We start from the raw sequence: 57,671 nt of genomic DNA, 5'->3' as shown, positions 1-57,671 counted from the left end.
TTGCGGCGCTCGTCACAGGACTGTTGGGTGATGAGTCGCGCCTTCGCGCCATGCGCGAGGCGGCGTGTCGGGCAAGCCGTCCGGATGCAGCGAAAGAGATCGCACTTTTTTTGCAGACGGCAGCCGCAAGGGCTGATTGATATGAGTTTTCTAGTTTTTTGCGGAGATGGTTTTTGTGGCGGTATCGAAATTGGAAAAGGATGCGAACGGCGCATTTCTCTGTCCGCAGTGCGGCAGACCGCTTCGTACGGTTGAGGGCGGTACGGTCAGAATCCGCGGCGGCAAGGCAGATCTTGACAGCGTGAAACCGCGCTACGAGTGTGACAGCTGCAATGTTTTTTACCGTGAGCTTTTGAACTCGGGCTATTATGATGCATTCGACATGCCAAAGCTCAAGGCGGTCGGCGACCTTGCGCCGACGATTTTGCGCGCCGACGCCAATGGACATGCGCCGTGTCCGCGCTGCGGCGGGCAGCTTGACCTCGTCGAGTGGACGCCCGTCAAGCTCGTGGACGGCAAGGCCGATATGGAAAACGTCTCGTCGCATTTCCGATGTGCGAGCTGTGATTCCATATTCCGACGCATAGCGACGACGGAATACTTCCAGTGGTCGGAGAAATAGTGGTTCTTCAAATGCTGCACATGCGGTGAAGGTGTGCAGCGAATGGTTTGCAGAAGGTCGTGATCAAGATGGCAGCGGAAAACAAGCGCAGGGGCAAGGGGCACCGACTCGATTGGTTCGTTGTCGTCGTCCTTTGTGTTCTTGGTTATTTTGCCTACACGATGATCGATCAGCAAATCCACCTGAACGAACTCGACCGCGACTACATCGCAGCGCAGCAGCGCTTGGAAACGGCGCAGCGTGAAAATGCCGCATTGAAGGAACTCAAGGAAAATCTTGATGATCCCGTCTATATTGAAAAAACAGCGAGAGAAGAACTCGGCATGACGCATGAAGGCGAGCTGCCGTATATCGCGAAGAAATGAAAAGATGCTGCCGCATGAGTCTTCTCGACTCATGCGGTACACTAAAGGGGCTGTTGACAAAATGCGAGAGCATTTTGTCAACAGCCCCTAGTTACTGCCCCTTATAGGGGCGAACAAACCACTCGTTTGATGGGTGCCATGATTTAAGATTTTCTGCGAGGAAACGATAAATATAACGAAGAAGATCGATGTGCAGGGAGGCGAATGAAGATGAAAATTCATGCGAACGATAATAGTGCGATCGTGGGGAAGCATATGGCTGCACAAAATACATTGGCTATGAGCCGCGCAGGGGACAGAAAATCCGTGGCGGCATCCTTACAGGGCAGAGATTCGATAAAACGAGAATCGCTGGCCTTCCAGTCGCTCGCGCATGAGGTTTCCATCAGCGACGAGGGGAGAACGCTTGCAGCGGCAAATCAAGCGCCTGCTCAACGGGTGGAAACGTGGGAGATGGCTTCGGTTGAGCCGCTCGAAGATAGTAGGTATCATGATTTTTATTCGGATTATGAACGCGCTTCTTTATCAAGAACGATGCGCGATTTAGAAAATGGCATCCGAGGTATTTTGCAGCTTGGCAGTAAAAATCCTGATTTGGCAGTCGGCAGCATTCGTGTGGAGGTGATCCGACAGCTCAATGCTTATGGGCATCATCAAAAGGCTTTGGGGCATACCTTGCTGGGCGATCCGTATTTGAACAGTATTCTTGATCGCTTGGGAGCGCTTGATCCCAAATGCGAAAATCCACTGGTGAACAAGCTTCGCTCCCTTATAGGAAATACAATGAGCGGCAAGGATAATGATTTTCTTACACACGAAGAAAGCGCTGGGCTTATAAAAGAATACCGTGACTATCTCGGCATGAAACCAGATACGCTGAGTACCATGCCAAAAAAGGCGGGCAGATATTTCAATGAAAAGACAGCGGCATACGGATTCTTCCAAGAGATGAGCCGCAAGGCGAAAAATATGGAAGAGCTTCTCTCTGCCATGCTTGGAGAAGATCATACGGGAGGCAAAAAGGATAAGAAAGCGGAGAATCCTACAGACCTTTCGCAGCTCATTGCCGAGAAGAAGACTGCCCTTGATGATGGCATGAAAGCATATAAGAAGAGCCTGCGAACCCTTCATCGTATCGCAGACGACAAGGGCGAGGGAGAAGACGGCAAACTCTCAGAACGGGAGCAAGCGGAAGAGAAAAAACGACTGATTCCGAGCGTTACAGGCTACGATTGGGATCGCATCTCGGAGCAATATCTAAAGGAGAATCCCGAGCTAGCCGCCATTTTTTCCGATAACGGTGTACGGTAAGGAAAAGAGAATAGCCACATCGACGATCAAGTGCCATTTACCGCATACATTTTGCAGTGGATGGCGCTTTTCTTTGCAGGATGAGACGGTTAATTGTAGAATGAAATCTTCCTTTTTTGCCTTTCGTGCTGGGATTTTCTTGACAGCGCAAAAGGCGCAAGAGTATAATAAGGAAGCACGCTTGGCGCGAGAGAAGGCGCTGAGAGGTGGGAGCCGACGGCGTCGGTGTTTCCACAGTATAACTAAGGAGGAAATAATTTGTCCATTGAAGTAGGCAGTATTGTTGAGGGTGTGGTGACGGGCATCACGAATTTCGGGGCGTTCGTCGAACTGCCTGAGGGGAAGGTCGGTCTTGTCCATATCTCTGAGGTCGCTGATGAGTATGTGAGGGACGTGCATGATTTCCTCAAGGAGAAGGACAAGGTGAAGGTCAAGGTCTTGACGGTCGATGATCGCGGTAAGATCGGGCTTTCCATCAAACAACTGCAGGAAAAGAAGCCGGTGGAAAAGAAGGTCGGGGAAGTTCCGCGCCGTCCGATGCCGCCGCGCCGCAATGCGGGTGGGGACTTTAAGCGGCAGGGGCGGTTCAGTCCTGGCAGCGCCTCCTTTGAAGACAAATTGTCGCGGTTCCTCAAGGACAGCGATGAAAGGCTGACGGATTTGCGCCGCAAGACGGATTCCAAGCGCGGCGGACGAGGTTCGCGCAGGGATTAACCGCATAAGAAAAGCACTCTTTCCGGGAGTGCTTTTCCTGTTTATGGTCTGGCGAGCGCGATGACTTTTGTGTGCCGGAGGATGTATATGTGATGCGGGGAGTTATGCAAAAAAAGGTCTTGGCTTTTTGCGAGGAGCATGGGCTTCTGGCGCATGGCTCTTCCGTTGTTGTCGCTGTTTCGGGCGGCGTGGATTCGCTGGCGCTGCTCGATTTGCTGCTGCGCTTGCGTGAGGCGCAGGGGCTTTTGGTGTATGCGGCGCACTTCGAGCATGGGATTCGTGGTGCGGCGTCGCGTGAGGATGCGCACTGTGTCGCGCACTTTTGCCGTATGCGCGGCGTCCCTTGTACGGTTGAGGCGGCAGATGTGCCGCAGTATGCGCGTGAACACAGGCTTTCGCTGGAGACGGCGGCACGCGGTCTGCGCTATGCGTTTTTGCGCCGTGTCAAGGAGCAGGTCGGCGCACGGTCGATCGCCGTTGCGCATCATGCGGATGATCAGGCGGAGACGGTGCTGATGCATATTTTGCGCGGCTCAGGTCTGCACGGTCTTTCCGGTATGCTGCCGCGTGCAGGAGATGTCATCCGCCCGCTTCTGTGCTGTACGAAAGCGGAGCTTACGGCTTATTGCAGGGAGCGCGGCATCGAGGCGCGCCATGATGCGACGAACGATGTGGCGGATGCGCGGCGCAATTATTTGCGATTGGAGATCATGCCGCGCCTTGCCTCGCACATCAATGCTTCGGTGAGCGCGGCGCTCGTGCGTCTTGCCGATGCGGTGCAGGCGGACGAGGCGCTGCTCGATGCGCTGGCGCGTGAGGCCTTCGCGCGTGTGGTGCGGCGCGGGGAAGCGGCGGGAAAGATGACGGAGGGAAAGAGCCTTGCGCTTTCACGGGCGGTGTTTCGCGATGAACCGCTTGCCTTGCAGCGTCGCATTGTGCGTCTTGCCATGTGTGCTTTTGTTGATGAGACGCACGATTGGGGCTATCGGCAGGTCGAGCAAGTGCGCTGCATGATGCTGGGGAGGCGCGGCGGACTCTTTTGGGATCTGCCCGGCAACGTGCGCTTTTTCCTCGACTGGGATCAGGGGGTGTTCACTTCTGGTTCTGTGCGATCCGTTCGTGGGGGAGACGGTGCGGGCGAGAAGGCACGAAATGCGTCGAACGACGCGACGCTCGTCGTGCCGCTGCAGACGCCGGGGGTGACGCGCCTGCCTTCGCTCGGCGTCACGCTTGTCGCAGATTTCGTGAAGGAACGCACGACGACAGACGGGCGCACGGAGATTTATTGTGCGGCGCGTGCTCTGGCGGGCGCCCATGTGCGCACGCGCCGTACGGGTGACCGTGTGCAGTTTGCGCAGGGCACGAAAAAGCTCAAAGCGTTTTTTATCGACGAGCATATACCGCGCACCGCGCGTGATCGCGTGCCGCTTGTCGTCTGTGCGGAGGGAATTGTCTGGGCGGTCGGCATACGGCGCTTTTCGCCCGCGATGGCGGAGGATGGAGAGCCGATGGTGCGGCTCGTCGCTGTTTTTGAGAAGGGAGCATACGATCATGCACAACGATTTGGAGAAGATTCTTTTTGATGAAGCTGCGCTTGCTGCGATGGTAGCGCGGCTCGGGCGCGAGATTACACGCGACTATGCAGGCGAGGAGATTTACGCCGTCGGCATTTTGAAGGGCGCAGTGATCTTTTATGCCGATCTCGTGCGCACGATAGATTTGCCTGTGACGCTCGATTTTATGCAGCTTTCGAGCTATGGCGGCGGTACGAGTTCGACGGGAGAGGTGCAGATCCTCCTTGACCTTGCCAAGAGCGTTGCGGGGCGCAATATTCTGCTCATCGAGGACATTGTGGATTCGGGGCTTTCCATGCACTATTTGATGGACAATTTCCGCCACCGAAAGGCGAAGAGCGTCAAACTTTGCTCGCTTCTGAGCAAGCCGTCGCGCCGTAAGGTGGATGTGAAGGTCGACTACTGCGGCGCGGAAGTGCCCGACGCTTTCCTCGTCGGCTATGGGCTTGACTACGATCAGAAATATAGGAATCTGCCGTATCTCGGCGTCTTGAAGCCCGATATATACAGAAAATGATGCTCTCGCATCTTCCGTGAAATATCTCGAATATCGTGCGAAAGGGTTTGTATAACACCTGTTTTAATGCTATAATGAAACGCTGTAGAGGTTTTTTGTTTTATGCGCCAAAAGGTGCTTCCATTGCCTTTTGCTGAAACATGATATGGGGACTTTGGCGAAATGCCGTGACTTTTCGGCGTTTCCTTAAGCAAACACTGATAGATTCAGTCCCCCATCTTCACACATCTGCACTGTCCTCTCGTCGTCAACAAATCCTCGACGTAGCACCGCTACGCCTGCGGTTTGTCTCCTAGATAGGAACAGCGCATCTGTGCAAATCTGGGCGACTTCATTTTATCAGCGTTTCCTTAAAGCATTATTTTGGAACAGGAGGATGACCGATTGAATAAACTTTTTCGCAGTGTGGTGTTCTATCTGCTGATCATCTTGATCGCCATCTCCGCGATTGATTATTTTCAGACGCGCGAGGTCGTGACGAACGAGGTCAACTACTCGGATTTTCTGCAGCAGGTACAAAAGGGTGAGGTCGCGAAGGTCACGCTTGAGCACAATATCGTCAAGGGAACACTCGCAGACGGTACGGAGTTTTTGACGATCACACCCGATGCGCCGAATCAGGATACAAACTTCCTTAAGACGCTGCAGGAGAAGAATGTTGAGATCAAGGCGGAGCGGCCGGCGGAAGCGCCGTGGTGGTCGACGATGTTTTCGTCGATTTTGCCGATCCTGCTCCTCATCGGCGTCTGGTTCTTCATCATGCAGCAGACGCAGGGTGGAGGCGGACGCGTGATGTCGTTCGGCAAGAGCCGTGCGCGCATGACGGCGAGCGATAAGATGAAGGTCACATTCGAGGATGTGGCGGGCGCTGATGAGGCGAAGCAGGAGCTTGAAGAGGTCGTCGAATTCCTCAAGCATCCGAAGAAGTTCAACGATCTGGGCGCGCGCATTCCGAAGGGGGTGCTGCTCTACGGACCGCCGGGTACAGGAAAGACGCTTCTTGCGCGTGCCGTTGCCGGTGAGGCGGGCGTGCCGTTCTTCACGATCAGCGGTTCCGACTTCGTTGAGATGTTCGTCGGCGTCGGCGCTTCGCGTGTGCGGGATCTCTTCGATCAAGCGAAGAAGAATGCGCCGTGTATCGTATTTATCGACGAGATCGACGCCGTGGGCCGCCAGCGCGGCGCAGGCGTCGGCGGCGGTCACGACGAGCGCGAGCAGACGCTCAACCAGCTGCTTGTCGAGATGGACGGCTTTGCGGCGAACGAGGGCATCATCATCATGGCGGCGACGAACCGCCCCGACATTCTCGATCCTGCGCTTCTGCGCCCCGGCCGCTTCGACCGGCAGATCGTCGTCGATAAGCCCGATGTGCGCGGCAGGCTCGCGATCCTGAAGGTGCATTCGAAAGGCAAACCTTTGACGGGTGACGTCGATCTCGATATTCTCGCGCGGCGCACGCCGGGCTTTACGGGCGCGGATTTGTCGAACCTTGTGAATGAGGCGGCTCTTCTGACGGCGCGGCGCGATAAGAAGCGCATCGGCATGAATGAGCTGGAAGAGTCCATCGAGCGCGTCATGGCAGGTCCCGAGCGCCGCTCGAAGGTCATGACGGACAAGGAAAAGGAGCTGACAGCGTATCATGAGGGCGGTCATACGCTCGTCGGTATGCTCTTGCCGAACGCCGATCCCGTACACAAGGTCACGATCATTCCGCGCGGCAGGGCGGGCGGCTACACGCTGATGCTGCCCAAGGAAGATCGCTCCTACGCGACGCGCTCGGAACTCATGGATAAGCTCAAGGTCGCGATGGGCGGCCGCGTCGCCGAAGAGGTCGTCTTGAAGGAGATCTCGACGGGCGCTTCGCAGGACATCCAGCATGCCTCGCGCATCGTGCGCAGCATGATTACGCAGTACGGCATGAGCGACGTCTTGGGGCCGATTTCCTATGGCGAGAGCGCCGAGCATCAGGTGTTCTTGGGACGCGATCTCAATCATCAGAGAAACTACTCGGAAGAGGTCGCGAGCGAGATCGACAAGGAAGTTCGCCGTTACATCGACGAGGCGTACGAGGCGTGCCGCAAGATCATCATTGACAACCGTGACAAACTTGACCTCATCGCACAGGCATTGATCGAGCGCGAAACGCTCGAAGCATCGGAGCTTGAAGAACTCGTCGAAACGGGCAAGATCACGGAGAAGGAAAAGAAAGCCGAGGATCATGCGGATGCGCCGGACGATCACGACGGCGTGATCCTTGAACCGCTGCACCGACCTGGGGGCGTTGAAATCACCAAGCCCGTGGAAGAAGCGGCGGAGGAAGACGTGGAAGTCAAGGATGTCGCGCCCAAGCTCAATGTGACGCGGCATGACGGATAAGGAAAGTCGGGAAGGCGCCCGCACTTTGAAGGAAAGGGCTGTTTCTCTGAAACAGCCCTTTTCGTCGGGGGGGATGAGTTTGCGGTCAAGAATTTTGGAGCTTCTGCGCAGAGCTGGAGAAGAGTACCTTTCGGGCGAGGAAATCGCCAAGAGGCTCGGCGTTTCGCGCACGGCTGTCTGGAAACATATCAAGGAGCTTCGCGAGGCGGGCTATGCGATCAAGAGCCAATCGCGAAGCGGCTACAGCTTGGAGGATGCACCCGATCGCCTCTTGGCTGAGGAGATCAAGAACGGTCTCCAGACGCGCTTTGTCGGCAGGAATATCGTCTTTTTCGATGCGATCGATTCGACGAATCAGGTGGCGAAGCAGCTCGCCGCGCAGGGCGCCGCCTCGGGCACTGTCGTCGTAGCGGAAGCGCAGGGCAAGGGGCGCGGGCGCTTGAATCGGTCGTATTTTTCACCGAAAGGCAAGGGAATATGGTTCTCCGTGATTCTGCGTCCCCATATTTTGCCGCAGGAAGCGCCGAAGTGTACGCTCTTAGCCGCCGTCGCCGTGGCGATGGCGATGAAGCGTTTTGGACTTCAAGCAGCAATCAAGTGGCCGAATGACATCCTCCACGAGGGGAAGAAACTCACGGGCATTTTGACGGAGATGAGCGCTGAGATTGATCGCATCAACTATATCGTCATCGGCACGGGCATCAACGTCAATATCAAAGAGGAAGAGTTCCCCGAGGAGCTGCGCGACAAGGCGACGTCGCTCGCCGTCATGAAGGGAGAGAACCTGCCGCGCGTCGCGTTTTTCCAAGCCGTTCTTGAGTCGCTGGATGCACTTTGCATCCAGCTTGATGAGGAAGGGTTTTCGCCCATTATCGCGCGTTGGCGTGCGTGTGCCGTGACGCTTGGGCAGGAAGTTCGCGTCATCAGCGCCACGGGCAAGGAGAGCTTCGACGGCAGAGCGGTCGACATCGACGAGGAGGGCGCTCTGCTCGTCGAGACGGAGGACGGTATGCGCCGCGTGCTTGCGGGCGATGTGTCGATTCGTCCGAAGAATGCATAAGCCATGAGGAATGTGCCTTTTCTAGCCTGCCTGCGGGCAGCGCAGTCTGGGAGGATGGAGAATGTTACTTGTTTTTGACATAGGAAACAGCAATATCGTGATGGGCACCTATGAAGGGAAAAAACTCCTACGCCATTGGCGTATTTCGACAGACCGGCAGAAAACGGGCGATGAATATGGTATGCTCATCAACAGCCTTTTCGCCTATCATAACATTCGCATGGAGCAGGTGAAAGCGATCATCATATCGTCCGTCGTGCCGCCTCTGATGGTGCCGATGATCAAGATGTGCGAGCGTTATTTCCATATCCGTCCGCTTATCGTAGGGCCGGGCATCAAGACGGGGTTTCGTATTTCCTATGAGAATCCGCGCGAGATCGGCGCCGACCGCATCGTCAATGTCGCGGGGGCGTTCGAGCAGTACGGCGGTCCTTTGATCGTCATTGACATCGGTACGGCGACGACGTTTGACGTTGTTGCACCGAACGGCGATTTCCTCGGCGGCGTCATCGCGCCGGGGCTGTCGAGCTCTGCCGATGCACTCTTTCAGCGCGCTGCCAAGCTGCCGCGCATCGAACTTGTGACGCCGAAACGCATCATCAGCCGCAACACGGTCAGTGGTATGCAGGCGGGGATCATCTATGGATACGTCGGGCAGATTGACGAGATCGTGCGCCGCATGAAGAAAGAGATGGGCTATGATGAGATCAAGGTCATCGCGACGGGCGGCTATGCGCGCATGATTTCGCGCGAATCGAAGATGATCGACAAGATCGACCATTTCCTGACGCTCACGGGGCTTCGCGTACTCTACGAGAGGAATTCGGAATGAGGCTCGGAAAGCTCGATTTTCCCGTGCCTGTCTTTCTTGCGCCGATGGCGGGTGTGACGGATATGGCGTACCGCATCCTCGTACACGAGCTTGGCTGTCCGCTCGTTTACACCGAGATGGTCAGCACGAACGGCATCAACTACCGCAACGAACGCACGCTCAAGATGCTGCGGACGGATCCGTGTGAGCGCCCGCTGGCGATGCAGCTCTTCGGCAATGAGCCGGAAGCCGTGGCGCGTGCTGCTTCTTACGTCGAAAGTCTTGGCGTCGCCGATGTCATCGACTTCAACATGGGCTGTCCTGCGCCGAAGATTGTCAAGAATGGCGAAGGTTCGGCGCTTCTCCTTGATCCTGAACGCGCCGAGCGCATCTTGCGTGCGCTCAGGCGATCCGTCAAGCTGCCCGTGACTGTGAAGATAAGAAAAGGCTGGGATGCAGCGAATGTCAACGCCGTGGATATTGCCGAGCGAGCTGAGGCGGCAGGCGTCGACGCCATCGCCGTACATGGCAGGACGCGCGAGCAGTTCTACAGCGGGCAGGCGGATTGGGCGATTATTCGCGCCGTGAAGGAGCGCGTCGCCATACCCGTCATCGCGAACGGCGATGTCAGAAGCGTCGTCGATCTCGTACGAATCTTTGAGGCGACGGATGCAGACGGTGTGATGGTAGGCAGAGCTGCACAGGGCAATCCGTGGCTTTTTCGTGAGATGGCGAGTTTTTTGCGCACGGGCGAGGTCGTCGCGCCGCCGACGATTGCAGAGCGGCGCACACTCATCCTTCGTCATCTTGACATGCTGCTCGAAACGAAGGGGGATTATGTCGGTCCGCGCGAGATGCGAAAACATGCGACATGGTACACACGCGGCATGAAGAACGGTGCGCGGCTGCGTGAGATGTTCAATCGCGCGGAAACGAGAGAGGATTTCGCCGTAATTTTGGAGGATTTAGTGTAAGGCGGTATACGCCGCTTGGCAAGGAAACAGGTGATATTATGGCAGAAACAAAGGACAAGAAGAAGGAGCTGCCTTGGAGTTCGTATTCCGAGGAGCAAAAGCAGGAATTGGAGAATCTTTCCAAAGGATACATCGAGTTCTTGACAAAGTGCAAGACGGAGCGCGAGAGCGTGCGCGAGATCATTTGTCAGGCGGAGGCGGCAGGCTATGAAGATCTTGAAGAAGTCGTGCGCACAGGAAAAAAACTTGCACCGGGAGCAAAGGTCTACTGCGCCTATATGAAGAAAGCTGTCGCGCTCTTCCACGTCGGCACGGATCCTGTCGAAAACGGCTTGGCGATCCTTGGCGCGCACATCGATACATGCCGTCTCGACGTCAAGCAGAATCCGCTCTACGAGGACAGCGGGCTTTCTTACCTTGACACGCATTATTACGGCGGTATCAAGAAGTACCAGTGGGTTACGGTACCCTTGGCGCTGCATGGCGTCGTCGCTAAGAAGGACGGCACGCTGCTTGACGTCGTCATCGGTGAGGAGGCTTCCGAACCGACTTTTTGCGTGACCGACCTCCTCGTTCACTTATCGCAGGAACAGCTGAAAAAAACGGCGGATAAAGTCGTCGAAGGCGAAAAGCTTGATGTGCTCGTTGGCACGCTGCCGCTTGCAGGCGAGGACAAGGATGCCGTGAAGAAGAATGTGCTTCATCTGCTGCAGGAGAAGTACGGCATCGAAGACGATGATTTCCTGTCGGCGGAGCTTTCTTTCGTTCCTGCAGGCGCCGCTCGTGAGATGGGCTTTGACCGCAGCATGATCCTCGGCTATGGGCAGGACGATCGCGTTTGCTCCTACACGTCGCTCGCTGCCATGCTTGAGACGAATCCCTCAAAGCGCACGGCGTGCTGCCTGCTCGTCGACAAGGAGGAGATCGGCAGCGTCGGTGCGACGGGAATGCGCTCGCACTTCTTCGAGAACATGCTCGCCGAACTTATGAACGCGCTCGGGCAATATTCGGAACTGGCTGTGCGCCGCGCACTCGCAGCGTCGAAGATGCTTTCTTCCGATGTTTCCTCGGGCTACGATGCGCTCTACGCCGAGGCTTTCGACAAGCGCAACGTCGCCTATCTCGGGCGCGGCATGGTGTTCAACAAGTTCACGGGTTCGCGCGGCAAATCCGGCTCGAACGACGCAAACGCCGAATATTTGGGGGAGCTTCGCGCCATGCTTGACAAACATGATGTGCGCTATCAGTCCGCTGAACTCGGTAAGGTCGATCTCGGCGGCGGAGGCACGATCGCCTACATCATGGCGCTCTACGGAATGCAGGTCATCGACAGCGGCGTCGCCGTGCTCTCGATGCACGCGCCGTGGGAGGTCACGAGCAAGGTCGATGTCTATGAAGTGAAGAAAGGGTACGCCGCGTTTCTCGCGGAGGCATAAAGACGCATGTATGAAAGTCTTTTCCGCCGTTTTGTCAAGGATTACGATAAGACGACGCTGCCCGAGGTGCGCTTCGCCTACGGTAATTTGAGCGGGCGCGTAGGCATCACGGTCAATTTCATCCTCAGCGCCGTCAAACTCTTCCTCGGCGTCATGAGCGGCGCCGTGTCCGTCGTCGCCGATGCTGTGCACAACCTCGCGGATGCGGCGGCGTCCGTGGCGACGCTCCTCGGCTTTCGGCTCGCGGCGAAACCTGCTGATGCCGAGCATCCATTCGGGCATGGCAGGGTAGAATATGTTGCGGGCTTTTGCATCGCAGGGCTGATTCTTCTCATCGGGTTCAAATTGCTCGAAGCGTCCATCGAGAAGATTCTCGCGCCCGAGCCGCCCGAGGTGAGTGTTTCCATGCTCGTGATTCTTGCCGCATCCATCGCTTTGCAGCTCTGGCTCGGCCGCTTCAACAAGACGATCGGCGAACGCATCGACTCGGCGGCGATCCGTGCGGCAGCGGCGGACAGCCTGAACGACTGTATCGCGACCGTCGTCGTTGTCGCCAGCCTTGCGCTTCACTATGCGACGGGCATTGACATCGACGGCTGGGCGGGCATCCTCGTCGCGCTCTTCATCCTGCACAGCGGTTGGGAAGCGGCGAGCGACACCTTGCAGCCGCTCTTGGGACGGGCGCCCGATCCCGCGCTCGTCAAGGGCATTGAAAAAACGGTTCTCAAGCACCGCGCGATCACGGGCGTACACGATATCATCATCCACGACTACGGTCCGGGGCGTACATTCGCATCTGTACACGCCGAAGTTCCCGCCTCGATGGATTTCCTCGAAGCGCATGAGGTCATCGACGGTATTGAGGAGCTTTTGCGCAGGAAATATCAGATCATCGTGACCGTTCACATGGATCCTGTCGTCACGGACGATCCGGAGACCGAGCGCGTGCGGGCGGAGATTGAAGCCATCATGCACGAAAACAAGCTGGGCGAATCCATCCATGATTTCCGCATGACGACGGCAAAGGGCGGCGGCAAGAAAATCATCTTCGATGTCAAAGTTGCTGATGACTGCAAGATGACGAACGCTGATGTCGGCTTCTTTCTCGCGCGTGAGATCAAGGCGCACAATTCCGCTTATCAGCCTGTAATTCGCGTCGATCGCTTCTTTTGCTGATAGGGCAGAGCTTCCTTAAAATTTGGGTAGTTTAGGCAAAGAAGCAGGAGTTTAAACCTTGATGAAGAATAAAAAAGATGTTGACAGCAGTGCTGAACGTAGAATTTAGGAGGCAGAAAACATGAAAAAATTCCTTGCTGCAGCGCTTTTTGCGTGTTCGCTCTTCTTGGCGGCGCCGCAGGCGCAGGCATATTCCGAGTTGGATTTTCTTGAGGGCAACTGGTATGACGACAACGGCAATCTCTTTGCCATCGTGCGTGACGGCAAGCTCAATACGTTTCGCATGAACATGATCACGATGGCGGGCAGCCCCGGCAACTTCGCCGCCGCCGTGCAGGTGGAAGAACCGAATGGCTTCCGCAACGTCCCCGTCGAATACTCCAATGCAGCGGCAGACAAAGCGGATAGAAACAACCCGTTTTTCCGCCCGACGGTGCAAATGAACGGTGTCAGCGTCCATAAGGAATGGTTCCAAGTGCCTGACGCCGCCTATGACTATCTTGATGGTCACTGGTACGACGCCGACAACAACCTTGTCGCGTTCTTTAGAAACGGCACGTTCAACACATATCCGATGACGTTTTTGAGCTTCTACGGTGTCGGCGGTCACTTCGACAGCATCTTCAAGATCAACGACCACGGCACGGAGAAATATTTCGCGCTGTCGCTACATCCGACGAACGCCGGCAAGCGCATCTCGATCCGTATGCTCGGCGTTGACGATTGGGCATACGACGCTCTGCATCAGTAAACAGGCAAAAGGAAACCGCACGGCGCGATTGACCGTGCGGTTTCTTTTTGCCTGTTTACTGTCTGTCAGCGATCGCTTTTCGACGGCTGTTCGAGTAAATTGAAAAAATCCGGAATCTCAAGCGGCCGATAGAAGTAGAAGCCTTGGATGTAGTCGCAGCCTGCTTCGAGGACGGTTTGAAGTTCCTGTTCCGTCTCTACGCCTTCGACGCAGACTTTTTTGCCGAATTTATGGCACGAGTAGACGATGCTTGAGATGAAGTCACTGCTGTTTTTTGAGTACGCCATCTCTTTCATGAGACTGCGGTCGAGCTTGACGATGTCGGACGGATGTTTCAGAAGAAGTTCGAGCGAGGAGTAGCCGGTGCCGAAATCGTCGAGTGCGAGACGGATGCCGAGATCGCGGCATGCCTCGATGAACTTCTGCAAGGTTGCGGGGCTTTCGTTGTAGTTTGTCTCCGTGAGTTCGGCGACGAGATTTTTGCCGTCCATCGCGTGACGTGCAAGGGTCTGGCGCATGAAGGGCAGAAATTCCGGGTCGAGTACCTGATAATAGCTGACGTTGAAGCTCAGGGAAAAGCGCGGGTTTATGCGGCGTATGCGCTTGGCGTGGATGACTGCCTGCTCGAAGATCCAACGGCCGACAGCGCGGATCTGCTGACTGCGCTCCAAGATGGGGATGAATACGCCCGGCGAGATGTTCGTACCATCATGCGACCAACGGCACAGGAGTTCACCGCTGACGATGCCGAAGCCATCGGCGGAGACCGCCGGCTGTATGACCGTGCGGAAGTTGGCGCAGCCGCGCTCGACATCTTCATTGATCGCGAGCAGAAAGCGGCTGAGATTTTTGCGCGTTTCAAGATTCTGCGGGGAGAAGATGATATAAGGTTCATCTTGCGCTTCCTTCGCGAGATCCAAGAGACTCAGCATATTGGCGATGATCTCATCCGACGCCGTATCGCTTGGTATGTCCTCCATGAGGGCGAGCGAAGAGGGCGTCTGTACGGCAAGCCCGTAGACGGCATAGAGGTTTCGCACGGTCAAGCTGATGAAGTCGAGGATCGTTTTTGGATCTTCATGGGTGCCCGGCGAAAGAATGGCAAGAAAGCGCAGACCATCAAGGCGATAGATCAGCAAATTGTCGCGGAACCGATTGGTAAGACCGGCTGCGATGTCCTTGAGGAGCGCGTCGGAATGACCTCTGCCGCGCAGTTCGTTGATTTCACGGAAATTGTTCAAGCGGAAACCGATGAGGGAAAGGGCGGGATGATCCTTCTGCAGCTCCTGCAATTTGAGTTCGGCGCCCTTTTCGCGAGCAAAGCCTGTGATAGGGTCGACGACGAAATCAATCGCCAGACGCGCGATGCTTCCGGAGAAGAACAGCGGCGTTTCATGTGTCGGATCCCACTTCAAGATGCCGCAGCAGCGAATCCAGAATTCATTTCCCGCATGATCGGTCACGCGATAGCGCAGATCGTGGATATCACGCTTGTTCTCGATGATGTCGGCGATGTCCGCGCGATAGGTTGCGAGATCGTTGGGGCGGCGTATGCACCTTTCCCATTCGCCGAGGAAATTTTTGACGATGTTGCTCTTAAAGGCGAAGGTTTCGCGCATCTGGTCGTTGATATAGAAGAGATTTGTCTGCATGTCGCCGAAGTAGATGTATTGATCTGCAAGCTCGATGGAATCGAGGAAGTTCGGGAAGTCAAAGAAATTCTCCCGCAAAAATACGGAAAGCAGCCCCTTGTCAGCGTCCGCGTCGATTTCTGATGCGGTGCCGCCCGTGCTGCGCAGGATGTCGCGCATACGCAAGATGCGCATGGCAAAGCGCCCGGCGAGATACAAGGCTGCCGTGATGTCGTGCGCGTTGTTCCAATCCGGCACATCGCAGGTGATGAATCCGGACGGCGCATCGTCACGAAAAAGCGGTACAGCGGAGAGGGTGTAAAGTCCGAGCGAAGCGAAGCAGCGACTGGCGAGAGGGTGCTTCTCGGCGAAAACCTGCGTGTCCTTGAAGAGGACGTGCCTGCCGTTCGTCAGCCTGCCGCTCGTCAAGGCGACAGCGGCGCGGACAAGATCATCCGCGGGTTGCCTGTACGGTGTCGTGTCCTTGGCGCTCCATGTGTAGGTAGGCGCGTAGCGTTCCCCTTTGTATTCAAAGACGATGATGCGATGCAGAGAAAAAATCTCGCCCATGTATTCGAATAGTGAAAGGATACCTTCATCAGATTCTTCCGTGTCGACGATTTTTTTCAGGAAAGCTGCAGAAAGATCGCTTTTCTCACAAAATTCATCAAGCCATTCCGAAACGGAGTCCATGATTCTTCCCAACCCCTTTATCAATGTCTATTTGGACGATATTATTATACATGAACTTTCCCCATTCGTCTATTGCTTATAGGAAAAAAGTTTTTGTTTATTGAAAAAATGTTTGGATTTTGTTTATAATTTTTTGCAGACGCTCGGCAAGATTTCGAAAGCTGTGTCAAGGTTGATGCCGATGACACAGGAAGGCGTGCGTAAGGAATGCGGGGATTCGCTCGGAAATGACACTCTTTTGTTTGGGAATATTTCGTGTTATAATGGCTTCATGAAGTTTTTGCGGCAAAATGTGAACGTCGTTGAAAAGCCGTTGGGCTTGTTAGGGGAGAACTATGTGGAAGAAGATTTTTGGCAAAGCGCCTTTGCCGAAAAACGAAGCGGCGCTTCTTGACATCGAGCGTTCGCGCCTGCCGCGCCATGTTGCTGTCATTATGGACGGCAACGGACGTTGGGCGAAAGGGCAGGGCTTTTTGCGCACGGTTGGTCATCGTGCAGGCGTTGATACGCTGCATGACATTTTGGATACGGCGATTGACCTGAAGCTTGAGGTGCTGACCGTTTATGCTTTTTCGACGGAGAACTGGAAGCGCCCACATGAAGAAGTCGATTTCCTTATGCGTCTTTTTTCGGAATATCTCGATAAAGAGGAGCGGGAAATGCACGAGAAAAACGTGCGCATCCGCTTCATCGGGCGCGTTGATGAGCTGACGCCCGAGCTGATTCAGCGTGTGCGTCATGCCGAAGCGTTAATGAAGGACAACACGGGAGTAAACTTCTGCGTTGCTGTCAATTACGGCGGACAGGATGAGATTTGCCGCACGGCGCAGGAACTGGCGAGAAAGGTGCAGGAGGGCGCGCTTTCTCCCGAGGAGATCACGTCGGAGTCTTTTGAAACGGCGCTCGATACGAAAGAACTGCCGCCCGTCGATCTCGTGATCCGCACGAGCGGCGATATGCGTCTGAGCAACTTCCTGCTTTGGCAGACGGCGTATGCGGAGTTCTGGTTCACGGAGACGAATTGGCCCGATTTCAAGCCCGCTTGCTTTTTGGAGGCGATCCGCGACTATGCGGGCCGCGAACGGCGCTTCGGCGGAATTAAGGGAAAATGAAGGGGATTGCCCCGTTAAAGAGGTGCGTGGTTTGCTTACAAGGATTATTACGGGCGTCGTCGGCATGGCTCTCGCTGCTTTCGTCATTATGCAGGGGGATTGGCTCTATGCCGTCTGCGCCATTTTGCTTTCGTTTGCCGCATGGTACGAGTATGTTTCGGCATTTGAGCATGTGGGAAAGCCTCTCGCAAGGCTCGTGGGGTTCGTCGTCATTTCTCTTTTCGGTACTGCCGCTTGGCTTTGGGGCAGTGCGTGGCTCGTCGCCATCGCGACGCTTGCCGTACTGTTGGTGTTTGCTGAGGCGGTTTTCCGTCATCGTCGTTTCGCTGTCGATCAGGTATGCTTTTCTCTTGCGGGTATTTTTTATGTCGGCTTTTGTTTTGCGCACCTCATTTTGCTGCGCTTTGCGGCGCAGGATGTCGTACTGGCGACGCCCGTCGGCGATATGACGCTTGGCTGCGCGTTCCTTTGGATCATGTTCCTCGGCACATGGTCGAGCGATACTTTCGCTTACTTTGCAGGCTCCTTTTTCGGCAGCCGCAGACTGTGTCCGGAGATCAGCCCGAAAAAGACGGTCGAGGGCTTTTTGGGGGGGCTTGTCGGGACGACGGCAGTCGTTGCGGCACTCGGCGGGGCGCTCGGATTTTCCGTGCCGCTGATGGCTTTTTTGGGCGGGCTTCTCGCATGTGCCGCGACGGTCGGCGATCTTGCAGAATCGCTCATCAAACGCTATGCGGGCGTCAAGGATTCGGGGCGCTTCTTTCCGGGACACGGCGGTGTTTTGGATCGGTTCGACAGTGTGATGTTCACGGCGCCCTTCGTTTATTATTTTATCCAAGTCGTTGGCTTGGCGGGAGTTTGAGATATGAAGAAACTTGCGATTTTGGGTTCGACCGGTTCGATCGGTCGTCAGACGGTCGATGTGGCGCTCGCGCACCCGGAACTTTTTTCTGTGTCCGTGCTTGCGGCGAACGCGAACGATGCGCTGATCGAAGAGCAGATTCGAGCGCTTTCTCCCGAGCTTGCCGTGCTCGCCGATGATGAGGCGGCGGCAAGGCTCAAGGCGCGATACGTTGGCAGGACGCGCATCGAGGGTGGACGCGAGGCTTTCGTCGCGGCGGCGGCATATCCGTCCGTCGATATTGTTGTCACGAGCATGATGGGATTCGCTGGTCTTGCACCGACGATGAAGGCGCTCGATGCGAAGAAGGACATCGCGCTCGCGAACAAGGAAACGCTTGTCGTCGCGGGTGAGCTTGTGATGGCGAAAGCGCGCGAGGTCGGCGCGGCGATCCTGCCGGTAGACAGCGAGCATTCAGCGCTTTTTCAGTGTTTGCAGGGCGAGAAGGCGCGGTGCGTCGAGCGTATCATCCTCACGGCTTCCGGCGGGCCTTTCCGCGGCAAGACGCGCGATGCGCTCGAAAAAGCGACGGTCAAGGAATGCCTTGCCCATCCGACGTGGCAGATGGGACAGAAGATCACGATTGATTCGGCAACGCTCGTCAATAAGGGGCTTGAGGTCATTGAGGCGCATTGGCTCTATGATGTATCTTACGATGCGATTGAAGTCGTCGTGCATCCCGAGAGCATCATTCATTCGATGGTCGGCTTCATGGACGGCGCCGTTATGGCGCAGATCGGTCCTGCCGACATGCGTCTGCCGATTCAGTACGCCCTGACGTATCCGACGCGTCAGCCGTCGAATTTCGAGCGGCTTGATTTTTCTAAGATCGCCGGACTTTCTTTTGAAAAACCCGACAGGGAGACGTTTCGCGGTCTTCCTCTCGCGTATGAGGCGGGGCGCGCAGGCGGTACGATGCCATGCGTCTTGAATGCTGCGAATGAAGTCGCTGTCGCAGCGTTTCTCAGAGGCAGGATTCGCTTCCTTGATATTTATGCGATCATCGAGAATACGATGGAAAAATGCGGTGTACGGAAGGCGCCGACGCTTGATGATCTCTTTGCCGTCGATGAGGAAGCTCGCCGCGTGGCGCAGGGCTTCTTGCAGCAAATAGGGGGTTGAGATGGTTTTAACGCTTTTTGCCGCTGTTTTTGTATTCGGCATCCTTGTTATCGTGCATGAACTTGGACATTTCGCTGCGGCGAAGCTCACGGATATGCGCGTGGACCGTTTTGCCATCGGCTTCGGTCCGAGAATATTCAAGTATAAGCGCGGTGAGACGGAGTATTCGCTGCGCGCTTTGCCGTTGGGCGGGTTCAACGATATCGCAGGCATGGATGCGGCGAGCAATATGGCAGGGGAGCGCGGCTACTGCGCGAAGTCTATACCTGCGCGAATGATCGTGATTCTTGCCGGTTCCTTTATGAATCTCATTTTGCCGATTTTTCTTTTTTTCGGCATTTTCTTTTTCGCGGGCGTTTCGACGCCTTCACCAGAGCCTGTGCTTGGTACTGTCGTGGCGGGGCATCCGGCAGCTGGCGCGGGGCTTCTCGCGGGCGACCGCATCGTAGCTATCGAGGGGACGCCGGTGACGTCGTGGCAGGATATTACATCTCTCATCAAGGATGCCGGCGGCAAGGTTTTGCGCGTCGAGTACGAGCGTGCGGGTGAACGACAGACGACGAGCGTCATTCCTGTCTACAACGCACAGGAAAAGCGTTCCCTCATCGGCATCAGCGCATCGGCTGTGACGCGTATGCCGGGCTTTTTTGAATCGGTCGAGCTTGCTTTCACGCGCACGGGAACGACGCTCATGATGATGCTTTCGATGCTCGGACAGATCTTCACGGGTGAACAGCAGGCAGATCTTGCAGGACCCATCGGCGTCGCACAGATCGCGGGCGAGGCGGCGCAGATCGGCATCGTGCCGCTTTTGAGTCTCACCGCGCTCTTGAGTCTCAATCTTGCGATCATCAACTTGTTCCCGATTCCGGCGCTCGACGGCGGTCACTTCTTGACGCTTGTCGTCGAAGCTGTGCGCGGCAAGCCGCTTTCCGGCAAGGCGATGCACTATGCGCAGATGTTTGGCATATCGCTGCTCGTACTTTTGATGCTCTATGCGACGAAGAACGACATCATGCGCATCTTTGTAGGCGGTTGAATGGTTTTTGCCGCCGAAGATAAAGAAGGGTAGATCATGCAGAGGAAAATCACACGGCAAATCCATATCGGCTCGGTCGCAGTCGGCGGCGGTGCGCCCGTCTCCGTGCAGTCGATGACGAATACAAAGACGCAGGATGCGGCGGCGACGGTTGCACAGATCGAAGCGCTCGCCGCTGCGGGCTGCGACATCGTGCGCATCGCCGTGCCCGATAAGGCTGCGGCGGCGAACATCGGTGTGATCAAGGCGCGTACGAAGGTGCCGCTCGTCGCCGATATCCATTTCGACTATCGCCTGGCGCTCAAAGCGATCGAGCAGGGAATCGATGCGCTCCGGCTCAATCCCGGCAATATCGGCGGTGCGGAGAATGTGCGTCGTGTCGCCGAAGCGGCGAAAGCGCACGGCATACCGATCCGCATCGGTGTCAATGCCGGCTCTTTGGATAAGCGTCTCTTGGAAAAACATGGCGGCGTCACGGCGGAGGCTCTCGTCGAGTCTGCCTTGGAACATGTGCGCCTCTTGGAAGAGCAGGATTTTCATGATATGAAGATTTCCCTCAAGGCGCACGACGTACCGCTGACGCTCGCAGCGTATCGATTGATGAGCGAGCGATGCGATTATCCGCTGCATCTCGGTATCACGGAAGCAGGTACGGTGCGCTCGGGCATCGTCAAGTCGGCGGTCGGTATCGGCGCGCTTCTTGCTGAAGGCATCGGCGACACGCTGCGCGTTTCTTTGACGGGCGATCCTGTCGTCGAGGTGCGCGTCGCGCGTGAGATCTTGAAGGCTTTGGGGCTGCGCGATTTCGGCCCTACTTTGATCTCCTGTCCGACATGCGGCAGGACGGCGATCGACCTTCCTTCGATAGCCGAGCGCGTGGAGGAGAGACTCAGCGGCATCGCGCAGCCGATACATGTCGCAGTCATGGGCTGCGTCGTCAACGGTCCGGGCGAAGCGCGCGGCGCCGACGTTGGCATTGCGGGCGGCAAGGGCGTAGGACTTGTCTTTCGAAGGGGCGAAGTCGTGCGTCAGGTCAAGGAAGAAAATCTCGTCGAGGAGCTGTTTTGTGAAATCGACAGCATCTTGGCAGAACAGGAAAATTGAGAAAACGAGCCTGTTTTGAGCGTAGGCTTGTCGGTATAGAGCAGGGCATCGCGCCCAAATGAGGAGGAGCTTTTCATTGCTTACATCGAAATTATACGCACCGACGTTGCGCGAAGTGCCGTCTGACGCTGAGATCACGAGCCATCGGCTCATGCTGCGCGCGGGAATGATCCGCAAGGCAGCGGGCGGTGTTTATACATATTTGCCTCTTGCATGGCGTACGATCAGGAAAATCGAGCAGATCATCCGCGAGGAAATGGACGCGGCGGGCGGACAGGAGCTTTGTATGCCGATCATGCAGCCGGCGGAGATATGGCAGGAGTCGGGACGTTGGAGTGTTTTTGGCTCGGAGATGTTTCGCTTGAAGGACTGTCATGGTCGCGAGTTCTGCCTTGGTCCGACGCATGAGGAGATGATTACGACGCTTGTGCGCGATGAGGTGCGTTCTTACAAACAGTTGCCGCTCCTCTTGTATCAGATCCAGAACAAGTATCGCGATGAGATTCGCCCGCGTTTCGGATTGATGCGCAGCCGCGAATTTATCATGAAGGATCTCTATTCCTTTGACAAGGACGAGGCGGGCGCCGATCTTTCCTACAAGAAAATGTACGACGCCTATACGAATGTATTCACGCGCTGTGGCTTGAAGTTCCGTCCTGTAGAGGCGGACTCGGGCGCGATCGGCGGCAATCATACGCACGAGTTCACGGTGCTCGCCGCCGCGGGCGAGTCGGAGATCGCCTGCTGCACGTCATGTGATTACGCCGCGAACGTGGAAAAGGCGGAGCTTCTTCCCATCGACACGCCGGAAGAAGAGCCGTTGCCTTTGAAGAAAGCCGCAACGCCTGCTTGCAAGACCATCGAACTTGTGGCTGATTTTCTGCACGCACCGCTCGAAAGGACGATCAAGGCGGTTGCTTTTCAGGATGAAAATGATGCGCTCGTGCTCGCTTTCGTGCGCGGCGATCACGAAGTCAACGATGTGAAGCTGCAGAACACCGTCGGCGCGACGGAGCTTCGCATGGCGGCTGAGGCGGCGATTGAAGCGGCAGGCGGCGTTGCAGGTTTCATGAGTCCCATCGGCATTAAAAAGGGCACGAAGATCGTCGTTGACAGCACGGTCATGAACATGAAGAACGCTATCGCGGGTGCGAATGAAGTCGATGTGCATTATACGGGCGTGAATCCTGTGCGCGACTTTGCCGACGTCATCGTCCGAGACATCCGCCTCATGACGGCGGATGATCCTTGCCCGCACTGCGGAGCGCCCGTCAAGATCACGCGCGGCATTGAGGCGGGGCAGGTCTTTAAGCTCGGTACGAAGTACAGCGAGGCGCTCGGCGCGACGTTCCTCGATGAAAATGGCAAGGAAAAGGCGCTCTTCATGGGCTGCTACGGCATCGGCGTCGGCAGGACGATGGCGGCTGCCATCGAGCAGCACAACGATGCGCACGGCATTATATGGCCGCGTTCTATTGCGCCGTACGAAGTCGTCATCGTTCCCGTCAACGCAAAGACGCCCGAGCAAATGACGCTCGCTGAAAAGATCTATAAGGAGCTTCGTTCGGCAGGCATTGACGTTATTCTTGACGACCGCAAGGATCGTGCGGGTGTGAAGTTCAAAGACGCTGATCTTATCGGCTATCCGCTGCGCATTACGGTCGGTCCGAAGGCTTTGGAAGAGGGAAAAATCGAGCTTAAGGTGCGCCGTTCGGGCGAGAGTGTTGACTGCACGCAGGAAGAGTATTTGAGAAAGGTGCAGGAGCTTTTGAAAGAGCTTTGATTTTACTGAGGTGCATGGGGCAGAACAGCTCGCTGAGAAAGGGGAAGGAACATCATGGAAGGGGAAATCCTTTGGAAGAAGGATCACTATGTCATACGTTACTTCGAGGGCGGCAATGAGCATTTGCAGCCGCTTGCTTTGGGCGATGAGATCGAAGTTTTCGTCAACGCCGCATGGAAAAAGGTAAAGGTGGAGGAAAAGAACGGTGAACCTGTTCTCGTCGGCGTCGGCTACGGCGACGGCATCGGCTGCCAGGCGCGTTTTGAAAAGAAGTAGCCGGAGGCGATAAGCATGGAGAAAATTGGCATAGTTTTTGCCGGCGGCAACGGCAACAGCGCTTATCAAATGGGCGCATGGAAAGCGCTGCGCAGCTATGAGCTTGAGACTGCCGTGAGCGTCGTCTCGGGGACGTCTTTTGGCGCCCTGAATGCCATGATGTTTGCGGCCGACGGCTATGGACATGCGGAAGCGATGTGGCAGAATGCCGCAAAGCTCAAGATTTCGAATGTGCCGATCACGAAGCTCAAGGAAATTTACGACATTCTTTTGACAAGCGGGCTTTCCGGCGTGTCGTTTGAACAGTTCCTCGCGCTCTTTGGTCACGGTCTTTTTGACGAAAAAAGTTTTTCTGAATTTCTGACCGAGCATTTGGAACTCTCGAAGGTGCGCGAAACGATTGAGCATATCTTCATCGGTACGACGAAATTTCCTGAGTTCGAGCCGAGCTATTATGATCTCCTTCGCTATCCAGAAAAGATGCGGCGCGTTCTTTTGACAGCGGCGAACGCGCTGCCGATTCTTTATTCGCAGCTGCGTTTTTCGAGCGGCGTTGTGCTCTGGGAAGGCAGTTTTACGGATCTTTCGCCGCTTCTTCCCGTCTATGAAGCTGGCGTACGCCTGATCTTCGTGCTTCATTTATCGCAAAGAAGTTCTGTGCAGAAGAGCCTTTATCCCGATGCGAAGATTTATGAACTTTTCCCGCGACCAGATTTTTCCGACCGACCGGGCTGCGTCGATTTCACGCGTCTCGCTGTTGAAAAACGCATGAAAGAGGGCTACGGCGATATGGTGGACTTGATTCAAAAGCTTACGAAAGAGGGGATCGTAAGCTGCCCTATCGGCGATAAGCTCAAGGAGGTCAAGGCGAAGGAAGGAGACTTTTTGAAGCAGGCGAAGCGGGCGGAGGATCGGGAAGCGGATAGAAAGCGCGGCGAGATCGTGGATCTTTTGACGGAGAAGTGAAGGATAGATGCGCCTTTTTACGGTTCGCCTGCCGCATGTATGCCTGGTTTAGAATACTTTTGCGAGGGGGTTGCGCATGAGATACGAAAGGACTGCAGAGTGGTTCATGGCGGCAATTCTGGCGGCATTGTCGTGGACTTCGGCAGTTTCTGCTGAGAGTATGGAATCGGCTGGCAATGCCGTCGCTGCGAAGCCGCCTGCTGCTCAAAACGCCGGAACTGGTACGAATGCCGCCGGAACGGCGATGGATGAGGCTGCATGGGAAGCGGCGCTCGCGGCCGGTGCGGCGGTGAGCGCTGTACATGGGACAGTGCCGCAGGAGACGACGGCTGCACCACAGGAGGAAGCTTCAACCGCCGTGAGCAGTGAAAGCGGCGCAGCCGCCGCCGCACCGCAGCCGGATGCCGCAGCGGCTGCAGCGCCATCACAACCGATGCAAGAGATGCAGCCGACACAGGAAATACAGCCGGCACAGGAGCTGAAAGCTGCGCAGGAAGTGCATACGGTACAGGAAGCACAGTCCAAACAGGCAGAAACACAAGCCGAAAATGCAGCGCTTATGCCAAATGCAGCGTCGCGCATCAAAGAACTCATGCAGAAGTTTCGGCTTTCAGGCGATCCGAAGAGCGGCGCCTACAGCTGGATATATACCTCGCCGACTTGGACAGCGGAAGCCGTCAGCCGCCCTGCTGCGGGCAGCAGCTACTTCCTGCTTGCAGGAGCAGAGAGTCTGCGGTTTCAATCCCTCGACTGCGATGAGGTATGGTATTTCCATGAAGGCTGCGGTATGAAGATGACCATACTTCTCGCCGACGGTACGGTGCGCACCTTTGAATTGGGCGTACAGGGGCAGGCGATGCCGATGATTCTGCTTCCCAAGGGACAGATTTTTGCGGCGGAAAATATCGTTCCCACAGGCTATAGTTTCATCAGCTGCATGACGGTTCCCGCTCTGGCGACGACGGGGATTCGCGTCTGGCAGCGTGAGGAGCTTTTGCTGCGCTATCCGCAGGCGAAGGATCTGATCGAGCGCTACACCGATGCGCCGCTCGTGCAGGGGACTGTATCCAATGGTGCGAGCGACGCGGGCATGGCGGCGAACGGAACGCAGTCATATCCGCCGGACGAAGCAGCGGCAAAGACGCTGCCGCAGATAAATGCAGCGGCGCAAACAGGGGGCGAGGTTCATGGCCGAAATGGCGCATATAAAGACTTTGGAGAAGATTCGTGAGGATTGCTATAAAAGTGTCAAACGGTATGCCGTCCTGGGGGCGGCGAATGCGATCAACCCGATTCCCGGAATTGACATCGGTGTTGACGCGGGGCTTTGTCTGCGCATGATGGCGGATATGCGAAGCCGCTTCGGACTTTCCAAAGAAGCGGAAGGCAAGCTGCGTCGCTACGACATTCTCGTGCCGCTCGTGAAGAAGGTGTTTGATTATGCCACGAAAGAGGGCGTGATGATTCTTTTGAAGAGCTTTGGCAAGCGCTATCTCGGCAAAACGACGGCGAAGTATGTGCCTTTTCTGGGGCAGGGAATCGCCGCAGCGGCGGGTTATGGCATGATGCGATGGTTTGCAAGGCGGTATATTGATGATTGCTATGAACTCGCCTGTTTAGCGTATGACAACGATATTACGATTACCGTGGATGCGAAAGTCGTATCTTAGCCACATGGAAAGATTCATTCATCAACCATCAGAAAAAAGGGGCGACGGCGTGAATAAGGTGATCGTGAAAGTCACAGGCGAGCAGACGGATGCAGCGGGAGATGTCAGCCGCATAGAGATGACGGCTCTGGGTGAACATTATTTCCGTAATGGCAAGCATTATATCATCTATGAGGACACTTCACTTGCCAAGGGGGCGCCGGCGTCAACGATGCTCAAGGTCGCGTCGGATTCTCTGACGCTGACGAGACGCGGCGCCGTGGAGCAAGAGCAGCATTTCTCGCCGCAGTCTGAGAGCCGCAGCCGCTATCAGACGCCCTTCGGCGATCTCGATCTCTGCGTTGCGACGCAGCGTCTTGACATCGCTTACGGATCTGTTTCGGGCAGCATTGATGTCGCTTACGATATGCATATCAATGGCGAGTGGCAGTCGGCAAATGAACTGCACATCGAGGTTGAGGCGGATATATCGGAACGGCAGAAGCTGAATTAAGCCTTTTTGATTTAGGAGGATTTTTTTGGACATCAAAGAACAGTTGGGCGCGGCGATTCGGCAGGCGGCGGAACGGGCGATCGCTGACGGTGTATTTCCATCAGCCGAGCTTGCCGACATCCTGCTCGAAGTGCCGCCGGAGAAGAAATTCGGCGATTTCGCCACGAACTTTGCCATGCAGTCGGCGCGTGTTTTTCGCATGAATCCGCGAAAGATTGCTGAAGAGCTCATGGTGCGCATCGAAGGCGATTGGCTCGATCATGCGGAGATCGCAGGTCCTGGCTTCATCAATTTTTATCTCAAGGGCAATGTACTCTATGATCTGCTGCGTGCGATCTACGAGCGCGGAGAATTGTACTTCCATCTGCCGCAGAAAGATACGGCGCCCATCATGGTCGAGTATGTGAGCGCAAATCCGACGGGGCTTCTGCACGTCGGACATGGACGCGGCGCGGCGGTTGGCAGTGCGCTCGTCAATTTGCTGCGTGCGGCGGGCTATTCTGTCCACAGCGAATACTATATCAATGACGCAGGGCATCAGATCGACAACCTCGCGGCTTCAGTCAATGCGCGTTATCTGGAGCTTTTGGGAAAGGATGCGCCGTTCCCCGAGGACGGCTACCACGGCGCGGATATCATTGATACGGCAAAAGGCATTGTGGAAGCTGAGGGCGAACGCTACCTTTCGATGCCGGAAAGAGAGCGTCTTGCCGCCTTCAAGGAAATCGCGCTTAGAGAAAAGCTCGGGCGATTGAAGGAACATCTGGTATCGTTCAATGTGACGTTTGATGAGTGGTTCAGTGAGCGTACGCTGCATCCTCAGGCTGTGCATGATGCCTGTCAGGCGCTCAAGGAGAAAGGGAAGGCTTACGATAAGGACGGCGCTCTGTGGCTGCGCTCGACGGAATATGGCGATGACAAGGATCGCGTCGTCATACGCGACAATGGTGTGCCGACGTATCTTGCGGCGGACATCGCCTACCATCAAAACAAGTTCGAGCGCGGCTTCGGTCATCTCATCAATATATGGGGCGCCGATCACCACGGCTACGTCTGCCGTGTCAAGGCGGCGATGCAGGCGCTTGGCTATGATCCGACGCACTTGGAAGTTTTGCTCTTGCAGATGGTCAGCCTGTATCGAGGCGGCGAACTCGTGAAGATGTCGAAGCGCACGGGCGAAAGCGTGACGCTCGAAGAGCTTATCGAAGAAGTCGGCACGGATGCGGCGCGTTACTTCTTCCTCATGCGCTCATTGGACAGCCAGCTCGATTTCGATCTCGATCTTGCGAAGTCACATTCCAACGAGAATCCCGTCTACTATATTCAGTATGCGCACGCGCGAATCGCCAGCATCTTCCGGCAGGCGAAAGAGGCTGGGATCGCTGCAGACGATGCGCCGGATTTCTCGCGCCTTGTTGACGAGGCGGAAATCGCACTCATTAAGAAGATCGAAGAATACACGGAAGAGATCGAACGTGCGGCGAAAGAGCGCGCACCGCATCGCATCGCGCGCTTTGCTTATGATACGGCGGGGCTTTTTCACAGCTTTTACAATAAGTGCCGCATCGTGGGCGTGGAGCCTATGTTGTCGAGCGCTCGCTTGGCGCTCGTCACGGTGGCGGGAAATGTTTTGCGCCATGCGCTGGGAATTCTTGGCATTTCCGCGCCGGAGAAGATGTGACGGGGAAGCAGGAGGTTATGATTTTGGAAAATATGGAGTACGCGAATCGTTCGGAAACAGACGTGGCTCATGATATTTTGAGTGAAAAAAATGAAGCGATGTACTATAAGGAACTTGTCATGGAAGTTATCGACAAGAAGCGCAAGCCTGTACAGTCGCTTGCTCAGGCGATATCGGAAGTCTATACGCTGATCAATATGGACAGCCGCTTTCACTACGAGGGCGAGGGGAAATGGGGCTTGACGGAATGGAATCCGCCGGAAGTCAAGCGTACGCATACCACGCGTGCGGGCGCAGCAGCGGGCTCTAAGACTTCGCGCCGCCGTGAGAAATTATTGGAGGGCATACAAGAGGAGTAAGGCTTTCGTAAGATCAGGAGGAAAACATGGCAAAGTATATTTTTGTTACGGGCGGCGTCGTTTCATCTCTTGGCAAGGGTATCACGGCGGCTTCTTTGGGGCGGCTTTTGAAAAATCGCGGCATCAAAGTCACGATTCAGAAGTTTGATCCCTATATCAATATTGATCCCGGAACGATGAGCCCGTACCAGCACGGCGAGGTCTTTGTCACGGACGACGGCGCGGAGACGGATCTCGATCTAGGGCATTACGAGCGCTTTATCGACATCAGTCTCACCAAAAATTCCAATATCACGGCGGGCAAGGTATATAACAATGTTCTGACGAAGGAGCGCCGCGGCGACTATCTTGGCAAAACGGTGCAGGTCATTCCGCACATCACGAACGAGATCAAGCAGCGCGTCTATGATGTGGCGGCGGCGGACGGCGCCGATGTCGTTATTACAGAGATCGGCGGCACGGTCGGCGATATCGAGAGCCTGCCTTTCCTCGAAGCGATCCGCCAAGTCAAGAAAGAGGTTGGCCGCTACGACGTCCTTTACATCCATGTGACGCTTGTGCCGTACATCTCGGCGGCGGGCGAGCTCAAGACGAAGCCGACGCAGCACAGCGTCAAAGAGCTGCGCGGCATCGGCATTCAGCCGGACATTCTCGTATGCCGTGCGGAAAAGGCGATATCAAGCGATATGAAGGAAAAGCTCGCGCTTTTCTGCGATGTGGATAAGAACGCCGTCATTGAAAATCTCACGGCGCCGACGATCTACGAAGTGCCTTTAATGATGGCGAAGGAAGGACTCGACAAGATCGTATTGGAAAAGCTCCACATGGACTACAGTCCGGCGAATATGGAAGAGTGGGAGAAGATGGTCTTTAAGATCAAGCATCCTGCGAAGAAGGTCAAGGTCGCTATTGTCGGCAAGTATGTGGATCTGCCCGACGCTTACATGTCGGTGACGGAGGCTCTGCACCATGCGGGAATTGCGAACGATACAGATGTCAAGATCGCTTGGGTCAATTCGGAGGCGATCGAGGCGGCGGACGTTGATCTCAGTGAAGTATTTGCAGGGTGCAAAGGCGTACTCGTACCGGGCGGCTTCGGTGACCGCGGTGTTGAGGGCAAGATTCGCGCTGTGCAGTATGCGCGGGAGAACGGCATCCCGTTCCTCGGTCTTTGCCTTGGTATGCAGTGCGCCGTCATCGAGTTTGCGCGTCACGTCTGCGGCATGACGGACGCACACTCGACGGAGTTTAACCACGAGACGAAGCATCCCGTCATCGATCTCATGCTTTCCCAGAAGGACGTTGAGGACAAGGGCGGAACGATGCGTCTGGGCGCTTATCCATGCAGTCTCAAGGACGGTTCCAAGAGTCTCGCAGCGTATGGCGCCAAGGAGATCAGTGAGCGTCATCGCCATCGCTACGAGTTCAACAACGATTTTCGTGCCGACCTTGAGCGTGCAGGTCTTGCCGTCGCGGGGACTCTGCCCGATGACAGCCTCGTTGAGATCGTCGAGGTCAAGGATCATCCGTGGTTTGTCGGCTCGCAGTTTCATCCCGAGCTAAAATCGCGTCCGAATCATCCGCATCCGTTGTTCCGCGATTTCGTCAAAGCGGCTCTTGAGGTAAAATGAAAAAACTTTTGCAGCTGTTTTTGGCGGCGCTTTTTTTCAGCGCCGCCGTTTTTTCGGAAAATACCGCGGCTTTGGCGGCTGAACAAAGAGCGGAGTGCGGCATCGTCGAGGGCTTCTACGGCAGACCGTGGACGGAAGCCGAGCGGCGTACGATGCTGCATTTCATGGGGGCGCACGGCATGAGCCTCTATGTCTATGCGCCGAAGGACGATCCGTACCATCGCGAGAAGTGGCGCGAGCCGTATCCGCTGCAGGAAATGCTCGCATTGAAGCGTTTGGCTGCTGAAGCGCGCGCGGCGGGCGTCGAGATTGTTTTTGCCGTATCGCCGGGGATTGACCTGCGCTTTTCGGGCTGGGCAGGCGAAGCGGATTTTCAGATGCTGATGCGAAAATTGGAATCGGTGCATGTGCTGGGCATCCGTCGGTTTGCCGTATTTTTCGACGATATTGAGCATAAGGACGGCGCAGAGCAGGCACGTTTCCTTAATCGCGTGAATGAAGAAGTTTTGACGCGTCATCTTACGGAAAAACCGCTGCTTGTCGTGCCGACAGAGTATTTTTTGCGCGATATGAAAGACGGGAATCGAGCGAAAGCGTATACGCGCGAATTTGCCGCACGATTGGATAAGGACATCATCGTACTCTTCACGGGTGCGGAGGTTGTGCCTGAGGGCATCAGCGCTGAGGATATGGCGGATGCGGAACGTCTTTACGGGCGGTCGCTCGGTGTTTGGTGGAACTACCCGGTGACGGACTATCTGCCGGGGAAGCTCGCGCTTGGTCCCGTACAGGGGTTGGACGAGGTCACAGCACAGCGTGCGCCCGTATTTTTGATGAATCCGATGGAAAAGCCGTATCTGTCGCGTATCGCCTTGGCAACGGGCGCGGCATGGCTCTCGTCGCCGTCGTCGTATGATGCGGAAGCGGCGTGGCGCGAGGCGATTTATGCGCAATACGGCAGTCTGGCGGCGGATATGGAGCTGTTCGCACTCCACTCGCGGCGCATGGAGAAGAATTGGGCGCATACGGGCGCTCTTGATGCGCCTGCGCTCAAAGCGCAAATGGATGCATTTTGGCGAAAGGCGGAACACGGGGAACCTGCAAAAAAGGAAGCGGATGTTCTTGCGCACGAGTTTGCACGTTTAAAACAAGCCGCTAAGCATTTGGAGGAAAAATTGCCGCTTGAGATCTCTGCCGAATGTCTGCCTCAGATCAAGCTTCTTGCACGCTACGTGGAAGCTGGCGAAACGGTACTGGCGATGGAAAAGGTACGGCGCGAGGGAAGCGTCGCACAGGAGACGGCGCTTTACGAAAAAATTCGAGAGATTCCGACCGCAGGACAGGAAAAAGATGAGCCGCGCATCTCCGAGCAAGTGCTTGCCGACTTTATTGCAAAAGCGAAAATATGGCATGATAGGGGAAAGGAGATCGGAAGCGTACCTCTGTCGCATGACTTTGCAAAGCGAACGACGGCGGGGGCGGGATCCGTTCCATAAAGAAGAGCGGCTCACACAAAAAGTGTGCAGCCGCTCTTCTTTATGGAACACAAAAAAGCAGCCCTGCGGCTGCTTCCTTTAACAAAAATGGTCGGGATGACAGGATTCGAACCTGCGACCTCATCGTCCCGAACGATGCGCTCTACCAAGCTGAGCCACATCCCGACAACAATAGGTATTATACTATGAGGATTTCAGAAATGCAATAGGGAAAGAGAAAATTTTTACCATACTATGAAGCCCCAAGAGGTCAAGCCGCAGGCGCAGACCGATTGGCTAGGCTTCTGTAAGGGCGGCGCACAATGTCCACAAAGTGGACGTTTGTGCGTGTAGCTTACCATGAAACCCCAAGAGGTCAAGCCGCAGGCGCAGACCGATTGGCTAGGTTTCTGTAAGGGCGGCGCACAATGTCTACGAAGTAGACGTTTGTGCGCGTGGATTGTAAAGAAGGCGCTGATAAATACAGTTACCCAGATTTGCAAAGGGAAAACAGAAATGTGTTTTGGACAGAAGAAGTTCGTCTATGGAGCAGGATTTTTCATGGGCTTTGGGGAATAAGAACGAGAGAATGTAGAAAGGTGTTTTGGTGGAGGTGGATGAATGTTCTATCTCTTTTTCATTTTTTGTGTGTCCACTTTTGGGATTGGCGCTTGGCTTGGCTATGAGGGGAAAATCTGGGAAGCTGGCGTCATGCTTTTTCTGAGCGGATCTTCGCTTTTTTATGCGATAGGTCTGCGCGGCAAGAAGCAGCGGCTGCAGCTGAAAAAAGCGCGTCTGCAGAACTTGCCGGAGGCGCGTGCCAAGCTTTTTGCATCGAGTTTTTCCAAAGCGGTCAATGACTACGATGCGCTGCAAACGTTACGCCAAGAGATCAAGGATCGCGAGATGACGCAGGAACTCGTATCGCTGCAGCATGTCGCGGGCAATATGCTGCGCTACTTGGAGCGCAATCCTGAACGCATCGCAGCAGCGGAGGATTTCATCGAGATCTACCAGGAGAAGGCGGTCGTCATGCTGCGCCAGTATCTCGAACTTGAGGATACGCAGCTTGCTTCCGACGAGGTGGTGCAGGCGAAGGCGCGCGTCAAGGATATGCTTTTTTCGCTGCGTACAGCGTATGAGGCGGAGTTCGAGCGTGTTCTCAACTATCAGATTTTGGATCTCAATGCGGAGATTGAAGTTCTGCAGCATTCGATGAAGGGACAGGCGACGGGCAAGACGGACGCTCTATCCGCTGTGGATGATCAGCCGTTCGTACGTCGCGGCGGGGTGCGCTCGGTGTACGATACAGGTGCGGCGTCGGTTTTTTTGCAAAAGATATCGAGCCTCGCACGTGGTACGAGCGCTATACCGCAGGAACTTTACTGGCAGGTCGTACGCCGCAAGATCAAGGCGTCGCTTCTTGGCATATTTTTCGGCGGCTTCGGCGCGCATAAATTTTTTCTTGGCAAGAATTTTCAAGGCGTTGGCTATATTGCATTTCTCTGGACGGGGCTGCCGATTTTCGTCGGTTTCATCGAGGGGGTGCGTTGGCTCTTCATGCCTGTGGATGATTTTTATTTTTCTTATTGTGATGGGGAGTAAGGAGAGGGCGACATGGCGGAAATCAATCTGGAAGATCTTTTGAGCAAGCGTACGCAGCAGAACGTGGAAGCGGCGCCGGAGATCGAGCCGGAAAAGGAGCTTGCACGCATCGCGCAGGCGGTCGAGGAGCTGACGCCGACGGAGCGTGCTGAAGTAGAGAAAATCAAGGACGAACTCGACCTCACGGATTCAGCGGCGATCATCGACTTCGGCACGGCGGCGCAGAAGAATATTGCCGACTTCTCGGACAGTATCCTGAGTAATGTGCGGGCGAAGGACAGCGGCTACGTTGGCGATCTTCTGGGAGAGCTTTTGGCAAATGTCAAGGGATTCGAGCCGAAAACGGCAGACGGCGGCTTTTTGAAGAAGCTGCCGCTCGTCGGCTCCCTCGTCGGCAAGGCGGAGACGATGATGCAGGGCTATGAGAAGGTGTCCGTGCAGGTCGAGAAGGTCAAGACTTCCTTGCAGAAGGCGCGTATGCTCATGATGAAGGATGTCACGATGCTCGACGGTCTCTTTGCAAAGAATCTTGAGTACTTCAAGATGCTGGAGCTTTACATTCGCGCGGGCGAAGAGAAGATGCAGGAGATGCGCGAAGTCACGCTGCCAAAGCTGCGTGCGCAGGCCGCCGCGTCGAGCGATCCGATGGCGGCGCAGGTCGTCAGCGACTTCGAGAGTGCTGTCGAGCGTTTCGAGAAAAAGGTGCATGATCTCAAGATCAGCAAGACGATCTCGATTCAGACGGCTCCGCAGATTCGCCTCATACAGAACAACGACAAGGTTCTCATCGACCGTGTGCAGAGCGCGATCTATAACGCGATTCCTCTATGGAAGAATCAGATGGTCATAGCGCTCGGTCTTGCGAATCAGAAGAAGGTTCTTGAGATGCAGCACTCGGTCAATGAGATGACGAACGATCTTTTGAAGAAGAATGCAGAAATGCTCAAGGTCGGCACGATTGAGACGGCGAAGGAGAACGAGCGCAGCATCGTGGACATCGAGACGGTGCGCAAGGTGAACGACGACCTCGTGACGACGATCGAGGAGACGCTGAAAATCCAGCAGGAAGGCAGGGCGAAAAGGCGCGCGGCGGAAGCCGAGCTTGTCGAGCTGGAAGGCAGGCTCAAGAAAGCGCTCGAAAGTACGCTCGACGGACGAAGCGGTTAAGGAAGTACGGATATTGACAGTATTTCCTTTCATCTGCTATCATACAATTTGATTGGGCAAGTAAAGGAACCACTGATAAATTCAGCCGCCCATCTTCACACGTCTACGCTGTCCTCTCGTCGTCGACCAATCCTCGGCGTAGCACTGCTACGCCTGTGGTTTGTCTCCTAGAGAGAGCCAGCGCATCTGTGCAAATCTGGGCAACTTCATTTTATCAGCGTTTCCTAAAAAGGAGAGGGATCTTTCATGAAAGCAGCTCTTTTTATGGGAAGTGATTCGGACTGGCCGATCATGAAGCCGGCGGTGGAGCTTCTCAAGGAGTTCGGCGTCGAGGTCGACGTCATCGTGGCGTCAGCGCACCGCACGCCCGCGAAGGTGCATGAGTATGCCGAAAACGCGCGTGAAAACGGCGTCGGCGTCATCATTGCAGCGGCGGGGGCGGCGGCGCATTTGGCGGGCGTCATCGCGAGCTATACGACGCTTCCCGTCATCGGCGTGCCGATCAACGCGACGCCTTTGAACGGCCTCGACGCGCTCTTGAGCACGGTGCAGATGCCGTCGGGCATCCCCGTCGCGACGATGGCGGTCAACGGCGCGAAGAATGCGGCGGTCTTCGCCCTCGAAATCTTCGGTGCGCAAGACGCTGCTGTTGCAAAGCAGCTCGAAGGGTATCGCGAGAAGCTCCGGGAAGGCGTGGCGAAGAAGGCGGCGCGCGTCGCATCGCAGGTCAATCAGTAGGAATTCAACGGAGGACAGGAAATCATGAGCAAGAAGGTTCTGTACGAAGGCAAAGCAAAGATCATGTACGAAACGGAGAATCCCGACGAATTGCTCGTCTATTACAAGGACGATGCGACGGCAGGCAACGGCGCGAAGAAGGGCACGATCGTCGACAAGGGCGTCATGAACAACAAGATCACGTCATTTTTCTTTGACCTCCTGAAGAAGAACGGTATCGACCATCACTGCATCAGCATGCCGAGCGACCGTGAGATGATTGTCAAGAAGCTTGAGATCATTCCGCTTGAGGTCGTCGTGCGCAACATCGCGGCAGGCAGTCTTGCCGAGCGCCTCGGCCTTGAAGAAGGCACGAAGATGGCGATTCCCATCGTGGAGCTTTACTATAAGAGCGATGAGCTTGGCGATCCGATGATTAACCATTACCACATCAAGGCGATGGCGATGGCGACGGATGAGGAGATCCGTGAGATTGAGCGTCAGGCTTTGAAGGTCAACGAGATCATGATGGCGCATTTGAAGACGAAGAAGATTACGCTCGTCGATTTCAAGCTGGAATTCGGCAGGGACAAGAACGGCACGATCATTCTTGCCGACGAGATTTCGCCGGACAACTGCCGCTTCTGGGACAGCGATACGAACGAGAAGCTCGACAAGGACAGATTCCGGCGCGACCTCGGCAACGTGGAGGACGCTTACAAAGAGATCTTGCGCCGCCTGACGGGCGAGGAGAGATAATAGCCGGCAGCCCGCCGCCATTCTTTCGAATGGCGGTGGGTTTGTGTATTTCTTTGCGGTTTTTTGATTCATGCGAGATGTGCGCACAATGTGCAAAAGTGACATTTGTGCGGCGTCTTGTGTGGAGGAGGCAGAATGGAAAAGAAACTTACCTATCGTGATGCGGGCGTCGATATCGACGCAGGAAATGAATCTGTCAAGCTCATCAAGGACAGCGTGCGTGCGACGTACCGCCCCGAAGTGCTCGGCGATCTCGGCGGCTTCGGCGGTCTCTTTGCGCTGCAGGCAGCGAAGTACAGGGAGCCGGTGCTCGTTTCGGGCACGGACGGCGTGGGCACGAAGCTTCGGCTTGCCTTCATGCTCGACAAGCACGATACCGTGGGGCAGGACGCCGTCGCCATGTGCGTCAACGACATTCTCGTGCAGGGCGCAGAGCCGCTCTTCTTTCTCGACTACCTCGCCGTCGGCAAGCTCGTCCCCGAGCAGGTAGCCGCCGTCGTCAAGGGCGTCGCCGCCGCCTGCAAGGAGTCGGGATGTGCGCTCATCGGCGGCGAAACGGCGGAGATGGCGGGCTTCTATGCGGACGGCGAGTACGACATCGCGGGCTTTGCCGTCGGCGTCGTCGAGAAGTCGAAGATCATCACGAGCGAACGCGTCAAGGAGAGCGATGTGCTGCTCGCGCTGCCGTCCTCGGGCGTTCACTCGAACGGCTTCTCGCTCGTGCGCAAGATTTGCTTCGAGCATAAGGGCTTCACGGGGGCGGAAACCTTCCCCGAGCTTGAAAAGACGCTTGGCGAGGAGCTTCTGACGCCGACGCGGCTCTATCCGCGCGTGTGTCTGCCGCTCATCGAGAAGTTCGACATTCATGGCATGGTGCACATCACGGGCGGCGGCTTTTACGAAAATATCCCGCGCGCCCTGCCTGAGCATCTTGCGGCGGAAGTCGATGCTTCCGCCTGGCAGACGCCGCCGATCTTCCGCCTGTTGCAGGAGTGGGGCAATGTCGATGGACATGAGATGTACCGCACGTTCAACATGGGCATCGGCATGGTCATCATCGCCGCGCCCGAGGAGGCTGCGAAGATTCTCGTGCATCTTGAGACGGCGGGCGAGGAGGTCTACGAGATCGGCTGCGTCAAGAAGGGCGCACACGATGTGACGATCAAAGGCGGGGTTTTCGATGCGTAGGGAAGTGCTCGGCATCTTGTGCTCGGGGCGCGGCACGAACCTCGAATCCATCATCAAGGCGCAGAAGCAGGGCGAAATCCGCGCGGAGATCGCCGTCGTGCTGACAGACAAGCCCGAGGCGAAAGCCTTGGAGCGTGCGGCACAGGCGGGTATCACGCATCGTTGCGTCGATCGCAAAGCGTGTGCGACGCGCGAGGAGTTCGAGGAAAAGCTTGTCGCGGCGCTCGAAGAGGCGGGCGTGACGCTCGTTGTGCTCGCGGGCTTCATGCGCATCTTGAGTCCGTACTTCGTGCGCAAGTTCTGCGGGTGCATCCTGAACATCCATCCGTCGCTCCTGCCGTCTTTCGGCGGGGCGCACGCCCATCGCGACGTGCTCGCCTACGGCGTCAAGGTCTCGGGCTGCACGATTCACTTTGTCGACGAGGGCATGGACTCGGGGCCGATCATTTTGCAGGCGGCTGTGCCTGTCATGGATGACGATACGGAAGATACGCTTGCCGCGCGGGTGCTGGAGCAGGAACATATCCTCTATCCGCGCGCCATCGCGCTCTATGTGGATGGGCGGCTCAAGGTGGAAGGCCGCCATGTGACGATTTTGGAATAAGCTATTTGTTTGTTGTAGACGAAAGGTGGAGGTTGACCATGAAAATCAAGCGTGCTCTCATCAGTGTATCGGACAAAACGGGCGTCGTCGAGTTCGCACGCAAGCTGCATGATGCCGGCGTCGAGATCGTCTCGACGGGCGGCACGATGAAGGCGATCCGCGATGCGGGCATCCCCGTGCTCTACGTCAGCGACGTCACGGGCTTCCCCGAGATCATGGACGGCAGGGTCAAGACACTCAATCCCTACATCCACGGCGGCATCCTCGCCGTGCGCGACGATCCCAAGCACGCACAGCAGATGAAAGAGCACAAGATCACGCCGATCGATCTCGTTGTCGTCAACCTCTATCCATTCGACGCGACCGTGGCGAAACCAAATGTGACGCTTGCCGAGGTGATTGAGAACATCGACATCGGCGGCCCCGCGATGATTCGCGCCGCCGCGAAGAACTTCAAGTTCGTTGCTGTCGTGACGAATCCCTCGCACTACGACGAGGTCGCTGAAATGATCCAAAAGGACGGCTGCGTGCGCGGCATGAAGCGCATGGAACTCGCTCGCGAGGCGTTCCGTCATACGTCGGTCTACGACGAACACATCGCCGCATATCTTTCGGAGCAAATTGAGAAATAGGAGCAACGAGCATGGAATTGAAATTTACAGGATATGACAGATGGGATCTCTCTGTCAGAAAAGAAGTCCTGTATGAATTTGCCTGGTCGCTGCAGTCGGCGATCGAACGTGCTTGCTCTGAACAGGAGCGTGAAACGAAATATCCCTTTCTAAACGCTTTATACGAACGCTCGATCAAGGATGCCGGACGTTTATTGGTTACAGATGATCCGATCGAAGTCCTTAATATCGAAGGGCGCTTAGATCATTTACAGACCATGCTCCCGCTGCTGAAGGATTTGAAACGATGAAATACGGTTTCACGAAAGCAGATGTTGAAGAAGCAACGGAACGCGTGCTCAAGCGTATCATGAAACAGCAAGATATATATTCTCCGGTGGCGCAGCCGATACTCTATCTGTTGGGCGGTCAGCCCGGTGCAGGAAAAAGCACCATCAGTGACCGGCTGCTCAAAGAAAATCCCAATGCCATTTTCATCAATCCGGATACATACCGTGAACTCCATCCGCAGTATGAAGTGATCAAGGCTGAATTACAAACGGATGCGGTGCAGGTGACTGTTGAATTTTCCAGCGCAGTTACCGAACAAGTTCGTCGAGTATTGTCCGATCAAAAGTACAATCTCATTGTGGAAGGTACCTTTCGAACATTGGAAACACCGCTGAGAATTGCAAAAGAGCTCAAAGCGAAAGGATATATCGCTGAACTCCACGCGATTGCCGTTCCTAAAGATATAAGCTATGTCGGTACTCTTGATCGCTATTTCGTAGGAAAAAGCAAGGGAACCGGGCGTGCCGTCGATAAGCGGCATCACGATCTCGTCGTAGAAAAACTGCCGATCCACCTAAAAGCGCTTGCGGAGAGCGGAATGTTTCAGGTGATGCGCTTACATACACGCGAGAAGGAAATTTTTTCAACCGCCTGTGATGCAGAAGGCTTTGTGAAGCAATTCCAACGTGAGGTGGGGCGTTGCCTTGACTTTGAGCAGGAGAAAAAATTATCCAGACGCATTGACTTCGTCAATCAGGCGTTGATGCGCGAAGAGCACAAGGGAATTGTCATGATCGCCGGAACGCCCATAGCAGAAATTCGCAAGGAACTGCAAGCGATTTTAATAATCAGAAACATCAGCATGGAACGATAAGGAGCAACGAGATGAAGATTTTGGTCATCGGCAGCGGCGGGCGCGAGCATGCGCTCGCATGGAAGCTCAAGGATAGTCCGCATACGGAAAAACTTTATGCGATTCCGGGCAATCCCGGCATGGCGGCGCTCGCCGAATGTGTGCCGCAGATCTCTCCGACGGACAATGCGGCAGTCGTCGCCTTCGCCAAGGAAAACGGCATCGATCTCGTCGTCGTCGGCCCCGAGGCGCCGCTGGCAGGCGGTATCGTCGACGCACTGGCGGCGGCGGGCATCAAGGCATTCGGTCCCGCGAAGCTCGCGGCGGAGATCGAGGGTTCGAAGGCGTTTTCCAAAGATCTCATGAAGAAGTACGGCATCCCGACGGCGAAATATGAGGTGTTTTCCGATGCCGCTACTGCGCGCGCCTATGTCAAGGCGGAAGGTGCGCCGATCGTTGTCAAGGCGGACGGACTTGCGGCGGGCAAGGGTGTCGTCGTCGCCATGACTGAGGCGGAAGCGCTCGCCGCTGTCGACGAGATCATGGAGGGCGAGGCGTTCGGCGCAGCGGGCAGCCGCGTCGTCATCGAGGAATTCATGACGGGCGAGGAGGTTTCCATCCTCGCCTTTACCGACGGCAGGACGATCCGTGCGATGATTCCGTCGCAGGATCATAAGCGCGCCTACGACGGCGACGAAGGGCCGAACACCGGCGGCATGGGCGCTTATGCGCCTGCACCCGTCGCGCCGCCCGCACTCGTCGCCGAGGTGCAGAAGACGATCCTGGAGCCGACGATCCGTGCGATGGAGAAGGAAGGCCGCCTCTATAAAGGCTGCCTCTATGCAGGTCTCATGGTCACGGAGGACGGCGCGAAGGTCATCGAGTTCAACTGCCGCTTCGGCGATCCTGAGACGGAGGTTGTGCTGCCGCTCCTCAAAGGCGACCTCGTCGAAATCATGCTGGCGTGCATCGACGGCAATCTCGCCGATGTCGAGATCCCTTGGAGCGCGGGCGCGGCTGTGACCGTCGTCCTCGCGGCGGGCGGTTATCCGAAAGCCTACGAAAAGGGCGCGGAGATCACGGGACTTGCCGAAGCTGCGGCAAAAGGCTGCCTCGTCTTTCATGCGGGAACAGCAGAGAAAGACGGCGCTGTCGTCACAGCGGGCGGCCGCGTGCTGAACATCGTCGCTGAGGCGGCGGACATCCGCGCGGCGGTCGAGAAGGCGTATCGCGGCGTCGATTGCGTGCATTTTGCGGACGCTTTCTGCCGCAGGGACATCGCGCATCGTGCATTGGAAAGGATGAAATAAACCTCTATGAAGTTGAATCTCAAGGAAAATGAAATGATTCATGGCTTCCGTCTGCTCAAGCAGCAGACGGTTCCGGAGATCGATGCAAAGGGCTATGCGTTCGTACATGAAAAGAGCGGCGCCCGCCTTTTCTTTTTGGAAAACGACGACGATAACAAGGTCTTTTCCGTCAGCTTTCGCACGACACCCGCCGATGATACGGGCGTGGCGCATATCGTCGAACATTCGGTGCTCTGCGGCTCTAGAAAGTACCCGCTCAAGGAGCCGTTCGTCGAGCTGGTCAAAGGATCGCTGAACACGTTCCTCAATGCCATGACCTTTCCCGATAAGACGATGTACCCCGTAGCGAGCCGCAACGACAAGGACTTCCAGAACCTCATGGACGTCTATCTCGACGCGGTCTTTTATCCTGCGATGAAGGAAACGCCAGAAATTTTCCGGCAGGAAGGCTGGCACTACGAGATCGACAATGCCGAAGAGCCGCTTCGCTACAGCGGCGTCGTCTACAACGAGATGAAGGGCGCCTTGTCTTCGCCCGATGATGTGCTTGAGAACAAGATCATGCTCTCACTCTATCCCGATACGACGTACGGCTTCGAGTCGGGCGGCGATCCCGACGCGATTCCGACGCTGACGTATGAGGACTTCTGCGCGTTTCACAGCCGCTATTACCATCCGTCGAACAGCTATATCTACCTCTACGGTGCGATGGACATCGAGGAAAAGCTCGCCTATCTCGACCGCGAATACCTTGCCGCGTTCGACCGCATCGAGCCGCATTCCGAGATCGCTTTGCAGCAGCCCTTCCGTGAGATGGTTCGCAAGGAAGGCGCATATTCCATCAGCGAGGGCGAGAAGACGTCGGAAAAGACCTTCCTTGCACTGAGCTGGCTTGTGGGGGAAGCGGACGACGCCGAGACGATGCTTGCGCTCGAAATCCTGCAGCACGCTCTCCTGCAGACGGAAGCTGCGCCCCTCAAGAAGGCGCTGATGGACGCGAAGATCGGCAAGGATGTCAGCGCTTCCTTCGAGGATGCGCTGCGCCAGCCCTACATGAGCATCATCGTCACGGGTTCGGAGTCCGAGCGCGCCGAGGAGCTTTGCCGCCTGACGGAAGAGGCGATGCGCCGCCTCATTAAAGACGGCATCGACAAGACGCTGCTCGAAGCGTCGATCAACCGCCTCGAATTCAAGGCGCGTGAGGCGGACTTCGGCACGTTCCCCAAGGGGCTTGTTTACAATATCAAGATCATGAACAGCTGGCTCTATGATGCCGACCCTGCGATCTACCTCTATTACGAGGAGCTTTTTCAGAAGATGCGCGAAGGGCTCAAGGGGCGCTACTTTGAAGAGATTTTGGAAAAGTACCTCGTGAAGAATGCGCATCGTTCGCTCGTCGTGCTGAAGCCGAGCAAGACGCTTTCCTCTGAACGCGATGCGGCGCTTGCCGAAGCGTTGGAAAAGAAGAAGCAGGCGCTCACACACGAAGAGATCAAGCGCGTCATCGAGATGAACAAGCATCTGAAGGAGCGGCAGGAAAGCCCCGAGACAGCGGAAGCCCTGGCGACGATCCCGCTTCTTGCGCTTTCCGACATTCGCAGGGAAGTGGAGAAGCTGCCGCTCACCGAGCGCGAGATCGAGGGCTGCAAGGTACTACACAGCGACATCTTCACGAATAAGATCGCTTATATCAACCTCTATTTCGATGCGCAGGGCGTGCCGCAGGAACACATCCCGTATCTCTTCCTGCTGACCGACCTTCTGGGTGCGGTCGATACAGAGAGCCATACGTACGCCGAGCTGTCGAATCTCTCGAACCTCCATACGGGCGGCATATCGTACGAAAATTCCGCCGCCGTCCGAAACGGCGAGCCGGATTCCTGCATTCCGGTGTTCCGCGTGCGCGCGCGCGCCTTCGGGCGCAATCTGCCCGAACTTTTCTCGCTTCTTTCGGAAGTCCTGACCGAGAGCAAGTTTACCGACAAGAATCGCCTTGAGGAACTTTGCGGGCAGTGCCGCGCCATTTTGGAGGCGCGCGTCATGAGCGCCTCGCAGCGCAGCATGGCGGTGCGCATCGCCTCCTATCTTTCGCCGGCAGGCGCGTACAATGAGCAGGCAATGCTGTCCTACTATGGCTTCCTCGCCGACCTCACCGACCACTTCGCAGAGCGCTTCGAAGAACTCTCCAAGACGCTTGCGAGCCTTCTGCCGCTCGTCTTTACAAAGGGCGGTCTGACCATCGGCGTGACGCTTGCTGAGGCGGAATACGCCTCGTTCGCCGCCGAAGCCGCGGAGTTCTGCCGCCGCCTGCCGCAGGCGAAGGCAGAGCCGCAGGTGTACCATTTCGATGTGCGTGCGAAGAACGAGGGGATTCTGTCGTCGAGCCGCGTGCAGTATGTGGGCAAGGCGGCGAACTTCCTGCGCCTCGGCTTCTCCTACACAGGCAGCATGAGCGTCTTGGAGACGATCCTGCGCTACGACTACTTCTGGACGAAGATCCGCGTGCAGGGCGGCGCGTACGGCGCGTTCACGCAGTTCAATCGCATCGGCTTCCTGTTCTTCGGTTCGTACCGCGATCCGAACCTCAGGGAAACGCTCGAAGTATTCGACAAGACGGCGGATTACCTGCGCGGTTTCGACGTGTCCGACCGCGAGATGGTGAAGTTCATCATCGGCACGATCAGCACGGTTGACGCGCCGCTCACGCCGCAGCTCAAGGGGCTTGCCGCGCAGGACGGCTTCCTGCGCCATGTGACGGAAGCCGACCGCCAGAAGTCGCGCGACGAGATTCTCGCGACGCGGCAGGATGACATCCGCGCTCTGGCAGATGTCGTTGACGTTTGCATGAAGGAGAATGTCCTCTGCGTCTTCGGCAATGAAGAGAAGCTGAAGGAAAATGCAGGACTTTTCGGCGGACTTCTTCATGCTTTGGGCAGCTCTGCTGATTGACTTTCTTCCCTCGTCATGCCATAATGGAGAGAAATGCTGCATACGTCGGCGTTTCTCTCCAAATGAAATAACATCAAGGGGGATTTCGGAATGAAAGAACCAATCTTCACCGGTGCGGGCGTCGCCATCATCACTCCCTTTACGGAAGATGGCGTGAACTTCGAGGAGTTCGGCCGCATCATCGAAGATCAGATCGCGGGCGGCACGGATGCCATCGTCGTCACAGGGACGACAGGCGAGGCGGCAGCCATGAGCGATGCCGAGCACAAAGAAGCTATCAAGTTCGTCGTCGAGACGGTCGGGGGACGCATCCCCGTCATCGCCGGCACAGGCTCGAACGATACGAAGTACGCGATCCAGCTTTCGCAGTATGCGGAGAAGGCGGGGGCGGACGGGCTCCTGCTCGTGACGCCGTACTATAACAAGTGTACGCAGGGCGGCCTTGTCAAGCATTTCCTGAAGATCGCTGACAATGTCAATATCCCGAGCATCGTCTACAACGTGCCGTCGCGCACAGGCGTCAACATCCTGCCCTCGACCTATGCCGAGCTTGCCGAGCATCCGCGCATCAATGCGACGAAAGAAGCGAGCGGCAATCTCGCGGCGGTGGCGCGCATTCGCAAGGCTTGCGGCGACGCGCTCAACGTCTATTCGGGCAACGACGATGAGATCGTGCCGATCCTCTCCGTCGGCGGCAAGGGCGTCATCTCCGTCCTTTCCAACGTTGCACCAAAGGCTGCGCACGACATGTGCCGTCTGTACTTCGAGGGAAAGGTTGAGGAAGCGGCGAAGATTCAGATCGACTACATGGATCTGATCGAGGCGCTCTTCTCCGAGGTCAATCCGATTCCCGTCAAGACGGCGATGCGCCTCATGGGCTACAAGACGGGGCATTTGCGTATGCCGCTTTCCGAACTGGAGCCTGAGCATCTGGAACCGCTGAAACAGGCGTTGCGCCGTCATGGTATCCTGCAGTGATTTTGAGGAGGAAAATGATTATGAAGAAACTTGTCCAAGCAGCGCTTTTCATCTGCCTGACCGTATTCGGTATGCAGGTCGCCTTTGCCAATGCCGACAAGATCACGATACCGGAAGATGCCGATCTCGTCAGCGTCAAACGTCTCGCGCTTGCCGCGCCGCTCTACACGCCGACAAAGGGTGCGCCGTCGAAGGAAGAGCTTCTTGCGACGATGTACGACGCAAGTTCTGTGGCAAGAAGCTATGTCATTTCCTATGACATGGTTGCCGCCGACATTCAGAAGAATGCGGGCATCGATATCAAAGCGCTTGATCGTCGGCAAGCCGCGAAGATCTACAAGGAAAATGTCGCCGCTGACGCCGACGCTTATGTCGTCCTGACGGTCGCGAACAACAGCCGCATCGTATTCTTCTTCGATGTTTATCGTGCCGGTACGAACGAGCTCCTCTACACCTATCAGATCGTGGCGAACAAGAGCGAGCAGGCGAATACAGAAACGTATAAGATTCTGTCCGAGCAGTTCTACAAGAACTTCGAGCGCTCCGCCAACGAGCAGGCGAAGGGAAAGAAATAAAGGAACCACAGATAAATTCAGCCGCCCATCTTCACACATCTACGCTGTCCTCTCGTCGTCGATCAATCCTCGACGTAGCGCCGCTACGTCTGCGGTTTATCTCCTTACTGAGCCGTCCAAGAGCCAAGTCCGAAGGACGCAGGCGATTGGGCAACGGCTCGTATGCGAAAACGTCCCAAGAATGCAAGCGCGAAGTGCGCTGCATGATTGGCTGACGTTGACCGCTATAGGAACAGCGTATCTGTGCAAATCTGGACGACTTCATTTTATCAGCGGTTCCTAAAAGAAAAGCGTCCCTGCCGTGCGGAGGGACGCTTTTTTATGATGGAGAAAAGAGGTTTTGATGATTTCAATGAATCGTTTGATGCGCTATCTTTGGCTCGGCGTCGGCATGATTGCCCTCGCCTTGGGTACGGCGGGCATCGTTTTGCCGCTGTTGCCGACGGTGCCGTTCTATCTTCTGGCGGCGTTTTGCTTTGCCAAGGGGTCGGAGCGTATCCATCGGTGGTTTGCGTCCACAAAATTGTATCAGAAATACGTCGTCCCGTTCAGCGACGGCAATGGCATGACGTGGCAGGCGAAGCTCAAGACGATGGCGCTTGTGACTGCCGTCATGAGCGTCAGCGGCTACTTCCTGTCGGACAACCGCATGGGTCTGATGATGCTTGGCAGCGCATGGCTCCTGCAGTGCGTCGCCATGCTCTTTTTCGTCAAGACGAGGAAGAGTGCGCCTGCCGTCGATCAATGCGCGAAGTAGAGCGGCTTAATCTTGGCAGATTCTGCGACGGATTCCGTGATGCAGCCCGTGCGCACCATAGCGTCGAGCACGACGATCTGCCGCTTCTTTGCAAGCATGAAATCGACGTAGGGCGAATAGACGGAAGGTGCGTTCGGGATGCCTGCGAGCATGGAGGTCTCGGGCAGGTCGAGCTCGTGCGGCTCTCTGCCGAAGTAGCCGACGGAAGCCTCGTGTATGCCGTAGAAGCCTGAGCCGAAGTAGATCGTGTTGAGGTACAGCTCCAGAATTTCATCCTTGGAGTAGTGCATCTCAAGATCGAGCGAAAGCAGCGCTTCTTCCAGCTTGCGGTCTAGGGACTGCTCGTCGGACAGGAAGAGGTTTTTGGCGAGCTGCTGCGTGATCGTGCTCGCGCCTTCCTCGATGCGTCCATACTGCAGATTGACGAGCGTCGCGCGTGCGATCGCTTCGGGATCGAAGCCGCAGTGCGAGTAGAAGCGGCTGTCCTCGACGGCGACGACGGCGTCGAGGAGCGAGTCCGGCATCTCGTCGATTGTCACATAGCGCTCGCGCTGGCGCACTCGCTCAGCGACCGCATCGCGCAGAAAGATGAGGCGGCGAGCTTCCTGCATCTTCGGCATGGAGTCGAAGAACGCGGGACGAAAGATCGCCGCACTGCCCGTAACGAGGAAGGCGAGACAGAAAACGGTGAGGAGAAAGAGGGAAAAGCGCAAGAGCCGCTTGATTTTCTTCATGATGGCAAAAGCGTCCTCCTTTAGATTCGTAATAGTATGCAGTTCTTATTATAAGTTATACTGTCCTTTTTTGGAATACATTTCGCAAAAACAGCAATTATACAATTTGTTTTAGAAGATAAACTATACGCACAAACGTCCACTTTGTGGACATTGTGCACCGCCCTTAATGAAAGTTCGCCAATCAGTCTGCGCCCTTCGGGCTTGACTTCTTGGACTTTCATAGTAAATTCCCCGAACCTATTGCATAATTATACAATAAAATGTATAATTATAAATATCGTTCGACAAAGGAATTCGGGAAGGGGCGGTCGAGCACATGAGAGTAAGCATTATCGGAGCTACAGGCTACGCGGGGGCAGAGCTTCTGCGGCTTCTTTACGAACACCCGCAGGCGGATGTCGTGCATATCACGTCGGAGAGCCATACGGGGGAGAAGATTTCGAGCATCTATCCGCATCTTCGCGGCATTTACGATGAATCTCTCGAAAGCATGAAGGACATCGTGCGCATCGGCAGGGACAGCGACTTCGTTTTCATCGGCCTGCCGCACGGTCATGCGATGGCGGCGGGCAAGGTGCTCGAGGCCGAGAATACGCGCATCATCGACCTCGGCGCGGACTATCGCTTCTCCGATCCGTCGCTCTATGAAGCGTGGTACAAGGTCAAGCATACGCACAAGGATGCCGAGCGCGTCTACGGTCTGGCGGAACTCAATCGCGCAGCGATTCGCGGCGCGAAGATCATCGGCAATGCGGGCTGCTACACGACGGCGAGCATCCTCGCGCTCGCGCCTCTCGCCAAGAATCACCTCGTTGACATGGCGAGCATTGTCGTCGACGCGAAGTCCGGGGTATCGGGCGCGGGGCGCTCGGCGAAGCAGGCGAATCTTCTGCCCGAGCTTTACGACAACTTCAAGGCGTACAGCGTCGCTACGCATCGCCATACGCCTGAGATCGAGCAGGCGATGACGGACCTTTCGGGCGAAGCGTGCATCCTGTCTTTTACGCCGCATCTCGTACCCATGTCGCGCGGTATCCTCGCGACATGCTATGCGCGGCTGAAAGTAGGAATCGAACCCAATATGGTTGACGCAGCGTATGAAAAGATGTACGGCGAGGAATACTTCGTGCGGCTTCTCGGACGCGGCGGCTATCCGGCGACGAAGGCGGTGCGCGGCTCGAACTTCTGCGACATCGGCTGGCACATCGACGAGAGGACGCGGCGCGTCGTCGTCCTCTCCGCTATCGACAATCTCGTCAAAGGGGCGGCGGGACAAGCCGTGCAGAACTTCAACATCGCCTGCGGCTTCGATGAGAAGCTCGGGTTGGATCATATCGCAGTTTATCCGTAATGCAGGGGGGATTACAGATGTTTTCCGATACAGCAGTAAAAAGAGGCGTGACATTTCCCAAGGGATTCAAGGCGGCGGGCGTCAAGGCCGGCATAAAAAAGAGCGGCAATCTCGACGTCGCTGTGATCTACTCGGAAGAGGAGGCTGCCGTCGCGGGCGTCTTCACGCAGAACGCCGTGGCGGCGGCGCCCGTCTATGTTTCCAAGTCGGCGGTCGAGGACGGCAAGGCGCGCGCTATCGTAGCCAATGCGGGCTGTGCGAACGCCTGCACGGGCGAACAGGGCATGAAGGATGCAAAGCATACGGCGGAGATTGCAGCGAAGGCTCTCGGCTGTGCTGCGGGCGATGTCGTCGTCGCTTCGACGGGCGTCATCGGCGTGCATCTGCCGATGGAGAAGCTGGAGCAGGGTGTCAAGGATGCCGTGGCGAATTTGTCCGAACAAGGAAGCGTCGATGCCGGAAACGCCATCATCACGACGGACACTTACTCCAAGGCGTGTTCGACGGAAGTCGAGATCGGCGGCAGGAAGATGCGTTTCGGTGCGATTGCCAAAGGCTCGGGCATGATCCAGCCGAATATGGCGACGATGCTCGCTTTCATCACGACGGATGCGGCGATCGAGAGCAGCCTCCTGCAAGAAGCGCTTTCCGAGATCACGGAAGTCACCTTCAACATGATCTCGGTTGACGGCGACATGAGCACGAACGATATGGTGACGGTGCTTGCCAACGGTGCGGCGGGCAATGCGAAGATCACGGAGAAGAACGCCGACTACGATATTTTCTATCAGACGCTCAAGGAGATCTGCACCGGGCTTTCCGAGCGCATCGCGGCGGACGGCGAGGGCGCGACGAAGTTTTTGACCGTGCATGTGACGGGCGCGGAGTCCTTCGATGCGGCAAAGCAGGTCGCGATGAGCGTCGCGAAGTCGCCGCTCGTCAAGACGGCGTTCTTCGGCGAAGATCCGAACTGGGGGCGCGTCATCTGCGCCGTTGGCTATGCGGGCGTTCCTATGACGCCCGAAAAGACCGTCGTGAAGTTCGGCGGCATCCCCGTCTATGCGAACGGTACGGGTGCGCCCTTTGATGCGGATGCGCTGCGTAAGGTCATGGCGCAGCACGACATCGTCATCGACATCGAGATGGGTTTGGGCGGCGCGGAAGCGACGGTCTGGACGTGCGACTTCTCCTATGAATATGTGAAGATCAACGGCGAGTACCATACCTGAGGCGGTGAAGCGATGTTTGCGGCAAATGACAAGGCGGCGATCCTCGTCGAAGCGCTGCCTTACATACAGGAATTTTATGGCAAGACCGTCGTCGTCAAGTACGGCGGCAACGCCATGATCAATGAAGAGCTCAAGGAAAAGGTCATGCAGGACGTGGCGCTGATGAAGTACGTCGGCATACAGCCCGTCATTGTGCATGGCGGCGGTCCCGAGATCACGGGCTTTCTCGGCAAGGTCGGCAAAGAAACGCAGTTCATCAGCGGTCTGCGCGTGACGGACGCGGAAACGGTCGAGATCGCCGAGATGGTGCTCGACGGCAAGATCAACTCCGACATCGTGACGCTCCTCAACCGTCGCGGCGTCAGCGCCGTCGGGCTGTCGGGCAAGGATGCGAACCTCATCCGCGCGAAAAAGAAGCTCGCGACGGTCTACGAGGGCGAAGCGAGCAGGAAGATCGACATCGGCTATGTCGGACAGGTCGAAACCATCGACACGCGCCTTTTGCGCGATCTCATCGCGCACGACTATATCCCCGTCATCGCGCCGATCGGCGTCGGTGCGGACGGTGAGAGCTACAACATCAATGCCGATGATGTGGCGGCGGAGATCGCGGGTGCGCTTGCGGCGGAAAAGCTCCTGCTTTTGACGGATGTCGAGGGTGTCTATAAGGACTATGAGGACAAATCATCCTTCATCTCGACGCTCACGGCAGCCGAGGCGCGCCGCTATATCGAGGATGGCACCTTGACGGGCGGTATGATTCCGAAGGTGGAAGCGTGCCTGAGGGCGCTCGATGCGGGCGCGGCAAAGACGCATATCATCGACGGCAGGCTTGCCCACTCCATCATCTTGGAAATCTTCACCTCGGCGGGCATCGGCACGCAGGTCGTGAAGTGACGGCGCATGGGAAAGCGGGGGAAATGATGAAAGAAACAGATGAAGCAATCTACGCGAAGGACGCGGCGGGCTATCTGCCCGTATTCAATCGCTATAAGATCGTGCTCGACCACGGCGAGGGCGTCTACGTCTTCGACAACAACGGCAGGAAGTACATCGACTTCCTCGCGGGCATCGCGGTCAACGTACTCGGCCACGCCTATGCGCCGCTCGTCCAGACGATCGCCGAACAGGCGGGGCGCATGATCCACTGCTCGAATCTCTACTACACGCAGGCGCAGGCGGATGCAGCGGAAAGGCTCGTGCGTTTTTCGGGGTTGGGCAAGGCGTTTTTCGCCAACTCGGGCGCGGAAGCGAACGAGGGCGCAATCAAGATCGCACACAAGTATGCGCACGCGAAAGATCCTGAAAAGTCGCAGATCATCACGGCGTGGCACAGTTTTCACGGACGCACGCTCGCGACATTGACCGCGACGGGACAGCCGAAGTATCACGAAGGCTTTGGTCCGCTGCCCGAGGGATTCGACTATGTGCATTACGGCAATATCGAAGAGCTGGAAGAGATGATGAGTGCGAAGACGTGCGCCGTCCTGCTCGAAACGATTCAAGGTGAGGGCGGCGTCCATGTGCCGACGGCAGAATACTTGAAGCGCGTGCGCGAGCTTTGCGACGAGAACGGCGCACTCTTGATCTTCGATGAGATCCAATGCGGCATGGGGCGCACGGGCAAGATGTTCGCTTACGAGCATTTCGGCGTGCAGCCCGACATCGTGACGCTTGCCAAGGGGCTGGCGGGCGGCGTGCCCATCGGTGCGTTTGTCGTGACGGACGAGGTGGCGGGCGCGTTCCATGCGGGCGATCACGGCACGACCTTCGGCGGCAATCCGCTCGCGTGCGCGGCGGCGAACGTCGTGCTCGACACGGTGCAGAAAGAGGGCATCTTGGGTCACGTCGATAAGGTCGGCGCGTATTTCCGTGAAAAGCTCGAAGGCTTTCAAAAGAAGTATTCGGCGCTCATCAAGGAAGTGCGCGGCAAGGGACTTCTGCTCGGCATGGAGCTGACCGTTGAGGGGCGCTGGATTGTCAACGAGTGCTTGGAGTACGGCGCGATCATCAACTGCACGGCGGGAAATGTCCTGCGTTTCGTGCCGCCGCTGATTGTCAAGGAAGCGCACATCGACGAACTTTGTGCGATCCTGGAGCCGATTCTGGCGAAGTACGCCAAGGGTTGAAGGGGAGGAAAATGTATGTTAAAAGGCAGGGATTTACTTTCCATCCATGATCTGTCCTCTGAGGAGGTCGAGGCGATTCTCGCGCTTGCCGAAGAACTCAAGGCGATGCAGAAGGCGGGCATCGAGCATCGCGTTCTCGCGGGCAAGACGCTCGGCATGATCTTCGAGAAATCATCGACGAGGACGCGCGTCTCCTTTGAAACGGGCATGTTCCAGCTCGGCGGACAGGCGCTCTTCCTCTCGAACCGCGACTTGCAGATCGGGCGCGGCGAGCCGATCAAGGATACGGCTCGCGTCCTCTCGCGCTATCTCGACGGCGTGATGATCCGCACCTTCGAGCATGAGAAGGTGGAGGAGTTTGCTAGGTACGCCGACATTCCCGTCATCAACGCCTTGACCGATCTCCTCCATCCGTGCCAGGCGCTGACCGACCTTCTGACGATTCGTGAGCACAAGGGAAAGAATCTCAAAGGGCTGAAGATGGCGTACGTCGGCGACGGCAACAATATGACGCATTCTCTGATGTATGCGGCGGCAAAGACGGGCATGAACTTCGTCGCCGCGACGCCTGCGGACTACGCGCCCGATGAAGGAGTGACGCAGAGGGCGCAGGAAGATGCGAAGGAGACGGGCGCGAGCATCGCGCTCGTGACCGACCCGTTTGCAGCGGCGAAGGATGCCGACATCCTCGTGACGGACACATGGGCGAGCATGGGGCAGGAGGCGGAGCACGAGGAGCGCAAGAAGATTTTCGCGCCGTACCAGATCAACAGCGACCTGCTCGCCGCCGCCGACAAACGCGCCATCGTCATGCACTGCCTGCCCGCCTATCGCGGCGAGGAGATCACAGACGACGTTTTAGAGAAATTCTCTGACGTCATTTTCGACGAGGCGGAGAACCGCCTACATACGCAGAAGGCGATCTTAGCGCTTTTGATGGCGGACTAGCAGGAAAATCCCATTGCATCTAGTATTCTTTCATATAAACTATTTTAAGGAGCTGTTTTTTCATGGCAAAGGCAAAAGTGAAGAAAGTCGTACTCGCATATTCGGGCGGTCTGGACACCTCCGTCATCATTCCGTGGCTCAAGGAGAACTATGACGGCTGCGAGGTCATCGCGGCGTGCGTGGACATCGGGCAGGGTGATGAGGTCGCTCCCGTGCACGACAAGGCACTGAAGTCCGGCGCGTCGAAGGCATACGTCGAAGATCTCACGCAGGAGTTCCTGGAAGACTACGTCTGGCCGACGCTCAAGGCGCAGGCGGTCTACGAAGGCAAGTATCTTCTGGGCACGTCGTTCGCGCGTCCCTTGATTGCCAAGCGTCTCGTCGAGATCGCGAAAGCGGAGGGCGCGGACGCCATCGCGCACGGCGCGACGGGCAAGGGCAACGATCAGGTGCGCTTCGAGCTTACCGTCAAAGCGCTCGCGCCGAACCTCACGATCATCGCTCCGTGGCGTGAGTGGGAGCTTGGCTCGCGCACGGAAGAAATCGAATACGCGAAGAAGCACGGCATTCCCGTCGCCGAGGAAAACAAGACGTACAGCATGGATCGCAACATCTGGCACCTGTCGCATGAAGGCTCCGACCTTGAAGATCCGTGGAACGAACCGAAGAACGAGATGTTCCTGATCTCGAAAGCTCCCGAGGACGCGCCCGACAAGCCCGAGTACGTCACGATTGACTTCGAGAAGGGAATTCCCGTCGCTGTCAACGGAGAGAAACTCGGCGCGGTCGAACTTCTGACGAAACTCAACGAGATCGGCGCGAGAAACGGCGTCGGCATCACGGATATATGCGAAAACCGCCTCGTCGGCATGAAGTCGCGCGGCGTCTACGAGAATCCCGGCGGCGCGATCCTTTACTATGCGCACCGCGAGCTTGAGTATCTGTGCCTCGACCGCGCGACGTACCACTACAAGGAAGGCGTCGCCATCCGCTTCGGTGAGCTCGTCTACGACGGCATGTGGTTCTGCCAGCTCAGAGAAGCGCTGCAGGCGTTCGTTGACAGCACGCAAGAGAGCGTCACGGGTACGGTGCGCTTGAAGCTTTACAAGGGCAACATCATCAGCGCCGGCGCGAAGTCGCCGTATTCGCTCTATAGTCAGGAGTTCGTGACCTTTGAGCGCGACGAGGTCTACGACCAGTCCGATGCGACGGGCTTCATCAACCTCTTCGGCTTGCCCTTGAAGGTACGCGCTCTCATGCAGGAAAAGGCGGGGAAAGAATGAGCGAACAGCTTTGGGGCGGTCGTTTCTCCAAGAGCACGGACGAGATGATCAACGATTTCCAGGCGTCGATTTCCTTTGACAAGCGCATGTACCGCGAGGATATTGCGGGCAGTATCGCGCACGCGAAGATGCTCGCCAAGTGCGGCATCCTCACGGAAACGGATAGAGATGCCATCATCTCCGGGCTGCGTGACATTCTGCAAAACATCGAGCGCGGCGACTTCGATTTTTCCGTCGCGCTCGAAGACATCCACATGAACATTGAGAAGCGTCTGACCGACGCGATCGGCGAGGCGGGCGGCAGACTGCACACGGCGCGCAGCCGCAACGACCAAGTCGCGCTCGACACGCACCTCTATGTGCGCGGGCAGACGCTCGCCGTGCTCGGCTGCATCGCCGACCTGCAGCGTGCGCTCGTCGAGACGGCGGAGCGCTATCCCGACGTGATCATGCCGGGATACACGCACTTGCAGCGTGCGCAGCCGATCCTCTTCTCGCACCACATGCTCGCCTACTTCTCCATGCTCGCACGCGACTTCTCGCGCTTCTTGGGCGTCTATGAGCGTGCGGACATCATGCCGCTCGGCGCGGGTGCGCTTGCGGGCACGACGTTCCCCATCGACCGTGCGTTCGTGGCAGAGGAGCTTCACTTCGACGCTGTCTACACGAACAGCCTCGATGCCGTCAGCGACCGCGACTACATCATGGAATTCCTCTCCGCCGCATCCATCCTCATGGTGCATCTGTCGCGGCTCTCTGAGGAAATCATCCTTTGGTGCTCGCGCGAATTCTCCTTCATCGAGTTGGACGATGCTCACTGCACAGGCTCATCCATGATGCCGCAGAAGAAGAATCCCGACGTCTCTGAGCTTGTGCGCGGCAAGACCGGGCGCGTCATCGGTCACCTCATGGCGATGCTCACGATCGTCAAGGGCTTGCCGCTTGCTTACAACAAGGATCTGCAGGAAGACAAAGAGGGCGTGTTTGATGCCATCGACACGGTGAAATTCAGCCTCGCCGTCTACACTGCTCTCCTGCGCGGCATGACGGTCAAAGGCGACGTCATGAAACGCGCCGTCACGGAAGACTTCTCCAATGCCACCGACCTCGCCGACTACCTCGTGAAGAAGGGCATGCCGTTCAGAAAAGCGCACGCCGTCGCAGGACGCGCCGTGCATCTTTGCATCGAGCAGGGCAAGTGGCTCGAAGACATGACTCTGGAAGAATTCCGCGCCTTGTCCGACCTCTTCGCGGACGATATAAAAGAAGCCATCCGTCCTGAAACCTGCGTAAAGAACCGCAATTCCTTGGGCGGCACATCGTACAGCCAGGTCGCATGGCAGCTTGAAAAGGCGAAAATGCTGCTTGCGGAGGAAGGCAGGAAGCAGGAAGAGTTGAAGAAGAAAGAGATTCGGCTCGATTGATGGGCAAGCCCCTTGCCGGGTATGTTGTATCGAACCGTGCATCTCAACAGAAGAAAACGGAGTGTCGCTGTCGGCACTCTGTTTTTTTCTGTCGAATTCTATCGAAAGCGCAGAGCTTATCTGTGCTTTCACGCGGAAACACTGATAAACTACACGCACAAATGTCTATAATGATTTCCCGCATCAGTTCCATGAATCTTGCATGATTTGTTTGTGTGTCTGCTGCGCCAAATGTATCGTGGTATTCGCTACATAAAGGCGGTGTAAGAAAAATGGAATATAGAAATGTTTCTTTTTAAAAAATATACAAAAGTTCTTGCGGGGGGGACAATATGTATTATAATATTTACAAAGATTTAGGGAGGAGGTGGGATTATGCCTATCATGTTAAACTTAGGTAAGGAGATTCTCAGAATATCTCCTAAAAACAGTTTTGAACTAGAATCTTCAACGAATGGTGGTCGCAGTTGGTACCATCGATATGAAAATCGTTCTAGTCAAGGTGCCTTTTTCGATTTAGCGCTTCATGGAAGTGAAATTTTAGCAACTACCGAAAAAGGATTATTTTCTTCGACAAATGCCGGGAAATCATGGTATAAACGAAGTTAAGATTTATTGTTTGGAATAGGAGGATTTGTATGGGACTGTTCGGTTTTGGTGGTAACGATATGAAAAAGGCGATGAAAGAGATGAAAAAAACTGCTAGGCAGATTGCTCTTCGTTGCCCGAAATGTGGGAAGGTCTACAATCAAACCGTTTATGGCAATGGCAGTTTTCGTGGAGAATGCCGTTGCGGCTACACATTGACGGAACGCGATCGATATTAAAAATACACGGATGATTTCAACCTCGTTACCTTTGATTCACAAGCGCTCTAACGGGATACATGTAAAAAACCGCTGCTGAGAGATGTTCTTGGCAGCGGTTTTTTATGTGTTTACTTCATATCGATTCCCTTGACCTGCACATGAATCTTGTCGAGCTGTTTCCTGCTCGGCATAATTTAGCCATCTGTCTGTGCAGATCTGGGCGACTTTATTTTATCAGTGTTTCCTTAGGTTGTACCAAGCGCCTGTTTCATCGCCGCGACGACATGTTCTTTCGTGAAGCCGAACTTCTTGAAGAGGACGTCGGCGGGGGCGGAGGCGCCGAAGCCCTGCATCGTGACGGTCGCGCCGTCGATTCCTGTGTAGCGTGCCCAGCCGAAGTCGGATGCCGCTTCGACGGCGATGCGTGCGCGGATGGCTTTCGGCAGGACGCTTTCCTTGTATTCGTCGGATTGCTGCTCGAAAACATCGACGGACGGCAGGGAGACGACGCGCACGGCGATGCCGTCTTTGGCGAGTGCTTCCTGCGCTTCGAGGGCGAGCGATACTTCAGAGCCTGTGGCAAGGAGGATGCCTTGCGGCGTGCCTTGGGCTTCGGAGATGATGTAGCCGCCTTTCAAGGCTTCTTTGGAGCTGCCTGCAAGCTGCGGCAGGTTTTGTCGCGTGAGCGTGAGGACGGTCGGCGTATCTTTGCTCGTTACGGCGCTGTACCAGGCGGCGGCGGTTTCTGTCGCATCGGCGGGGCGGAAGACGTGGACGTTCGGCGTTGCGCGCAGCATGGCGAGCTGCTCGATCGGCTCGTGTGTCGGGCCGTCTTCGCCGACGCCGATGCTGTCATGTGTGAGTACGTAGACGACGGGCAGCCCCATGAGCGCGGCGAGGCGCAGCATGGGCTTCATGTAGTCGCTGAACACGAAGAAGGTAGCGACATAGGGCAGGATGCCGCCGTGCAGCGCAAGGCCGTTGGCGATTGCCGCCATGCCAAGCTCGCGCACGCCGAAGTGCAGATTGCGTCCGGCGCGATCTGTGCGGCTGAAATCCCCCGCATCCGCCATCACGGTTTTGTTCGACGGTCCAAGATCTGCGCTGCCGCCGATGAGCTGCGGCACGATGTCTTTGAGGCGTTGAATCATCTTGCCAGACAGCGCACGGGTGGCGGCAGGCTTGTCGTCATGCGCCCAGAAGACGGCATCTTCGAGGAGCGCTGCAGCATCGACGGGCGCGTGGTAAGCATCCCAGAGAGCCTTTTCTTCGGGGTATTTCGCACAGTAGGCGGCGAAAAGTTCGTTCCATTTTTCTTCAAGAGCGGCGCCTTCGGCGGCGAGGGTGTCATAATGTTCGTAGACGGCGGCGGGGACAGAGAAGCTCTCCGCAGGATTTTCCCAGCCGAGATTTTCCTTGAGCGCCCGCAGGTTTTCTTCGCCGAGCGGCTCGCCGTGGGCGCTCGCCTTGCCTGCTTTGGCAGGGCAGCCGAAGCCGATCTGCGTCTTGATCGTGATGAACGACGGACGCTCTTTGTCGGCTTTTGCCGCTTCGATGGCTTTGCCGATGGCGGCAAGGTCGGTGCCGTCTTCGACCGTGAGCGTCTGGAAGCCGAACGCCGCCATGCGCTGTTCGACATCTTCGGTGAAGGCGAGGTCGGTGTCGCCTTCGATGGAGATGTTGTTGCTGTCGTAGAGTACGATGAGTTTGTCGAGCGAGAGCGTGCCTGCCAATGAGAAGACTTCGGAGGAGATGCCCTCCATCATGCAGCCGT

At 56.2% G+C, this 57,671-nt stretch carries 56 protein-coding genes and 1 tRNA gene (2 of these 57 running past the window's edge); 53 read left to right on the top strand and 4 right to left on the bottom strand.

What is annotated here, in order from left to right; genetic code table 11:
* The 14 genes from ACO5Z0_RS08660 to ACO5Z0_RS08595 form a co-directional block, all read left to right on the top strand.
* Positions 1–140 carry the 3' end of an MGDG synthase family glycosyltransferase gene (locus ACO5Z0_RS08660; protein WP_485649962.1) on the top strand. The gene continues 1,033 nt to the left of window position 1, outside the view, so the window shows 140 of its 1,173 coding nt (coding positions 1,034–1,173); its start codon lies off the left edge, out of view; it ends in the stop codon at positions 138–140.
* Positions 141–166: 26 nt separating this feature from the next.
* A complete protein-coding gene (locus ACO5Z0_RS08655) occupies positions 167–622 on the top strand; it encodes a hypothetical protein (protein WP_485649961.1) in 456 nt (151 codons plus the stop codon).
* Between the two features lie 47 nt (positions 623–669).
* Entirely contained in the window at positions 670–987 is a 318-nt protein-coding gene (locus ACO5Z0_RS08650; RefSeq protein ID WP_442672338.1) for an FtsB family cell division protein, read from the top strand.
* 204 nt (positions 988–1,191) lie between these two features.
* Complete coding sequence (locus ACO5Z0_RS08645; RefSeq protein WP_485649960.1) at positions 1,192–2,298, top strand: hypothetical protein; 1,107 nt, start codon at positions 1,192–1,194, stop codon at positions 2,296–2,298.
* A gap of 258 nt (positions 2,299–2,556) precedes the next feature.
* Positions 2,557–3,012: a S1 domain-containing RNA-binding protein gene (locus tag ACO5Z0_RS08640; protein ID WP_442672339.1), complete on the top strand. Its 456-nt coding sequence runs from the start codon at positions 2,557–2,559 to the stop codon at positions 3,010–3,012.
* Positions 3,013–3,104: 92 nt separating this feature from the next.
* Complete coding sequence (gene tilS / locus ACO5Z0_RS08635) at positions 3,105–4,595, top strand: tRNA lysidine(34) synthetase TilS (protein ID WP_485649959.1); 1,491 nt, start codon at positions 3,105–3,107, stop codon at positions 4,593–4,595.
* On the top strand, positions 4,564–5,103 hold the full coding sequence (hpt, locus tag ACO5Z0_RS08630) for a hypoxanthine phosphoribosyltransferase (RefSeq protein WP_485649958.1): 540 nt from the start codon (positions 4,564–4,566) through the stop codon (positions 5,101–5,103). The genes tilS and hpt overlap by 32 nt, the downstream gene beginning before the upstream one ends.
* A 384-nt stretch (positions 5,104–5,487) precedes the next feature.
* A complete protein-coding gene (ftsH, locus tag ACO5Z0_RS08625) occupies positions 5,488–7,479 on the top strand; it encodes an ATP-dependent zinc metalloprotease FtsH (RefSeq protein WP_442672342.1) in 1,992 nt (663 codons plus the stop codon).
* Between the two features lie 79 nt (positions 7,480–7,558).
* Positions 7,559–8,539, top strand: coding sequence for a biotin--[acetyl-CoA-carboxylase] ligase (locus tag ACO5Z0_RS08620; RefSeq protein ID WP_485649957.1), 981 nt, complete (start codon positions 7,559–7,561; stop codon positions 8,537–8,539).
* A gap of 61 nt (positions 8,540–8,600) precedes the next feature.
* Positions 8,601–9,371, top strand: coding sequence for a type III pantothenate kinase (locus ACO5Z0_RS08615; protein ID WP_442676801.1), 771 nt, complete (start codon positions 8,601–8,603; stop codon positions 9,369–9,371).
* Positions 9,368–10,324 carry a tRNA dihydrouridine synthase DusB gene (dusB, locus tag ACO5Z0_RS08610; protein WP_485649956.1) on the top strand — a complete coding sequence of 319 codons (957 nt, stop codon included), beginning with the start codon at positions 9,368–9,370 and terminating at the stop codon, positions 10,322–10,324. The genes ACO5Z0_RS08615 and dusB overlap by 4 nt, the downstream gene beginning before the upstream one ends.
* A gap of 38 nt (positions 10,325–10,362) precedes the next feature.
* Positions 10,363–11,760, top strand: a complete 1,398-nt coding sequence (locus tag ACO5Z0_RS08605; RefSeq protein ID WP_485649955.1) for an aminopeptidase — start codon at positions 10,363–10,365, stop codon at positions 11,758–11,760.
* A gap of 6 nt (positions 11,761–11,766) precedes the next feature.
* On the top strand, positions 11,767–12,936 hold the full coding sequence (locus ACO5Z0_RS08600; protein ID WP_485649954.1) for a cation diffusion facilitator family transporter: 1,170 nt from the start codon (positions 11,767–11,769) through the stop codon (positions 12,934–12,936).
* Between the two features lie 121 nt (positions 12,937–13,057).
* A complete protein-coding gene (locus ACO5Z0_RS08595; protein ID WP_442672348.1) occupies positions 13,058–13,687 on the top strand; it encodes a hypothetical protein in 630 nt (209 codons plus the stop codon).
* Positions 13,688–13,752: 65 nt separating this feature from the next.
* On the opposite strand, the gene ACO5Z0_RS08590 is transcribed toward ACO5Z0_RS08595, so the two are convergent.
* Positions 13,753–15,888, bottom strand: a complete 2,136-nt coding sequence (locus ACO5Z0_RS08590; protein ID WP_485649953.1) for an EAL domain-containing protein — start codon at positions 15,886–15,888, stop codon at positions 13,753–13,755.
* Between the two features lie 256 nt (positions 15,889–16,144).
* Between ACO5Z0_RS08590 and ACO5Z0_RS08585 the strand changes: the two genes are divergently transcribed.
* From ACO5Z0_RS08585 to ACO5Z0_RS08510, 16 genes are all read left to right on the top strand, one after another.
* A complete protein-coding gene (locus ACO5Z0_RS08585) occupies positions 16,145–16,405 on the top strand; it encodes a hypothetical protein (RefSeq protein ID WP_485649952.1) in 261 nt (86 codons plus the stop codon).
* Positions 16,347–17,123, top strand: a complete 777-nt coding sequence (gene uppS / locus ACO5Z0_RS08580) for an undecaprenyl pyrophosphate synthase (protein WP_485649951.1) — start codon at positions 16,347–16,349, stop codon at positions 17,121–17,123. The genes ACO5Z0_RS08585 and uppS overlap by 59 nt, the downstream gene beginning before the upstream one ends.
* Before the next feature lie 31 nt (positions 17,124–17,154).
* Positions 17,155–17,985, top strand: coding sequence for a phosphatidate cytidylyltransferase (locus tag ACO5Z0_RS08575; protein ID WP_485649950.1), 831 nt, complete (start codon positions 17,155–17,157; stop codon positions 17,983–17,985).
* A gap of 3 nt (positions 17,986–17,988) precedes the next feature.
* Positions 17,989–19,146, top strand: coding sequence for a 1-deoxy-D-xylulose-5-phosphate reductoisomerase (locus tag ACO5Z0_RS08570; RefSeq protein WP_485649949.1), 1,158 nt, complete (start codon positions 17,989–17,991; stop codon positions 19,144–19,146).
* Between the two features lies 1 nt (position 19,147).
* Positions 19,148–20,185, top strand: coding sequence for an RIP metalloprotease RseP (rseP, locus tag ACO5Z0_RS08565; RefSeq protein WP_442672353.1), 1,038 nt, complete (start codon positions 19,148–19,150; stop codon positions 20,183–20,185).
* 36 nt (positions 20,186–20,221) lie between these two features.
* Positions 20,222–21,289: a flavodoxin-dependent (E)-4-hydroxy-3-methylbut-2-enyl-diphosphate synthase gene (gene ispG / locus ACO5Z0_RS08560; RefSeq protein WP_485649948.1), complete on the top strand. Its 1,068-nt coding sequence runs from the start codon at positions 20,222–20,224 to the stop codon at positions 21,287–21,289.
* Positions 21,290–21,365: 76 nt separating this feature from the next.
* Positions 21,366–23,072, top strand: coding sequence for a proline--tRNA ligase (locus ACO5Z0_RS08555; RefSeq protein WP_485649947.1), 1,707 nt, complete (start codon positions 21,366–21,368; stop codon positions 23,070–23,072).
* Positions 23,073–23,126: 54 nt separating this feature from the next.
* A complete protein-coding gene (locus ACO5Z0_RS08550; RefSeq protein WP_442672356.1) occupies positions 23,127–23,348 on the top strand; it encodes a DUF5348 domain-containing protein in 222 nt (73 codons plus the stop codon).
* 15 nt (positions 23,349–23,363) lie between these two features.
* A complete protein-coding gene (locus ACO5Z0_RS08545; protein WP_485649946.1) occupies positions 23,364–24,314 on the top strand; it encodes a patatin-like phospholipase family protein in 951 nt (316 codons plus the stop codon).
* 76 nt (positions 24,315–24,390) lie between these two features.
* On the top strand, positions 24,391–25,545 hold the full coding sequence (locus tag ACO5Z0_RS08540; RefSeq protein WP_485649945.1) for a cupin domain-containing protein: 1,155 nt from the start codon (positions 24,391–24,393) through the stop codon (positions 25,543–25,545).
* On the top strand, positions 25,502–25,984 hold the full coding sequence (locus tag ACO5Z0_RS08535) for a hypothetical protein (RefSeq protein ID WP_485649944.1): 483 nt from the start codon (positions 25,502–25,504) through the stop codon (positions 25,982–25,984). Before ACO5Z0_RS08540 ends, ACO5Z0_RS08535 begins: the two co-directional genes overlap by 44 nt.
* Positions 25,985–26,033: 49 nt before the next feature.
* Positions 26,034–26,477 (top strand): YwiB family protein, encoded by a 444-nt coding sequence (locus tag ACO5Z0_RS08530; RefSeq protein ID WP_485649943.1) that lies wholly within the window; start codon positions 26,034–26,036, stop codon positions 26,475–26,477.
* A gap of 25 nt (positions 26,478–26,502) precedes the next feature.
* The gene (argS, locus tag ACO5Z0_RS08525) at positions 26,503–28,158 is read left to right on the top strand and encodes an arginine--tRNA ligase (protein WP_485649942.1); all 1,656 of its coding nucleotides are present in this window, start codon (positions 26,503–26,505) and stop codon (positions 28,156–28,158) included.
* Positions 28,159–28,190: 32 nt separating this feature from the next.
* Positions 28,191–28,517 carry a DNA-directed RNA polymerase subunit delta gene (gene rpoE / locus ACO5Z0_RS08520; protein WP_442672364.1) on the top strand — a complete coding sequence of 109 codons (327 nt, stop codon included), beginning with the start codon at positions 28,191–28,193 and terminating at the stop codon, positions 28,515–28,517.
* A 26-nt stretch (positions 28,518–28,543) separates the two neighbouring features.
* Positions 28,544–30,148 carry a CTP synthase gene (gene pyrG / locus ACO5Z0_RS08515; RefSeq protein ID WP_442672362.1) on the top strand — a complete coding sequence of 535 codons (1,605 nt, stop codon included), beginning with the start codon at positions 28,544–28,546 and terminating at the stop codon, positions 30,146–30,148.
* The gene (locus ACO5Z0_RS08510; protein WP_485649941.1) at positions 30,145–31,644 is read left to right on the top strand and encodes a protein O-GlcNAcase; all 1,500 of its coding nucleotides are present in this window, start codon (positions 30,145–30,147) and stop codon (positions 31,642–31,644) included. Before pyrG ends, ACO5Z0_RS08510 begins: the two co-directional genes overlap by 4 nt.
* Positions 31,645–31,732: 88 nt before the next feature.
* On the opposite strand, the gene ACO5Z0_RS08505 is transcribed toward ACO5Z0_RS08510, so the two are convergent.
* Positions 31,733–31,809 (bottom strand) — tRNA-Pro (locus ACO5Z0_RS08505).
* Positions 31,810–32,244: 435 nt separating this feature from the next.
* Between ACO5Z0_RS08505 and ACO5Z0_RS08500 the strand changes: the two genes are divergently transcribed.
* From ACO5Z0_RS08500 to ACO5Z0_RS08435, 14 genes are all read left to right on the top strand, one after another.
* Positions 32,245–33,228 (top strand): 5-bromo-4-chloroindolyl phosphate hydrolysis family protein, encoded by a 984-nt coding sequence (locus tag ACO5Z0_RS08500; protein ID WP_485649940.1) that lies wholly within the window; start codon positions 32,245–32,247, stop codon positions 33,226–33,228.
* A 12-nt stretch (positions 33,229–33,240) separates the two neighbouring features.
* Positions 33,241–34,395 carry a toxic anion resistance protein gene (locus tag ACO5Z0_RS08495; protein ID WP_485649939.1) on the top strand — a complete coding sequence of 385 codons (1,155 nt, stop codon included), beginning with the start codon at positions 33,241–33,243 and terminating at the stop codon, positions 34,393–34,395.
* A 246-nt stretch (positions 34,396–34,641) separates the two neighbouring features.
* Positions 34,642–35,133 carry a 5-(carboxyamino)imidazole ribonucleotide mutase gene (purE, locus tag ACO5Z0_RS08490; RefSeq protein WP_442676950.1) on the top strand — a complete coding sequence of 164 codons (492 nt, stop codon included), beginning with the start codon at positions 34,642–34,644 and terminating at the stop codon, positions 35,131–35,133.
* Between the two features lie 24 nt (positions 35,134–35,157).
* On the top strand, positions 35,158–35,871 hold the full coding sequence (gene purC / locus ACO5Z0_RS08485) for a phosphoribosylaminoimidazolesuccinocarboxamide synthase (RefSeq protein WP_485649938.1): 714 nt from the start codon (positions 35,158–35,160) through the stop codon (positions 35,869–35,871).
* A 135-nt stretch (positions 35,872–36,006) separates the two neighbouring features.
* Positions 36,007–37,059 (top strand): phosphoribosylformylglycinamidine cyclo-ligase, encoded by a 1,053-nt coding sequence (gene purM / locus ACO5Z0_RS08480; protein WP_485649937.1) that lies wholly within the window; start codon positions 36,007–36,009, stop codon positions 37,057–37,059.
* Positions 37,052–37,663: a phosphoribosylglycinamide formyltransferase gene (gene purN, locus ACO5Z0_RS08475; RefSeq protein ID WP_485649936.1), complete on the top strand. Its 612-nt coding sequence runs from the start codon at positions 37,052–37,054 to the stop codon at positions 37,661–37,663. Before purM ends, purN begins: the two co-directional genes overlap by 8 nt.
* Before the next feature lie 38 nt (positions 37,664–37,701).
* The gene (locus ACO5Z0_RS08470) at positions 37,702–38,295 is read left to right on the top strand and encodes an IMP cyclohydrolase (protein WP_265071240.1); all 594 of its coding nucleotides are present in this window, start codon (positions 37,702–37,704) and stop codon (positions 38,293–38,295) included.
* An 11-nt stretch (positions 38,296–38,306) separates the two neighbouring features.
* Positions 38,307–38,585 (top strand): chaperonin, encoded by a 279-nt coding sequence (locus tag ACO5Z0_RS08465; RefSeq protein WP_442673993.1) that lies wholly within the window; start codon positions 38,307–38,309, stop codon positions 38,583–38,585.
* A complete protein-coding gene (locus ACO5Z0_RS08460) occupies positions 38,582–39,439 on the top strand; it encodes a zeta toxin family protein (protein WP_485649935.1) in 858 nt (285 codons plus the stop codon). Before ACO5Z0_RS08465 ends, ACO5Z0_RS08460 begins: the two co-directional genes overlap by 4 nt.
* A gap of 11 nt (positions 39,440–39,450) precedes the next feature.
* Entirely contained in the window at positions 39,451–40,728 is a 1,278-nt protein-coding gene (gene purD / locus ACO5Z0_RS08455; protein ID WP_485649934.1) for a phosphoribosylamine--glycine ligase, read from the top strand.
* 6 nt (positions 40,729–40,734) lie between these two features.
* A complete protein-coding gene (locus ACO5Z0_RS08450; RefSeq protein ID WP_485649933.1) occupies positions 40,735–43,677 on the top strand; it encodes an insulinase family protein in 2,943 nt (980 codons plus the stop codon).
* 90 nt (positions 43,678–43,767) lie between these two features.
* On the top strand, positions 43,768–44,655 hold the full coding sequence (gene dapA, locus ACO5Z0_RS08445; RefSeq protein WP_485649932.1) for a 4-hydroxy-tetrahydrodipicolinate synthase: 888 nt from the start codon (positions 43,768–43,770) through the stop codon (positions 44,653–44,655).
* Positions 44,656–44,675: 20 nt separating this feature from the next.
* A complete protein-coding gene (locus ACO5Z0_RS08440) occupies positions 44,676–45,230 on the top strand; it encodes a coenzyme F(420) biosynthesis enzyme (RefSeq protein WP_442673857.1) in 555 nt (184 codons plus the stop codon).
* Positions 45,231–45,582: 352 nt separating this feature from the next.
* Positions 45,583–45,987 (top strand): YbaN family protein, encoded by a 405-nt coding sequence (locus ACO5Z0_RS08435; RefSeq protein WP_485649931.1) that lies wholly within the window; start codon positions 45,583–45,585, stop codon positions 45,985–45,987.
* On the opposite strand, the gene ACO5Z0_RS08430 is transcribed toward ACO5Z0_RS08435, so the two are convergent.
* Entirely contained in the window at positions 45,972–46,721 is a 750-nt protein-coding gene (locus ACO5Z0_RS08430; protein ID WP_485649930.1) for a transglycosylase domain-containing protein, read from the bottom strand. The genes ACO5Z0_RS08435 and ACO5Z0_RS08430 overlap by 16 nt on opposite strands.
* A gap of 319 nt (positions 46,722–47,040) precedes the next feature.
* Between ACO5Z0_RS08430 and argC the strand changes: the two genes are divergently transcribed.
* The 9 genes from argC to ACO5Z0_RS08385 all read left to right on the top strand — a co-directional run bounded on the left by argC (position 47,041) and on the right by ACO5Z0_RS08385 (position 55,915).
* The gene (argC, locus tag ACO5Z0_RS08425; protein ID WP_485649929.1) at positions 47,041–48,075 is read left to right on the top strand and encodes an N-acetyl-gamma-glutamyl-phosphate reductase; all 1,035 of its coding nucleotides are present in this window, start codon (positions 47,041–47,043) and stop codon (positions 48,073–48,075) included.
* Between the two features lie 17 nt (positions 48,076–48,092).
* Positions 48,093–49,304: a bifunctional glutamate N-acetyltransferase/amino-acid acetyltransferase ArgJ gene (gene argJ / locus ACO5Z0_RS08420; protein WP_485649928.1), complete on the top strand. Its 1,212-nt coding sequence runs from the start codon at positions 48,093–48,095 to the stop codon at positions 49,302–49,304.
* A gap of 12 nt (positions 49,305–49,316) precedes the next feature.
* The gene (gene argB / locus ACO5Z0_RS08415; RefSeq protein ID WP_485649927.1) at positions 49,317–50,201 is read left to right on the top strand and encodes an acetylglutamate kinase; all 885 of its coding nucleotides are present in this window, start codon (positions 49,317–49,319) and stop codon (positions 50,199–50,201) included.
* A gap of 26 nt (positions 50,202–50,227) precedes the next feature.
* On the top strand, positions 50,228–51,433 hold the full coding sequence (locus tag ACO5Z0_RS08410) for an acetylornithine/succinylornithine family transaminase (protein WP_485649926.1): 1,206 nt from the start codon (positions 50,228–50,230) through the stop codon (positions 51,431–51,433).
* 15 nt (positions 51,434–51,448) lie between these two features.
* On the top strand, positions 51,449–52,381 hold the full coding sequence (gene argF / locus ACO5Z0_RS08405) for an ornithine carbamoyltransferase (protein ID WP_485649925.1): 933 nt from the start codon (positions 51,449–51,451) through the stop codon (positions 52,379–52,381).
* Between the two features lie 62 nt (positions 52,382–52,443).
* Complete coding sequence (locus ACO5Z0_RS08400) at positions 52,444–53,664, top strand: argininosuccinate synthase (protein ID WP_485649924.1); 1,221 nt, start codon at positions 52,444–52,446, stop codon at positions 53,662–53,664.
* The gene (argH, locus tag ACO5Z0_RS08395; RefSeq protein ID WP_485649923.1) at positions 53,661–55,088 is read left to right on the top strand and encodes an argininosuccinate lyase; all 1,428 of its coding nucleotides are present in this window, start codon (positions 53,661–53,663) and stop codon (positions 55,086–55,088) included. Before ACO5Z0_RS08400 ends, argH begins: the two co-directional genes overlap by 4 nt.
* A gap of 375 nt (positions 55,089–55,463) precedes the next feature.
* On the top strand, positions 55,464–55,697 hold the full coding sequence (locus ACO5Z0_RS08390; protein ID WP_485649922.1) for a hypothetical protein: 234 nt from the start codon (positions 55,464–55,466) through the stop codon (positions 55,695–55,697).
* A gap of 29 nt (positions 55,698–55,726) precedes the next feature.
* The gene (locus tag ACO5Z0_RS08385) at positions 55,727–55,915 is read left to right on the top strand and encodes a hypothetical protein (protein ID WP_485649921.1); all 189 of its coding nucleotides are present in this window, start codon (positions 55,727–55,729) and stop codon (positions 55,913–55,915) included.
* 227 nt (positions 55,916–56,142) lie between these two features.
* Here ACO5Z0_RS08385 and tkt read toward each other — a convergent pair whose 3' ends face one another.
* Positions 56,143–57,671, bottom strand: partial view of a transketolase gene (tkt, locus tag ACO5Z0_RS08380; protein ID WP_485649920.1) — the 3' portion only. The gene runs 466 nt beyond the window's last position; 1,529 of the gene's 1,995 nt are visible here — the last part of the coding sequence; the start codon falls outside the window, past its right edge; it ends in the stop codon at positions 56,143–56,145.

The sequence above is a fragment of the Selenomonas sp. genome, from assembly GCF_057272215.1.
This window is presented reverse-complemented; position numbering and strand designations above follow the sequence as displayed.

Coding starts and splice junctions, on each gene's coding strand:
- ACO5Z0_RS08500 (WP_485649940.1), top strand. CDS start 32,245: ATGTTCTATCTCTTTTTCATTTTTTGTGTGTCCACTTTTGGGATTGGC.
- ACO5Z0_RS08440 (WP_442673857.1), top strand. CDS start 44,676: ATGAAGAAACTTGTCCAAGCAGCGCTTTTCATCTGCCTGACCGTATTC.
- argH (WP_485649923.1), top strand. CDS start 53,661: ATGAGCGAACAGCTTTGGGGCGGTCGTTTCTCCAAGAGCACGGACGAG.
- ACO5Z0_RS08645 (WP_485649960.1), top strand. CDS start 1,192: ATGAAGATGAAAATTCATGCGAACGATAATAGTGCGATCGTGGGGAAG.
- purN (WP_485649936.1), top strand. CDS start 37,052: ATGCGTAGGGAAGTGCTCGGCATCTTGTGCTCGGGGCGCGGCACGAAC.
- ACO5Z0_RS08460 (WP_485649935.1), top strand. CDS start 38,582: ATGAAATACGGTTTCACGAAAGCAGATGTTGAAGAAGCAACGGAACGC.
- tilS (WP_485649959.1), top strand. CDS start 3,105: ATGCGGGGAGTTATGCAAAAAAAGGTCTTGGCTTTTTGCGAGGAGCAT.
- ACO5Z0_RS08390 (WP_485649922.1), top strand. CDS start 55,464: ATGCCTATCATGTTAAACTTAGGTAAGGAGATTCTCAGAATATCTCCT.
- rseP (WP_442672353.1), top strand. CDS start 19,148: ATGGTTTTAACGCTTTTTGCCGCTGTTTTTGTATTCGGCATCCTTGTT.
- uppS (WP_485649951.1), top strand. CDS start 16,347: ATGTGGAAGAAGATTTTTGGCAAAGCGCCTTTGCCGAAAAACGAAGCG.
- dapA (WP_485649932.1), top strand. CDS start 43,768: ATGAAAGAACCAATCTTCACCGGTGCGGGCGTCGCCATCATCACTCCC.
- purM (WP_485649937.1), top strand. CDS start 36,007: ATGGAAAAGAAACTTACCTATCGTGATGCGGGCGTCGATATCGACGCA.
- purD (WP_485649934.1), top strand. CDS start 39,451: ATGAAGATTTTGGTCATCGGCAGCGGCGGGCGCGAGCATGCGCTCGCA.
- ACO5Z0_RS08605 (WP_485649955.1), top strand. CDS start 10,363: ATGGCAGAAACAAAGGACAAGAAGAAGGAGCTGCCTTGGAGTTCGTAT.
- argB (WP_485649927.1), top strand. CDS start 49,317: ATGTTTGCGGCAAATGACAAGGCGGCGATCCTCGTCGAAGCGCTGCCT.
- purE (WP_442676950.1), top strand. CDS start 34,642: ATGAAAGCAGCTCTTTTTATGGGAAGTGATTCGGACTGGCCGATCATG.
- ACO5Z0_RS08600 (WP_485649954.1), top strand. CDS start 11,767: ATGTATGAAAGTCTTTTCCGCCGTTTTGTCAAGGATTACGATAAGACG.
- ACO5Z0_RS08385 (WP_485649921.1), top strand. CDS start 55,727: ATGGGACTGTTCGGTTTTGGTGGTAACGATATGAAAAAGGCGATGAAA.
- ACO5Z0_RS08590 (WP_485649953.1), bottom strand. CDS start 15,888: ATGGGCGAGATTTTTTCTCTGCATCGCATCATCGTCTTTGAATACAAA.
- ACO5Z0_RS08615 (WP_442676801.1), top strand. CDS start 8,601: ATGTTACTTGTTTTTGACATAGGAAACAGCAATATCGTGATGGGCACC.
- ACO5Z0_RS08510 (WP_485649941.1), top strand. CDS start 30,145: ATGAAAAAACTTTTGCAGCTGTTTTTGGCGGCGCTTTTTTTCAGCGCC.
- argF (WP_485649925.1), top strand. CDS start 51,449: ATGTTAAAAGGCAGGGATTTACTTTCCATCCATGATCTGTCCTCTGAG.
- ACO5Z0_RS08595 (WP_442672348.1), top strand. CDS start 13,058: ATGAAAAAATTCCTTGCTGCAGCGCTTTTTGCGTGTTCGCTCTTCTTG.
- ACO5Z0_RS08465 (WP_442673993.1), top strand. CDS start 38,307: ATGGAATTGAAATTTACAGGATATGACAGATGGGATCTCTCTGTCAGA.
- ACO5Z0_RS08470 (WP_265071240.1), top strand. CDS start 37,702: ATGAAAATCAAGCGTGCTCTCATCAGTGTATCGGACAAAACGGGCGTC.
- ACO5Z0_RS08430 (WP_485649930.1), bottom strand. CDS start 46,721: ATGAAGAAAATCAAGCGGCTCTTGCGCTTTTCCCTCTTTCTCCTCACC.
- argC (WP_485649929.1), top strand. CDS start 47,041: ATGAGAGTAAGCATTATCGGAGCTACAGGCTACGCGGGGGCAGAGCTT.
- ACO5Z0_RS08495 (WP_485649939.1), top strand. CDS start 33,241: ATGGCGGAAATCAATCTGGAAGATCTTTTGAGCAAGCGTACGCAGCAG.
- ispG (WP_485649948.1), top strand. CDS start 20,222: ATGCAGAGGAAAATCACACGGCAAATCCATATCGGCTCGGTCGCAGTC.
- ACO5Z0_RS08435 (WP_485649931.1), top strand. CDS start 45,583: ATGAATCGTTTGATGCGCTATCTTTGGCTCGGCGTCGGCATGATTGCC.
- ACO5Z0_RS08400 (WP_485649924.1), top strand. CDS start 52,444: ATGGCAAAGGCAAAAGTGAAGAAAGTCGTACTCGCATATTCGGGCGGT.
- ACO5Z0_RS08410 (WP_485649926.1), top strand. CDS start 50,228: ATGAAAGAAACAGATGAAGCAATCTACGCGAAGGACGCGGCGGGCTAT.
- dusB (WP_485649956.1), top strand. CDS start 9,368: ATGAGGCTCGGAAAGCTCGATTTTCCCGTGCCTGTCTTTCTTGCGCCG.
- ACO5Z0_RS08545 (WP_485649946.1), top strand. CDS start 23,364: ATGGAGAAAATTGGCATAGTTTTTGCCGGCGGCAACGGCAACAGCGCT.
- purC (WP_485649938.1), top strand. CDS start 35,158: ATGAGCAAGAAGGTTCTGTACGAAGGCAAAGCAAAGATCATGTACGAA.
- ACO5Z0_RS08655 (WP_485649961.1), top strand. CDS start 167: ATGGTTTTTGTGGCGGTATCGAAATTGGAAAAGGATGCGAACGGCGCA.
- ACO5Z0_RS08450 (WP_485649933.1), top strand. CDS start 40,735: ATGAAGTTGAATCTCAAGGAAAATGAAATGATTCATGGCTTCCGTCTG.
- pyrG (WP_442672362.1), top strand. CDS start 28,544: ATGGCAAAGTATATTTTTGTTACGGGCGGCGTCGTTTCATCTCTTGGC.
- ACO5Z0_RS08550 (WP_442672356.1), top strand. CDS start 23,127: ATGGAAGGGGAAATCCTTTGGAAGAAGGATCACTATGTCATACGTTAC.
- ACO5Z0_RS08540 (WP_485649945.1), top strand. CDS start 24,391: ATGAGATACGAAAGGACTGCAGAGTGGTTCATGGCGGCAATTCTGGCG.
- argJ (WP_485649928.1), top strand. CDS start 48,093: ATGTTTTCCGATACAGCAGTAAAAAGAGGCGTGACATTTCCCAAGGGA.
- ACO5Z0_RS08535 (WP_485649944.1), top strand. CDS start 25,502: ATGGCCGAAATGGCGCATATAAAGACTTTGGAGAAGATTCGTGAGGAT.
- ACO5Z0_RS08570 (WP_485649949.1), top strand. CDS start 17,989: ATGAAGAAACTTGCGATTTTGGGTTCGACCGGTTCGATCGGTCGTCAG.
- rpoE (WP_442672364.1), top strand. CDS start 28,191: ATGGAGTACGCGAATCGTTCGGAAACAGACGTGGCTCATGATATTTTG.
- hpt (WP_485649958.1), top strand. CDS start 4,564: ATGCACAACGATTTGGAGAAGATTCTTTTTGATGAAGCTGCGCTTGCT.